Annotated in this window: 53 protein-coding genes, 3 tRNA genes, 3 pseudogenes and 1 other annotated feature (2 of these 60 only partly in view); of the genes and pseudogenes, 17 read left to right on the forward strand and 42 right to left on the reverse strand. The window is 55.8% G+C overall.

Features of this window, described 5'->3' with window-relative positions; genetic code table 11:
• On the forward strand, positions 1-39 hold the final stretch of the coding sequence (locus tag ACSPHG_RS20470) for an alanine/glycine:cation symporter family protein (RefSeq protein WP_435955322.1). The gene continues 1407 nt to the left of window position 1, outside the view; the window shows 39 of its 1446 coding nt (coding positions 1408-1446); the start codon falls outside the window, past its left edge; it ends in the stop codon at positions 37-39.
• A 68-nt stretch (positions 40-107) separates the two neighbouring features.
• Positions 108-881 (forward strand): peroxide stress protein YaaA, encoded by a 774-nt coding sequence (gene yaaA / locus ACSPHG_RS20475; RefSeq protein WP_435955323.1) that lies wholly within the window; start codon positions 108-110, stop codon positions 879-881.
• Between the two features lie 35 nt (positions 882-916).
• On the opposite strand, the gene ACSPHG_RS20480 is transcribed toward yaaA, so the two are convergent.
• The 7 genes and pseudogenes from ACSPHG_RS20480 to yjjY all read right to left on the reverse strand — a co-directional run bounded on the left by ACSPHG_RS20480 (position 917) and on the right by yjjY (position 7675).
• Positions 917-1198 (reverse strand): DUF2502 domain-containing protein, encoded by a 282-nt coding sequence (locus tag ACSPHG_RS20480; RefSeq protein WP_435955324.1) that lies wholly within the window; start codon positions 1196-1198, stop codon positions 917-919.
• Between the two features lie 216 nt (positions 1199-1414).
• Positions 1415-2701 (reverse strand): threonine synthase, encoded by a 1287-nt coding sequence (thrC, locus tag ACSPHG_RS20485; RefSeq protein WP_435955325.1) that lies wholly within the window; start codon positions 2699-2701, stop codon positions 1415-1417.
• A 3-nt stretch (positions 2702-2704) separates the two neighbouring features.
• A complete protein-coding gene (gene thrB / locus ACSPHG_RS20490; protein WP_435955326.1) occupies positions 2705-3634 on the reverse strand; it encodes a homoserine kinase in 930 nt (309 codons plus the stop codon).
• Position 3635: 1 nt separating this feature from the next.
• Positions 3636-6098: a bifunctional aspartate kinase/homoserine dehydrogenase I gene (thrA, locus tag ACSPHG_RS20495; RefSeq protein ID WP_435955327.1), complete on the reverse strand. Its 2463-nt coding sequence runs from the start codon at positions 6096-6098 to the stop codon at positions 3636-3638.
• Between the two features lie 26 nt (positions 6099-6124).
• Positions 6125-6241, reverse strand: a sequence feature (Thr leader region).
• Positions 6180-6248 (reverse strand): thr operon leader peptide, encoded by a 69-nt coding sequence (gene thrL / locus ACSPHG_RS20500; protein WP_435956070.1) that lies wholly within the window; start codon positions 6246-6248, stop codon positions 6180-6182. (Overlaps the previous feature by 62 nt.)
• A 157-nt stretch (positions 6249-6405) precedes the next feature.
• Entirely contained in the window at positions 6406-7134 is a 729-nt protein-coding gene (locus ACSPHG_RS20505; protein ID WP_435955328.1) for a tRNA/rRNA methyltransferase, read from the reverse strand.
• 399 nt (positions 7135-7533) lie between these two features.
• Positions 7534-7675, reverse strand: a pseudogene (yjjY, locus tag ACSPHG_RS20510) (YjjY family protein).
• 95 nt (positions 7676-7770) lie between these two features.
• Here yjjY and arcA point away from each other — a divergent pair.
• Positions 7771-8487 carry a two-component system response regulator ArcA gene (gene arcA, locus ACSPHG_RS20515; RefSeq protein ID WP_034459438.1) on the forward strand — a complete coding sequence of 239 codons (717 nt, stop codon included), beginning with the start codon at positions 7771-7773 and terminating at the stop codon, positions 8485-8487.
• A gap of 68 nt (positions 8488-8555) precedes the next feature.
• Here the strand turns inward: arcA and creD are convergent, their stop codons facing one another.
• From creD to creA, 4 genes and pseudogenes are all read right to left on the reverse strand, one after another.
• A complete protein-coding gene (gene creD / locus ACSPHG_RS20520) occupies positions 8556-9869 on the reverse strand; it encodes a cell envelope integrity protein CreD (RefSeq protein ID WP_435955329.1) in 1314 nt (437 codons plus the stop codon).
• An 87-nt stretch (positions 9870-9956) separates the two neighbouring features.
• A complete protein-coding gene (creC, locus tag ACSPHG_RS20525; RefSeq protein ID WP_435955330.1) occupies positions 9957-11384 on the reverse strand; it encodes a two-component system sensor histidine kinase CreC in 1428 nt (475 codons plus the stop codon).
• The gene (creB, locus tag ACSPHG_RS20530) at positions 11384-12079 is read right to left on the reverse strand and encodes a two-component system response regulator CreB (RefSeq protein ID WP_435955331.1); all 696 of its coding nucleotides are present in this window, start codon (positions 12077-12079) and stop codon (positions 11384-11386) included. Before creB ends, creC begins: the two co-directional genes overlap by 1 nt.
• Positions 12080-12092: 13 nt before the next feature.
• A pseudogene (gene creA / locus ACSPHG_RS20535) lies at positions 12093-12564 on the reverse strand (protein CreA).
• Between the two features lie 207 nt (positions 12565-12771).
• Between creA and robA the strand changes: the two are divergent.
• Positions 12772-13641, forward strand: coding sequence for an MDR efflux pump AcrAB transcriptional activator RobA (gene robA / locus ACSPHG_RS20540; RefSeq protein WP_435955332.1), 870 nt, complete (start codon positions 12772-12774; stop codon positions 13639-13641).
• Here robA and gpmB read toward each other — a convergent pair.
• Complete coding sequence (gpmB, locus tag ACSPHG_RS20545) at positions 13638-14285, reverse strand: 2,3-diphosphoglycerate-dependent phosphoglycerate mutase GpmB (RefSeq protein ID WP_435955334.1); 648 nt, start codon at positions 14283-14285, stop codon at positions 13638-13640. The genes robA and gpmB overlap by 4 nt on opposite strands.
• 50 nt (positions 14286-14335) lie before the next feature.
• Between gpmB and yjjX the strand changes: the two genes are divergently transcribed.
• Entirely contained in the window at positions 14336-14851 is a 516-nt protein-coding gene (gene yjjX, locus ACSPHG_RS20550) for an inosine/xanthosine triphosphatase (protein WP_435956071.1), read from the forward strand.
• Here yjjX and trpR read toward each other — a convergent pair.
• Both trpR and sltY read right to left on the reverse strand, forming a co-directional pair.
• Positions 14848-15177, reverse strand: a complete 330-nt coding sequence (gene trpR, locus ACSPHG_RS20555; protein ID WP_435955335.1) for a trp operon repressor — start codon at positions 15175-15177, stop codon at positions 14848-14850. The genes yjjX and trpR overlap by 4 nt on opposite strands.
• A 55-nt stretch (positions 15178-15232) precedes the next feature.
• On the reverse strand, positions 15233-17167 hold the full coding sequence (gene sltY / locus ACSPHG_RS20560; protein WP_435955336.1) for a murein transglycosylase: 1935 nt from the start codon (positions 17165-17167) through the stop codon (positions 15233-15235).
• Positions 17168-17397: 230 nt separating this feature from the next.
• Between sltY and ettA the strand changes: the two genes are divergently transcribed.
• Complete coding sequence (gene ettA, locus ACSPHG_RS20565) at positions 17398-19065, forward strand: energy-dependent translational throttle protein EttA (protein WP_435955337.1); 1668 nt, start codon at positions 17398-17400, stop codon at positions 19063-19065.
• Positions 19066-19162: 97 nt separating this feature from the next.
• Here ettA and nadR read toward each other — a convergent pair whose 3' ends face one another.
• The 3 genes from nadR to serB are packed head-to-tail and all read right to left on the reverse strand — an operon-like array spanning position 19163 to position 22807.
• A complete protein-coding gene (nadR, locus tag ACSPHG_RS20570; RefSeq protein WP_435955338.1) occupies positions 19163-20398 on the reverse strand; it encodes a multifunctional transcriptional regulator/nicotinamide-nucleotide adenylyltransferase/ribosylnicotinamide kinase NadR in 1236 nt (411 codons plus the stop codon).
• Between the two features lie 32 nt (positions 20399-20430).
• Complete coding sequence (gene radA, locus ACSPHG_RS20575) at positions 20431-21813, reverse strand: DNA repair protein RadA (RefSeq protein ID WP_435955340.1); 1383 nt, start codon at positions 21811-21813, stop codon at positions 20431-20433.
• Positions 21814-21829: 16 nt separating this feature from the next.
• Positions 21830-22807 (reverse strand): phosphoserine phosphatase, encoded by a 978-nt coding sequence (gene serB / locus ACSPHG_RS20580; protein ID WP_435955341.1) that lies wholly within the window; start codon positions 22805-22807, stop codon positions 21830-21832.
• A gap of 231 nt (positions 22808-23038) precedes the next feature.
• Here serB and ACSPHG_RS20585 point away from each other — a divergent pair, with 231 nt between their 5' ends.
• A complete protein-coding gene (locus ACSPHG_RS20585; RefSeq protein ID WP_435955342.1) occupies positions 23039-23686 on the forward strand; it encodes a YtjB family periplasmic protein in 648 nt (215 codons plus the stop codon).
• Positions 23687-23703: 17 nt separating this feature from the next.
• Complete coding sequence (gene lplA / locus ACSPHG_RS20590) at positions 23704-24720, forward strand: lipoate--protein ligase (RefSeq protein ID WP_435955343.1); 1017 nt, start codon at positions 23704-23706, stop codon at positions 24718-24720.
• 8 nt (positions 24721-24728) lie between these two features.
• Here the strand turns inward: lplA and yjjJ are convergent, their stop codons facing one another.
• The 15 genes from yjjJ to ACSPHG_RS20665 form a co-directional block, all read right to left on the reverse strand.
• A complete protein-coding gene (yjjJ, locus tag ACSPHG_RS20595) occupies positions 24729-26057 on the reverse strand; it encodes a type II toxin-antitoxin system HipA family toxin YjjJ (RefSeq protein ID WP_435955344.1) in 1329 nt (442 codons plus the stop codon).
• Positions 26058-26237: 180 nt separating this feature from the next.
• Positions 26238-26957, reverse strand: a complete 720-nt coding sequence (gene deoD / locus ACSPHG_RS20600) for a purine-nucleoside phosphorylase (protein WP_435955345.1) — start codon at positions 26955-26957, stop codon at positions 26238-26240.
• Between the two features lie 197 nt (positions 26958-27154).
• Positions 27155-28378 (reverse strand): phosphopentomutase, encoded by a 1224-nt coding sequence (deoB, locus tag ACSPHG_RS20605; protein WP_435955346.1) that lies wholly within the window; start codon positions 28376-28378, stop codon positions 27155-27157.
• A gap of 70 nt (positions 28379-28448) precedes the next feature.
• On the reverse strand, positions 28449-29771 hold the full coding sequence (gene deoA / locus ACSPHG_RS20610) for a thymidine phosphorylase (protein ID WP_435955348.1): 1323 nt from the start codon (positions 29769-29771) through the stop codon (positions 28449-28451).
• A gap of 108 nt (positions 29772-29879) precedes the next feature.
• A complete protein-coding gene (gene deoC / locus ACSPHG_RS20615; protein ID WP_435955349.1) occupies positions 29880-30659 on the reverse strand; it encodes a deoxyribose-phosphate aldolase in 780 nt (259 codons plus the stop codon).
• A gap of 401 nt (positions 30660-31060) precedes the next feature.
• Complete coding sequence (locus tag ACSPHG_RS20620) at positions 31061-32338, reverse strand: NupC/NupG family nucleoside CNT transporter (RefSeq protein WP_435955351.1); 1278 nt, start codon at positions 32336-32338, stop codon at positions 31061-31063.
• Positions 32339-32506: 168 nt separating this feature from the next.
• Entirely contained in the window at positions 32507-33283 is a 777-nt protein-coding gene (locus ACSPHG_RS20625) for a TatD family hydrolase (protein ID WP_435955352.1), read from the reverse strand.
• Positions 33280-34353, reverse strand: coding sequence for a patatin-like phospholipase family protein (locus ACSPHG_RS20630; RefSeq protein WP_435955353.1), 1074 nt, complete (start codon positions 34351-34353; stop codon positions 33280-33282). Before ACSPHG_RS20630 ends, ACSPHG_RS20625 begins: the two co-directional genes overlap by 4 nt.
• 568 nt (positions 34354-34921) lie before the next feature.
• Positions 34922-35083 (reverse strand): DUF1328 domain-containing protein, encoded by a 162-nt coding sequence (locus tag ACSPHG_RS20635; RefSeq protein ID WP_002437547.1) that lies wholly within the window; start codon positions 35081-35083, stop codon positions 34922-34924.
• Between the two features lie 138 nt (positions 35084-35221).
• The gene (gene osmY, locus ACSPHG_RS20640) at positions 35222-35836 is read right to left on the reverse strand and encodes a molecular chaperone OsmY (RefSeq protein ID WP_435955354.1); all 615 of its coding nucleotides are present in this window, start codon (positions 35834-35836) and stop codon (positions 35222-35224) included.
• A 411-nt stretch (positions 35837-36247) separates the two neighbouring features.
• The gene (locus ACSPHG_RS20645; protein ID WP_435955355.1) at positions 36248-38815 is read right to left on the reverse strand and encodes a PKD domain-containing protein; all 2568 of its coding nucleotides are present in this window, start codon (positions 38813-38815) and stop codon (positions 36248-36250) included.
• A gap of 248 nt (positions 38816-39063) precedes the next feature.
• On the reverse strand, positions 39064-40653 hold the full coding sequence (gene prfC, locus ACSPHG_RS20650) for a peptide chain release factor 3 (protein ID WP_435955356.1): 1590 nt from the start codon (positions 40651-40653) through the stop codon (positions 39064-39066).
• Positions 40654-40753: 100 nt separating this feature from the next.
• Positions 40754-41431 carry a pyrimidine 5'-nucleotidase gene (gene yjjG, locus ACSPHG_RS20655; protein WP_435955358.1) on the reverse strand — a complete coding sequence of 226 codons (678 nt, stop codon included), beginning with the start codon at positions 41429-41431 and terminating at the stop codon, positions 40754-40756.
• 81 nt (positions 41432-41512) lie between these two features.
• Positions 41513-41956: a ribosomal protein S18-alanine N-acetyltransferase gene (rimI, locus tag ACSPHG_RS20660; RefSeq protein WP_435955359.1), complete on the reverse strand. Its 444-nt coding sequence runs from the start codon at positions 41954-41956 to the stop codon at positions 41513-41515.
• Positions 41925-42338: a DNA polymerase III subunit psi gene (locus tag ACSPHG_RS20665; protein ID WP_435955360.1), complete on the reverse strand. Its 414-nt coding sequence runs from the start codon at positions 42336-42338 to the stop codon at positions 41925-41927. Before ACSPHG_RS20665 ends, rimI begins: the two co-directional genes overlap by 32 nt.
• Before the next feature lie 108 nt (positions 42339-42446).
• On the opposite strand from ACSPHG_RS20665, the gene rsmC reads away from it, so the two are divergent.
• The 4 genes from rsmC to ACSPHG_RS20685 all read left to right on the forward strand — a co-directional run bounded on the left by rsmC (position 42447) and on the right by ACSPHG_RS20685 (position 43936).
• Entirely contained in the window at positions 42447-43478 is a 1032-nt protein-coding gene (gene rsmC, locus ACSPHG_RS20670) for a 16S rRNA (guanine(1207)-N(2))-methyltransferase RsmC (protein WP_435955361.1), read from the forward strand.
• A gap of 121 nt (positions 43479-43599) precedes the next feature.
• Positions 43600-43686: transfer RNA gene (locus tag ACSPHG_RS20675), tRNA-Leu, on the forward strand.
• Between the two features lie 30 nt (positions 43687-43716).
• Positions 43717-43803, forward strand: a tRNA-Leu gene (locus ACSPHG_RS20680).
• Positions 43804-43849: 46 nt separating this feature from the next.
• Positions 43850-43936, forward strand: a tRNA-Leu gene (locus tag ACSPHG_RS20685).
• A 35-nt stretch (positions 43937-43971) separates the two neighbouring features.
• Here ACSPHG_RS20685 and ACSPHG_RS20690 read toward each other — a convergent pair.
• Complete coding sequence (locus ACSPHG_RS20690) at positions 43972-44211, reverse strand: DUF1435 domain-containing protein (RefSeq protein ID WP_435955362.1); 240 nt, start codon at positions 44209-44211, stop codon at positions 43972-43974.
• A gap of 268 nt (positions 44212-44479) precedes the next feature.
• On the opposite strand from ACSPHG_RS20690, the gene ACSPHG_RS20695 reads away from it, so the two are divergent.
• Together ACSPHG_RS20695 and fhuF are read left to right on the forward strand one after the other, a co-directional pair.
• Positions 44480-45544, forward strand: a complete 1065-nt coding sequence (locus ACSPHG_RS20695) for a GGDEF domain-containing protein (RefSeq protein WP_435955363.1) — start codon at positions 44480-44482, stop codon at positions 45542-45544.
• A gap of 107 nt (positions 45545-45651) precedes the next feature.
• A complete protein-coding gene (gene fhuF, locus ACSPHG_RS20700; RefSeq protein WP_435955364.1) occupies positions 45652-46440 on the forward strand; it encodes a siderophore-iron reductase FhuF in 789 nt (262 codons plus the stop codon).
• 97 nt (positions 46441-46537) lie between these two features.
• On the opposite strand, the gene ACSPHG_RS20705 is transcribed toward fhuF, so the two are convergent.
• Together ACSPHG_RS20705 and ACSPHG_RS20710 are read right to left on the reverse strand one after the other, a co-directional pair.
• The gene (locus ACSPHG_RS20705) at positions 46538-47884 is read right to left on the reverse strand and encodes a PTS sugar transporter subunit IIC (protein ID WP_435955366.1); all 1347 of its coding nucleotides are present in this window, start codon (positions 47882-47884) and stop codon (positions 46538-46540) included.
• A gap of 13 nt (positions 47885-47897) precedes the next feature.
• A complete protein-coding gene (locus ACSPHG_RS20710) occupies positions 47898-48203 on the reverse strand; it encodes a PTS sugar transporter subunit IIB (protein ID WP_271122715.1) in 306 nt (101 codons plus the stop codon).
• Positions 48204-48416: 213 nt separating this feature from the next.
• On the opposite strand from ACSPHG_RS20710, the gene ACSPHG_RS20715 reads away from it, so the two are divergent.
• The gene (locus ACSPHG_RS20715; protein WP_435955367.1) at positions 48417-48875 is read left to right on the forward strand and encodes a YbaK/EbsC family protein; all 459 of its coding nucleotides are present in this window, start codon (positions 48417-48419) and stop codon (positions 48873-48875) included.
• A 198-nt stretch (positions 48876-49073) separates the two neighbouring features.
• Here ACSPHG_RS20715 and ACSPHG_RS20720 read toward each other — a convergent pair whose 3' ends face one another.
• From ACSPHG_RS20720 to pobA, 4 genes and pseudogenes are all read right to left on the reverse strand, one after another.
• Complete coding sequence (locus ACSPHG_RS20720; RefSeq protein ID WP_435955369.1) at positions 49074-49844, reverse strand: helix-turn-helix domain-containing protein; 771 nt, start codon at positions 49842-49844, stop codon at positions 49074-49076.
• A gap of 11 nt (positions 49845-49855) precedes the next feature.
• Entirely contained in the window at positions 49856-50494 is a 639-nt protein-coding gene (locus ACSPHG_RS20725) for a helix-turn-helix transcriptional regulator (protein WP_435955370.1), read from the reverse strand.
• Between the two features lie 307 nt (positions 50495-50801).
• The gene (locus ACSPHG_RS20730) at positions 50802-51692 is read right to left on the reverse strand and encodes a helix-turn-helix domain-containing protein (protein ID WP_435955371.1); all 891 of its coding nucleotides are present in this window, start codon (positions 51690-51692) and stop codon (positions 50802-50804) included.
• Positions 51693-51767: 75 nt separating this feature from the next.
• A pseudogene (gene pobA / locus ACSPHG_RS20735) lies at positions 51768-52953 on the reverse strand (4-hydroxybenzoate 3-monooxygenase).
• Positions 52954-53254: 301 nt separating this feature from the next.
• Here pobA and ACSPHG_RS20740 point away from each other — a divergent pair.
• Both ACSPHG_RS20740 and ACSPHG_RS20745 read left to right on the forward strand, forming a co-directional pair.
• Entirely contained in the window at positions 53255-54031 is a 777-nt protein-coding gene (locus ACSPHG_RS20740) for a threonine/serine exporter family protein (RefSeq protein WP_435955372.1), read from the forward strand.
• On the forward strand, positions 54022-54495 hold the full coding sequence (locus tag ACSPHG_RS20745; RefSeq protein ID WP_435955373.1) for a threonine/serine exporter: 474 nt from the start codon (positions 54022-54024) through the stop codon (positions 54493-54495). The genes ACSPHG_RS20740 and ACSPHG_RS20745 overlap by 10 nt, the downstream gene beginning before the upstream one ends.
• A 4-nt stretch (positions 54496-54499) precedes the next feature.
• On the opposite strand, the gene ACSPHG_RS20750 is transcribed toward ACSPHG_RS20745, so the two are convergent.
• From ACSPHG_RS20750 to ACSPHG_RS20760, 3 genes are all read right to left on the reverse strand, one after another.
• Positions 54500-55876, reverse strand: coding sequence for an MFS transporter (locus ACSPHG_RS20750; RefSeq protein ID WP_435955374.1), 1377 nt, complete (start codon positions 55874-55876; stop codon positions 54500-54502).
• Positions 55877-56121: 245 nt separating this feature from the next.
• Positions 56122-56925 carry a sugar phosphate isomerase/epimerase family protein gene (locus tag ACSPHG_RS20755; RefSeq protein WP_435955375.1) on the reverse strand — a complete coding sequence of 268 codons (804 nt, stop codon included), beginning with the start codon at positions 56923-56925 and terminating at the stop codon, positions 56122-56124.
• 343 nt (positions 56926-57268) lie between these two features.
• Positions 57269-57671: the 3' end of an FAD-dependent oxidoreductase gene (locus ACSPHG_RS20760; protein ID WP_435955376.1), read on the reverse strand. The gene runs 1286 nt beyond the window's last position; 403 of the gene's 1689 nt are visible here — the last part of the coding sequence; its start codon lies beyond the right edge, outside the window; the stop codon is at positions 57269-57271.

The following is a 57671-nucleotide window of genomic DNA, read 5'->3' on the forward strand; positions in this document are numbered from 1 at the left end:
GTGTGGGAAGCGCCGTCGACGACAAAACCCCGGCGTTAATTGCAGCCATTGGCCGATACTTTCAGGAAATTTGCTAAAGTAGCCGGTAAAAACCGCAAGGAGCAAACATGCTAATTGTCATTTCACCTGCTAAAACACTTGATTATCAAAGCGATATTCCTACAAATCGCTATACGCAGCCGGAGCTGCTCGAGCATTCTCAGCAGCTTATCGGCATTGCCCGTAAGCTGAGCGCGCCGCAAATCTCCACGCTAATGAGCATCAGCGACAAGCTGGCCTCGCTTAACGCAACGCGATTCCATGACTGGCACCCGGACTTCATCCCGCAGAATGCCCGCCAGGCGATTCTGGCTTTTAAGGGCGACGTCTATACCGGCCTTAAGGCGGAAGAGTTCAGCGAAGCTGATTTTGATTTTGCCCAACGGCATTTGCGCATGCTTTCCGGCCTTTACGGCGTGCTGCGCCCGCTGGACCTGATGCAGCCGTACCGGCTTGAAATGGGCATTCGACTGGAAAACCCGAAAGGCAAAGATCTCTATCAGTTCTGGGGCGATACCATCACCGACAAGCTGAACCAGACGCTGGCGTCCCAAGGCGATAACATCCTGATTAACCTGGCCTCAGACGAGTATTTCAAATCGGTTAAGCCGAAGAAGCTGCAGGCTGAAATTATCAAGCCCGTGTTCCTGGATGAGAAGAACGGCAAGTTTAAAGTGATCAGCTTCTACGCCAAAAAGGCGCGCGGTTTGATGAGCCGCTATATCATCGAAAACCGGCTCACCAAGCCCGAACAGCTGACCGCGTTTAACACCGATGGCTACTTCTTTGATGAAGCTGCCTCCAGCAAAAACGACCTGGTGTTCAAGCGCCACGAGCAATAAAGCGCTGCGGGCGAGCAATTTCACCCGCCCTGCTCTCAGTGATGGTGCCGATCGCGATCGTGATGACCATTATCATGACGATCGCGATCGCGGTGGTCGTCATGATGGCCATGCGGCTGCCAGCGGTTTTCACGCCATTCGTAATGATTCCCCCACCAGCTACGGTCGCGCCAGTGGCCGCCGTCCCAGTAGTTGCCGTGTCTGTCCTGGTCACCGATCTGCAGTTTTACCGCAGGCAGCAGCGTGATTTCGGAAGCCTGTACGGCAAGAGGAGTCACCACCAGAATCGATAACGCCAAAGCAATTGATTTCAACATAAGTCACTCCTTAAAAATTCATACCCGCTATGGGTCGTTAGAGAGAGCTTATGACGATCGGCGCGGTGTTGTTATCCTCTGCAATCCTAATATCTAAGTGCCCGCATTTTATGGGAATTTCTGCTATTTCCCTCCTCGATTTCTGCTTAATTCCTCCATAATTGAGGCGAAAAAAAACCACCCATTAGGGTGGTTTGCATTGTCGTTATTGCGCCCTTAAGCCTTCGCCATCATCAGCTTGCGCAGCTCGGCGAAATCGGCAGGAAGATTATGCGAGAGCAGCGGCAGATCGGCGCGGGACGCCAGCTCTTGCGGCAGCGCCAGCGGTTCGCCGAGGATCTCTTCCACGCTCTCTTTAAACTTCGCCGGATGCGCGGTTCCGAGGAACAGGCCGTATTCGCCCGGCTGCAGCTGGTCGCGCAGCGCACGGTAGGCAATCGCCGCGTGAGGTTCAGAAACGTAGCCCACGGCTTTCAGCTCGTGCATCGTCGCCTTCGTCGTTTCATCGCTTACCGCCGCATAGCCGAGATCGGTCAAACGCCAGATTTTACGGCGGAACAGCTCCTCAACGCGCGGCCAGTTGTTTGGCTGGCTAACGTCCATCGCGTTGGAAAGCGTGGCAACGGTCGTTTTCGGCGTCCATTTTCCGTCGGCCAGGAAGCGTGGAACGGTGTCGTTGGCGTTGGTCGCGGCGATAAAGCGCTTGATCGGCAGGCCGAGCGACTTCGCCAACAGGCCCGCCGTCAGGTCGCCAAAGTTACCGCTCGGGACGGAAACCACCAGCTGGTTGCGGGCTTCCTGCGGCAGCTGCGCAACCGCTTCGAAGTAGTAGCAAATCTGCGCCAGCAGGCGGCTGATATTAATGGAGTTGGCGGAGTTGAGCCCCAGCGCAACCTTCAGCTCTTCATCGTCGAACGCCTGCTTGACCAGCGCCTGGCAGGCATCAAAATCGCCGTCGATAGCCACGGTTTCAATGTTGCCGCCCAGGGTGCAGAACAGCTTTTCCTGCAGCGGGCTGATTTTGCCACGCGGGTAGAGAATAACGACGCGCACGTTTTTCAGGCCGTAGAAGGCATGAGCCACCGCAGCACCCGTATCGCCGGAGGTTGCGGTAAGAATCGTTACCGGCTTATCGCCGCTGATGTGGGTCAGCATCTGCGCCATAAAGCGCCCGCCGAAATCTTTGAAGGCAAGCGTCGGGCCGTGGAACAGCTCAAGGCAGCCGATGTCCGGCTCAACGCTTTTCACCGGAGCCGGGAAGGCGAAGGCGGCACGCACGCGCGCTTCAAGCTGATCCTGCGGAATTTCATCACCGATAAATGCGGAGAGGATCTTGCTGCTGCGCGTGACGAAATCCATTTTCAGCATTTCGTCGATTTCGGTCAGTTCGAACTCTGGCAGATCGTGGGGGAAAAACAGCCCCTGCTGCCTGCCCAGGCCCTGCGTGATCGCCTGGGCGAAGTTGACCTGCTCGTTATGATCTTTAAGGTTATACAGTTTCATTCGTTATCCCAGAACTCGTGCGCCAGCCGTATCCAGACGGCAGATATGTACAAAACCTTCCTGGTTCTGCAAATAATGTTGGCTGAGCCAGTCAGCCACGCGTTGTGCGGTGTCGGTGTTATCGCACAGCGCAAATAAGGTTGGGCCAGAGCCCGAGATGCCGCTTGCCAGAGCGCCGATATCCGCCGCAGCCTGGCGCGCTTCGTTAAAGCGAGGCAGGAGCTTGGCCCGATAAGGCTCGGCAATGACATCACGCATCAGCTTGGCTGCAAGCTGAGGCTGACGGGTATGGCAGGCATGAATGAAGCCCGCCAGATGGCGGCCGTGGCTAATGCAGTCCTGCCGGCGATACTGCGCCGGAAGAATCGCGCGTGCTTCAGCGGTGGAGACTTTAATCCCCGGGTACGCCAGCACCCACAGCCACTCGTTAAAGCCCGGTACCGGCTGGCTGATAATGCCGTTTTCTTCAATCATCAGCTGCATGCCGCCAAGGAAGCACGGCGCCACGTTGTCGTAGTGCACGCTGCCGGAAATGCGCCCTTCCAACTCGCCCATCAGGCTGAGCAATCGGGTATCGCTGAGCGGCTTGCCGCAGTATTCATTCATCGCCATCAGGCCTGCAACGACGGAGCAGGCGCTGGACCCGAGGCCCGAACCAATCGGCATGCTTTTTTCCAGCGTCATCGCCACGGGAATGTTTTTGCCGATTTCCTGGCAGAAGCGCTCCCAGCACTGGTAAACAATGTTCTCGCGCGGTTCTGCCGGAAGCTTGCTGGCGAAGCGCCCAATATTGTTCAGGCTGAACGACTCCGCCGCTTCAACCGTGACGTAATCGCCCAGCAGCGAGCCATCGATAGGCGAAACCGCCGCCCCCAGCACATCAAACCCGACGCTCATGTTGGCGCTGCTGGCCGGGGCGTATACTTTAACCATCTTAAACTCCTAACTTCCATGACAGGGTGCGCAGTAAATCCGCAAAGACACCGGCAGCCGTCACATCGTTGCCCGCACCGTAACCGCGCAGCACAAGGGGCAGCGGCTGATAATAGTGGCTATAGAAGGCCAGAGCGTTCTCGCCGTTTTTTACTTTATACAGTGGATCGTTACCGTCCACGGCGTCAATTTTAACTTTGCAGCTGCCGTCTTCTTCGATCGCACCCACAAAACGCAGCACCTTGCCTTCATCACGCGCTTTCGCCACGCGGGCGGCAAAATCATCGTCCAGCTGCGACAGGCGAGCCATAAACGACTCGACGTCGCCGGTTGAATCAAAAGATTTCGGCAGGACGGGTTCGATAACAATGTCTGAAAGCTCAAGGTTGCTGCCGGTTTCACGGGCCAGAATCAGCAGCTTGCGCGCTACGTCCATGCCGGAAAGATCGTCGCGCGGATCCGGCTCGGTGTAGCCCATTTCACGCGCCACGCGGGTCGCTTCCGACAGGCTCATGCCTTCATCCAGCTTGCCGAAGATAAAGGACAGAGAGCCGGACAGAATGCCGCTGAAGCGGCGAAGCTCGTCGCCCGCGTTGAGAAGGTTTTGCAGGTTTTCGATAACCGGCAGGCCCGCGCCTACGTTCGTGTCGTAGAGGAATTTACGACGCGATTTTGCCGCGGCGTTACGCATCTGGTGGTAGTAATTCATCGTCGAGGTGTTGGCCTTTTTGTTCGGCGTCACCACGTGGAAGCCTTCACCCAGGAAATCGGCATACTGATCGGCTACCGCCTGGCTGGAGGTACAGTCGACGATGACCGGGTTCAGCAGGTGATACTCTTTGGCAAGGCGAATCAGGCGGCCCAGGTTAAACGGCTCTTTGGCTTCGGCAAGCGCCGTCTGCCAGTTTTCCAGATCCAGCCCGTGAACGTTGGTCAGCAGCGCTTTGGAGTTCGCCACGCCGCACACGCGCAGATCGATGTGCTTCTTCTTAAGCCATTCCTGCTGGCGCTTAACCTGCTCAAGCAGCGCGGCCCCCACGCCGCCGACGCCAATCAGGAACAGTTCGATGACCTGATCGGTGTTAAACAGCATCTGGTGAGTGACGCGCACGCCGGTCACCGCATCGTCGTTGCTGACGACGACGGAAATTGAACGCTCGGAAGAACCCTGCGCGATCGCCACAATGTTGATGTTCGCGCGCGCCAGCGCCGCAAAGAACTTGGCGGAGATACCGCGCAGCGTGCGCATGCCGTCGCCGACGACGGAGATGATCGCCAGATGCTCCATGATAGCCAGCGGCTCGAGCAGGCCCTCTTTCAGCTCAAGATAGAACTCTTCTTCCATCGCGCGGCGGGCGCGCTTGCAGTCGCCCTGCGGCACGCAGAAGCTGATGCTGTATTCCGAAGAAGACTGGGTAATCAGCACCACGGAAATGCCCGCGCCCGACATCGCCGCGAACACACGAGCCGCCATCCCGACCATACCCTTCATGCCTGGGCCTGAGACGTTGAACATCGCCATATTATTCAGATTGGTGATGCCTTTTACCGGCAGGCTTTCGTCGTCGCTTTCCGCGCCAATCAGGGTGCCTGGCGCTTGCGGGTTTCCGGTGTTTTTGATGAGGCAAGGAATCTGAAACTGGGCGATAGGGGCAATGGTGCGGGGGTGAAGAACTTTAGCGCCGAAGTAGGAAAGCTCCATGGCTTCCTGATACGACATCGACTTCAGCAGCCTGGCGTCGGGAACCTGGCGCGGGTCGCAGGTATAAACGCCGTCGACGTCAGTCCAGATCTCGCAGCAGTCCGCGCGTAAACACGCCGCCAGCACGGCCGCCGAATAGTCGGAACCGTTGCGGCCAAGCACCACCAGCTCGCCTTTGTCATTGCCAGCGGTAAAGCCCGCCATCAACACCATATGGTCTGCCGGAATGCGGCTGGCAGCGATGCGGCGGGTGGATTCGGTAATATCTACGGTGGATTCAAGGTAATGCCCAACGGCGAGAAGTTTTTCGACCGGATCGATTACGGTCACGTTATGGCCACGCGCTTCCAGCAGCGCCGCCATGATAGCAATGGAGAGCTTTTCACCACGGCAGATGATGGCCGCGTTGATGCTGTCCGGGCACTGGCCAAGCAGGCTGATACCGTGCAGGACGTGCTTCAGCTGGGCAAATTCCTGCTCGACAAACGCTTTAAGCTTTGCCAGCGGGAGGCCGGGCTGCGCTTCGGCAAGGCCGTTCAACAGCTCGCTAAAAATACGTTCCGCATCGCTAATGTTCGGCAGCGCATCCTGCCCACCGATGGTTTTTTCGATCATCGCCACCAGGTGGTTGGTAATTTTTGCCGGGGCAGACAGCACTGTCGCCACCTGCCCCTGTTTGGCATTACTTTCCAGGATGTCGGCAACGCGCAGGAATCGCTCCGCATTTGCCACTGAAGTACCGCCGAATTTCAACACTCGCATTGGATATTACCCCTTGATTTTTAGTCGAAAAAAAAGCCCGCACTGTTCAGGTGCGGGCTTTTTTTGTTTTTCCTTTATGCGTCAGCCCGCACCGTTACCTGTGGTAATGGTGGTTGTAATAATTGTGGTCATCAGGCTGAAGCGAGTCATGGATGTTGTGTGCTCTTAATAGGAATTACCTATATTGGTTAAAGTATCCGACCTGCTAAGTCAATTTAATTTTGTTTTTAGCAGGCCGGGAAACGTTCAACCATCGCGCTGCGAAACGGCGAAAAATTGGCATAATCGCGCTGTTTCCAACCGCCGATCACCTATCTTTTTCACTGCCATCAGCTAATTTTTCAGAACTATCCGCTGGAAGATTTATTTCAATATCGTGGAGCAAACGGTGCAGCATTGCCGTGTCCCGCTGTGCTAAAAGGCCCAGACGCTGGTGGAGCCAGTCGGCCATTTTCCGATCGTCTGCGACGTCAAGACGGGCGGTGAGCGCGTTGATACGCTGGCGTAAAGCGCTCAATTGTTGCGCATCCGCTTCCTGTTTTGGCACTGGCGGGAGCTGCATAAGCGCCGAAAGCTGATAGCAATACACCATGACCGCCTGACCTAAATTGAGCGAGGGGTAATCCGCCACCATCGGCACGCCCGTCAGCACGTCGGCAAGCTCCAGTTCTTCGTTCGTCAGCCCCGAATCCTCACGGCCAAAGACCAGCGCTGCGGTGCCCACCCACTCGCGCTTTTCTTCCAAAATCGGCACCAGCTCCTGCGGTGTAACGTAGTAATGGAATTTTGCCCGGCTGCGGGCAGTGGTCGCGACGGTGAAATTCACGTCGTGAAGCGCCTCGGCGAGCGTTGCAAAATGCTGGACGTTATCAAGGATATCGCCCGAGCCGTGAGCCACCCAGCGCGCTTCAGGTTTGAGGTGCGCTTCGCTGTCTACGATACGCATTTCTGTGAAGCCCATGGTTTTCATTGCACGGGCGGCTGCACCGACGTTTTCAGGCCTGGCGGGAGACACCAAAATGATGGGTAAACGCATCAAAACTCTCTTAAAAATATCCAATTCCGGACGAATACCGGCAAGCAAATGATAATGCGTGTCACAAATTTACTTTATTGCAACATTCAGCATCGCAATTTAAGTTATAAACACATCAATGATACGCATAAGTTTTCTGAAGTTACACTTGTCCTGAACAAATTAAATTCAGTGATATCTAACTGTTTATTATAGTTAAAACACTATTAATTATCATAAGTAAATCACATTACCGAGGATGAATGATTTATAGGCGTAACTACGTTGATTATTAAAAAATTGTGACGCAAGCTAGCATTACGCTACGATGATTTCATCAAACTGTTAACGTGCTACAATTGGAATTGATATATGTCAACGAAGCGTAGTTTTATCAGATGTCTAAAGCGGTCGTGCCTGTTATGTTGCTGTTAAAATGGTTAGGATAATAGCCGTTTTTGACACCGTCGGGTCCAGAGGGAAAAGCACCCACGACCAAGCTAATGATGTTGTTGACGTTGATGGAAAGTGCATCAAGAACGCAATTACGTACTTTAGTCATGTTAAGCCCGGCATGTTAATTTTTCACATGCAGCAGGCAGGTCAGGGACTTTTGTACTTCCTGTTTCGATTTAGTTGGCAATTTAGGTAGCAAACATGCAGACCCCGCACATTCTTATCGTCGAAGACGAGTTAGTAACACGCAACACGTTAAAAAGCATTTTCGAAGCTGAAGGCTACGATGTCTTTGAAGCGACTGATGGCGCAGAGATGCATCAAATCCTTTCAGATAATGACATTAACCTGGTCATTATGGATATCAACCTGCCGGGCAAAAATGGCCTGCTGCTGGCGCGCGAACTGCGCGAGCAAGCCAACGTGGCACTGATGTTCCTGACTGGCCGTGATAACGAAGTAGACAAGATCCTCGGTCTTGAAATCGGCGCAGATGATTACATCACTAAGCCATTCAACCCGCGTGAACTGACTATCCGTGCCCGCAACCTGCTGTCCCGTACCATGAATCTGGGTGCGATCAGCGAAGAGCGCCGCTCGGTTGAAAGCTACAAGTTCAACGGTTGGGAGCTTGATATCAATAGTCGTTCGCTGGTTAGCCCGAACGGTGAACAGTATAAGCTGCCGCGCAGTGAATTCCGTGCCATGCTGCACTTCTGCGAAAACCCAGGCAAAATTCAGTCTCGTGCTGAACTGCTGAAGAAAATGACCGGCCGTGAGCTTAAGCCACACGACCGTACTGTTGACGTGACCATCCGCCGCATTCGTAAGCATTTCGAATCCACGCCGGATACCCCTGAAATCATCGCCACGATTCACGGCGAAGGTTATCGTTTCTGCGGCGACCTGCAGGAATAACTCAGCTTCACCAGCAGTCATAATTGCGAAAGGGCGGATTATCCGCCCTTTTTCTTTTTCCGAACTCGCTAGCCCGCATCCGAGGCCTTCTTGCCCACGCCGTACCAGTCGATATTGCGCGTCAGCAGCATAATCGCCGAGAGTGCCGCGAACAGGACGCCGGTGCCAATCAGCAGCGCGCTGTCCTCCGATTGCAGCAGCTGCCAGAGCACCGCATCCAGCAACAGTAACCCTACGCTGAACGTCGCACCCGCCTTCCAGCTTTTCATTACCGCCTTAAGATAAAAACCGTTTATCCCCGCGCAGACCAGGCTCGCCAGCAGCCAGGCGGCGTTAAACCCGGTATGTTCTGATACCGCCAGCAGCACGAGATAAAACATCACCAGCGACAGGCCAACCAATAAATACTGCATCGGGTGAACGCGCAGCCCGGTCAGCGTTTCGAGCAGGAAGAAGCTCATAAACGTCAGGCCAATCAGCAGAACGGCGTACTTAATGGCACGATCCGTCAGCTGATACTGATCGACAGGATTCGCTACGCTCACGCTAAACGCAGGCAGGTTTTTCACGTTAATCTGCAGCGCGTCTGCAAAGCTGGCGTTTATATTATTGGCAAACCACGTGCTCTGCCAGCTAGCGGTAAAGCCGGAGTCGGCAATCGCGCGCTGCTGCGGGAGAAAATCACCGATAAAGTTAGGATGCGGCCAGTTGCTGGACAGCGTGAACTGGCTATTGCGGCCAAGCGGCACCACGGCAAGCTGTTTTGTGCCCAGCAGATCGAGCGTAAAGCTAAGCGTCAGCTTTTCATCCTTTAGCCGCTCTCCGGGAAGGGTGGCATGCAGCCCCTGCTCCAGGCCCGGCAAATTGCTGCCCGGCTCAATTGAATAGGCCGTACCGTTGATATCCAGCTCGCCCACCTTGCCAATGCCGCGAGAATCGCCCACCGCGAACACGACGTAGGGCGCGCCAAATAGGGTATCGACGCCCTTATCTTCGGCAAGCTGCTGACGATTAAAGGTCGCGTTGAGCGTAAGCGCCGTGCGCCAGATTTGCCCCTCGTAGATGCCGATATGCCGAGGCTCAACCACCTGCTTTCCCACCACGTTCAGGCTCTCCGGCAAATAATATCGGATAAACCTGCTCTCTCTTTTTATCTCTTTATCGTCTTGCATCACGGTGGTGATTTGCGTCACCGGGATGGCAATTAGCGGGCCGATGATGGTTTGCGGGCCGCTGGTGCTCTGGCGCAGCGACTGCTCAACGTCGTCGCGGTAGCTGCTGCGCTCATCGATTAACGAGCTCAGCATGCTCAGCGGAATTAACAGCAGAACCATACATCCCAACAGGGTCATCACTTTCCAGAACAGCGCAGATCTCAACATAATCCCCTCCATTTTTGATGCGGCGAGGATAGCGGGCGTATGTGGGCGCTAAATGAAGCTATGTGAAGGGACGGTGAAGTGGAGGAATTAATTCATCGACAGGGTCAGCCGGGCCTGCGCGCCGCCTTCGGGGAGATTATCCAGGGTGACGGTGCCGCGGTGCAGGCGCGCCACTTCCTGAACAAACGCCAGCCCAAGCCCGCTGCTTTTCTGCCCGTTGCTGCGCGGCAGGGAATAGAACCGTTCGAAAATGCGGCCCTGCGCGTAATCCGGGATACCGCTCCCGGTATCCGTCACGACGATGGCGATCTCTCCGTCAGCCTGCTCGACGCCAAGCGTAATCCTGCCGCCGGGCGGGGTGAAGTCGAGCGCGTTATCCAGCAAATTGCCGATTGCCTGTTCAAGCAGGTCGGCATCGCCCCGCACGCTGGCAGTTTTCAGCAAGCTTTCGTTAACCTCAAGCGTGACCTGCTTGCCGCGCGCCACGGCTTCCCGGTTATCGCATAGCGTTGCAAACAGCCCGGCAAGCTGAACGCTTTGGGTTTGAATCTCTGCCCGGCTTTCAAGCTTTGCCTGGCGCAGCAGGTTATCCACCAGCTGCTGCATACGCAGATTCTGCTGCAAAATATTGGTGGAGAATTTTTCCACAACCTCCGGCGGCGGGCCTTCCCGCAGGATTTCTGCCGCCCCGCGAATGGCCGCCAGCGGGCTTTTCAGCTCGTGGGTCAGCGCATGAACGTACTGCTCAATGTAGCTTTTACCTTCGAGCTTCAGGCGCATGCTTTCCAGCGCCATCGCCAGCTTGCGCAGTTCGCTGCTGGCCGGTTTCGGCAGCGGCAAAGGGTGTTCTTCCGTGACGGAATCGGCATAGCGCACCAGCTTGCCGATGGCGCGGTTTATCCACACCACGAAGCCAAACCCAATCAGCAAAGCGATACCGAGCAGCGCCACGCCCGCCCAAAGAATGCGCCGTTCGCTGCGGCGAATAACCGGCTCCATCGCGCTATTGGGCTTGCCGACGCTGAGCACGCCGACGATCGCCCCGCTCTCTCGCACCGGCGCGGCAACATACATCACCGTGCTGTCAGGATTGCCGGGGTTAAGCGCCGTGCTGCGTGCGCCATACTTGCCCTGTAGCGTCAGCCACACGTCGTTCCAGCGCGAATAGTCCTGCCCCACGGCCTTGCCGCTCGAGTCGAACAGCACGATGCCTTTTGCATCGGTCAGGTACACGCGGTACTCGTTTCGGGATTTAGTGATGCCGCTGATGTTGGCGCGAAAACCGTGCTGATTGAGATGGGAAAACGCCTGCGCAAGCTGTCCGTTGGCGGGATTGCCAGCCTGCATATCCGCCCGCGCAAACTCGGCGAGCAGCGTGGCCGTATCGATGAGCGTCCCTTCGGTCGCGCGCCGCACGCCGGGTTTCACCTCCTGCAAAAAAATCGACAGCACAAACCAGGCGGCGATCGCCACGATCAGAAAATAGCCCAGCAGCAGGCGCATGCCGATACGCATCAGCTCACGACCAGGCTGTAGCCTAAGCCACGGTGAGTATTGATCGGCGAGCGATCCGGGTCGATCGCGCGTAGCTTGGCGCGCAGGGTTTTGATGTGCGTATCCACCGTTCGGTCAAAGCTCTCTTCCGCGCTGCTCCATACCAAATCCATCAGCTGCTGGCGCGAGAAAACGCGGTTCGGCCATTGCAGGAAGGTCTTTAGCATCAGGTATTCATAGCGGGTAAGCAAAAGCGGCTGCTGGCACCAGCTAATCTGCGCCGCCATCTCGTTCAGCTCAAACAGGCCAATTTGCCGCGTGTCCTGCACCTGCACCTGCCGTTGTTTTTGCAGACGGCGTAACACCGTTCGCACCCTGGCGCACACTTCGCGGGGTGAAAACGGCTTGGCGATATAATCATCGGCACCAATTTCCAGGCCAATCAGCCTGTCGACCTCTTCGCTGCGTGCCGTCAAAAACAGCAGCGGCAGATGCGGGTAATCCGCCAGCAGTCGGCGGCACAGCTCAAAGCCGTTAATGTCCGGCAGCCCAACGTCCAATATAGCCAAATCGGGCAGGCCAGCGCGCGCGGCATCCAGGACAGGCAAACCGCGCTCGAAGCCGCGCACGGTAAAGCCTTCCTGTTGGAGCATGTAAATGAGGGTATCGGCGATACTGGCCTCATCCTCCACTAGCCAGACGACGGTTTCGCTCATGATTCGCTATCCGTTAGTGCCACGGCATGATCGGCACGGCGCTCAGGGCGTTTTTTCGGCGAACCGTCGACCACTTTGTCGGAGTAAGCGAGGTAGGCCAGCGTATTGCGCTTCGCGTCGTAAAAACGCACCACCTGAAGCTTTTTGAACACCAGCGAGGTGCGTTTCTGGAACACCACTTCGCCCTGCGATTTACCGGCTTTGATCTTGTCGCTTAGCTCGACCGGCCCAACCTGCTGGCAGGAGATCGCCGCGTCGGAGGTGTCTTCAGCCAGGCCCAGGCCACCTTTGATACCGCCGGTTTTCGCGCGGCTGATGTAACAGGTGACGTTTTTAACATCCGGATCGTCGAACGCTTCAACGACGATTTTATGATCCGGCCCAAAAACTTTGAACACCGTATCCACGGAACCTATTTGTTCGGCAAATGTACCCTGAGAGAACATCAACAAAGCGCCTACAGCTGCTAAAACTTTATATTTCATATTGTTACCATTAATGAAGATTGCCCCGATTGATTATTCAGCCGTGGGGGAAAAACTCGTTTAATATCACATTATTAAATAATTCCTACGGCTGACAGGCTGATTTTGGCACAACTAGTCAAAAAAAACTCTGAATGCCATAAGAACAAAAAGTGCTATTATCCGACCATAATTACAGCATTCGCGCTGTCAGGATGAGGATATTTTATGGATCAGGCTGCGATCATTCGCGATCTGCTTACCTGGCTGGAAAGCCATCTGGATCAACCGCTTGCTCTTGATAATGTGGCGGCTAAAGCAGGTTATTCCAAGTGGCATCTACAAAGGATGTTTAAAGACGTCACGGGCCACGCCATTGGTGCCTATATCCGTGCTCGTCGCTTGTCAAAATCCGCCGTCGCGCTGCGTCTTACCGCACGCCCTATACTCGATATCGCTTTACAGTACCGCTTCGATTCTCAGCAGACGTTTACGCGCGCCTTTAAGAAACAGTTTTCTCAAACGCCAGCGCTGTATCGCCGCTCGCCGGACTGGAGCGCGTTTGGTATGCGTCCGCCGCTTCGCTTAGGCGAATTTACGCCACCGCAGGCGCATTTTGTCACGCTGCCGGAAACGCATCTGGTCGGCGTTACGCAGAGCTACAGCTGTACGCTTGAGCAGATTTCAGATTTCCGTAATGAAATGCGGATTCAGTTCTGGACGCAGTTCCTCGGCAACGCGCCGACGCTGCCGCGCGTGCTGTACGGCCTGCACGAACCGCGCCCAAGCATTGAGAAAGATGACGAGCAGGAGGTGTTCTATACCACCGCTCTGACGCCTGAACTGGCGAACGGCTATCTGCCGGATTCGCATCCGCTGACGCTTGAAGGCGGTGACTACGTGCAGTTTAACTATGAAGGGCCGGGCACGGGCCTGCAGGACTTCATTCTGACCGTCTATGGCACCTGCATGCCGTCGTTGAACCTGACGCGCCGCCGGGGCCATGACATCGAACGCTTCTTCCCGCAGGATGAAGTCAGGGATCAGGACAGGCCGATGCAAATCCGCTGTGAATACCTGATCCCCGTTCGCCGCTAGCGCTGCAGCTCGTCTAACGCAGGGGCATCTAAATGCGAGATGTCCCCTGCCGTTTCAACCACCCAACCGGGCGCAAGCCACGGGCTTTCCTGATGGTCCACGCGCGAAATAGAGCAGTTGCGTAGCCGCAGGCGGCGCTCCGCCCACGCCGGTAATCCCAGAATCGTACTGACCAGGCAGCCCAGCGCCATTCCGTGACTCACCAACAGCGGGCGGCTCCCGGCGGGCAGTTCGCGACAGGCGTTCAGCGCGGCGTGCATGCGGTTGCTCATTTCCAGCATCGATTCGCCTTGCGGAATGCGTCCGTCCGGCGTGCCGTTAACCAGCCGACGACGCCAGCCTTCCTCTTCTTCGCTAAGCGTATCCAGATGGCGTTTTTCAAGCACGCCCATATCCAGTTCGCGCAGGCGCGGATCGAGCTGCACTTCGCAGCCGCAGGCCTGGGCGATAATCTCGGCGGTCTGCCGCGTGCGCCCCAGGTCACTGGCAATAATGTGCGTGATGCCAAGTGACTTCACTCGTTCGGCCACCTGCCAGGCCTGACGCTCCCCTTTTTCCGTCAGCGCGCTGTCTGACTGGCCCTGAATGCGGCGCTCCGCATTCCACTGCGTTTCACCATGGCGAACAAGGTATACCTGTAACATGCGTTTTATCCGTTATACTGCTGCACAAAATTTTTGGAGTTTCAGTGATTATGTACCATGTCGTCTGCGCCACAACCAATCCTTCCAAAATTCAGGCTATTCTGCAGGCATTTGACGAAATCTATGGCGAAGGATCCTGCCATATTGAGTCCGTGGCCGTCGATAGCGGCGTGCCCGAACAGCCCTTCGGAAGCATTGAAACGCGAAGTGGCGCACGCTGCCGCATCATGAACGCCCGTCAGGTTCGACCGGAAGCAGATTTTTGGGTGGCGATTGAGGCGGGCATCGACGAAGGCAGCACCTTTAGCTGGGTGGTCATTGAAAATAACGCCACGCGCGGCGAAGCGCGTTCGGCCACGCTGCCGCTGCCGGAAGTGATTCTGGAAAAGGTAAAAGCGGGCGAGGCGCTTGGCCCGGTGATGTCGGCGTACACCGGCATTGATGAGATTGGCCGCAAAGAAGGTGCGATTGGGGTATTTACCGCCGGTAAGCTCACGCGCAGCAGCGTTTATCACCAGGCGGTAATTCTTGCTTTAAGCCCTTTCCACAACGCTATATACCGCTAGTCCGCGCTGCGTAACAGCTCCTGCTCCAGCCACTGGCACAGCTCAGGCGGAGCAGACTTCAGGCTGTTCGAACCGCGGGTAATCGTCGCAATGCCCGCGCCAAGCTCGTTTTTCAGCTCGCGCTGGCTCATCTCGCCTTTCAGCAACTCTTCGATAATTCGAACGCGAGTGCCTAAAGCGGTCCGTTCATCCGGCGTGAGCAGCAGCGCTAAAAGCGGTAAATGCAGCTGTTTATCAAAGGATTTTTGCAGCAGATCCACAAAGCGGAGCCACTCCTGGTTGCTTTGCTCGGCCTGCTCCGCCGAGTACTGAGAGAGCTGAGTCATGTCACGCCACCATACTATTTAACTAGTACAGCAGCATAACATAAACTCACGCAAATCAATAACGGCGCTGCCACTCGGCGTTGGTCAACAGCGGCGCTGATTTCCCCATGAAATACTGGTAGTACGCGTCGTATGCCAGCACGTTCTTCACATATCCGCGCGTCTCGGAGAAAGGAATGCTTTCAACAAAGGCGACCGCGTCAATGCGCCCAGCGCTGTTGCCAAGCCAGGTTCTGACTCGCCCCGGCCCCGCGTTGTACGCCGCAGACGAGAAGATACGGTTGTTATCAAACTGCTGGTACACCGACTCCAGATAGGTCGTACCAATGTTGATATTCATATCCGGGTCAAGCAGCTGGCCTGGGCTTGAGTAGCCTGCAATACCAAACTTCTGCGCGGTATGCGACGCGGTTGCTGGCATCACCTGCATCAGGCCGCTGGCCCCCACCGGCGATCGCACCTTCGGGTTCCACGCGCTTTCCTGACGGGCAATCGCCATCGCATAGCTTTGCGAGATATCTTTGTCGCTCACGTAGCGCGCGAAGGTCTCTTTGTAGGCCAGCGGGAAACGCTCTTCGAGATGATCCCACAGCTTGCCTGCGATCGTCGCCTGCACGCTAAGATCCCACCAGTTTTGCTCGAACGCATAGCGCGCAAGCCCTTCCTGCTCGGGCTTAGTACGGCTGGTAATCAGGTTTGCCCATTCGCTGCGGGCGGTGTTGTCCATGTTCCAGTACATCAGCTCGCGCACGCGCGCCATTTCCGGCCCCTGCACCAGCGCCTGGTTCACCGCGACGGCTTTATCCACGCGCAGCGGATACGCTTCGCCGAGCCGCTGTGCGGCGATCATCGGATAGAAGCCGCGCTGCTGCATCAGCGAATGAAGGATCTCTTTCGCTTCGTCTTCACGCCCGCGCTCCAGCAGCAAATCCGCCTGCCAGTAACGCCATTCGTCTTTTTCTTTGGCCTCCATCGGCAGACGCGCAAGCCAGGTGTTCAGCCCTGCCCGGTCGCCCGCGCCAAGCGCCATGCGCACGCGGCGTTCAACCAGCGACGTAGACTGGGAGCGCATAATCACATCGTCGCGCCAGCTGGCCTGCTCGGGAGTAACATCGTTGCCCATAAACCGCCAGGCGACAGTCTCTTTAAGCTCCAGGGCCTGGTCGTCGGTAAGCTGCTGCGCCTGCACCAGAGAAGGGATCATCAGGCGGGCGTTTTCGACATCCTGACGGGCAATGCGCGTAAAGGCTATCGCAGCCGCCTGGCGCGTAAAGTCCGTCGCCCCCACGGTGCGGGCAAACGTCAGCACGGTATTCGGATCGTTTTGCAGGCTGATAAGCGCGTTGGCAATCGTCTGGTAATCGGCGGGCATCTGGTTGGCGAGGCTGTTGACAAGCGAGGTGTTGCCCTCTTTCATCGCGAGGCGGATACGCTCCAGGTAAGCCCGCGGATCCTGCGTGCCGGACGATCGCCACGCAGAGAACAGACGATCGCAGCTCGACGGCAGATTTTTGCCGTTTAGCCACAGCTCTTTCGCCCCACTCCACGCGGCATCGGCCTGGCCGGTGTTCCACTTGGCGTAGTAATAATTACATTTCGATTCGGTGGTGCCGGGCGGCTCTGGGCTAAACGCCAGCAAACCGCGCCAATCCTCACGTCTTGCCAGCTCGTTGACGAAGCGGGTCTTCAGCGTGCGCGCCGGGGGTAAAGTAGGATTGGCCTGGATAAACTGGCTGACGGCGACCGTCGGCTCGTTCATCAGGTCATCGGTCAGCAGGCGGTACTGTAAATAAGGATAGAGCGGGTAGTCTTGCAAACCGGGCAGCATCTGCTGCACCACGTCCATTTGCTTGTTGTCCCACGCCTGTTTAATTTGTGCATAACGGTTACGCTGCTCGTCGAGCGAATCAGCCCGGGCGACGCCGGCGAGCGTTGCCAGGCAAACGCCCGCAGCCAACATTCGCCATACGACTTGTTTGGCATTCCCCACAAGTTCTCCTCACATGTTTCCAGGCGGCATCATGCCACCACGCTACATTCATGCTAACCAGGGGGGAGCCGTTGCGCCACGCCCGATTGGTATATTTTGTTAAATACGGCACAAAGGACGCCAGGGCTAACACAACTGGCTCCCTTCGCTGGGATTACCGGGTGAAAACGGCTACACTTCGCCACTGAAACGCATCATCTTAAATCACGAAAAAGAGGCGAAGTCGCACTGTGGCTCAATTCGTTTATACCATGCATCGTGTCGGCAAAGTTGTCCCGCCGAAACGCCATATTTTGAAAAATATCTCGCTCAGTTTCTTCCCTGGCGCCAAGATCGGCGTACTGGGTCTGAACGGTGCCGGTAAATCTACTCTGCTGCGCATCATGGCCGGCATTGACACTGAGATCGAAGGCGAAGCCCGTCCGCAGCCCGGTCTGAAAATTGGCTATCTGCCTCAGGAACCGAAGCTCAACGTTGAGCACACGGTTCGTGAGTCCGTTGAAGAAGCGGTTTCCGAAGTCGTTAACGCGCTGAAAGGTCTGGATGAAGTGTACGCGCTGTACGCCGAGCCGGACGCAGACTTCGATAAGCTTGCCGCACAGCAGGGCAAGTACGAAGAAATTATCCAGGCGCACGACGGCCATAACCTGAACGTGCAGCTGGAACGCGCCGCCGACGCGCTGCGTCTGCCAGACTGGGATGCGAAAATCGCTAACCTGTCCGGTGGTGAACGCCGCCGCGTGGCGCTGTGTCGTCTGCTGCTTGAAAAGCCAGACATGCTGCTGCTTGACGAACCAACCAACCACCTGGATGCCGAATCCGTGGCCTGGCTGGAACGCTTCCTGCACGACTTCGAAGGCACCGTTGTGGCGATTACCCACGACCGTTACTTCCTCGACAACGTGGCAGGCTGGATTCTGGAACTTGACCGCGGCGAAGGTATTCCGTGGGAAGGCAACTACTCCTCCTGGCTTGAGCAGAAAGACCAACGTCTGGCTCAGGAAGCCTCTCAGGAAGCGGCTCGCCGTAAATCCATTGAGAAAGAGCTTGAGTGGGTACGTCAGGGCGCGAAAGGCCGCCAGTCAAAAGGTAAGGCACGTCTGGCCCGCTTTGAAGAGCTTAACAACACCGAATACCAGAAACGTAACGAAACCAACGAACTGTTTATTCCACCTGGCCCGCGCCTGGGCGATAAAGTCGTTGAGGTTACCAACCTGCGTAAATCCTACGGCGACCGCCTGCTGATCGACGATCTGTCCTTCTCCGTGCCAAAAGGCGCGATTGTCGGCATCATCGGTCCGAACGGCGCGGGTAAATCTACCCTGTTCCGCATGATGTCCGGTCAGGAACAGCCTGACAGCGGCACCATCGAACTGGGTGAAACCGTGAAGCTGGCCTCCGTCGATCAGTTCCGTGACGCGATGGACAACAGCAAAACCGTGTGGGAAGAAGTTTCTGGCGGCCAGGACATCATGCGTATCGGCAACACCGAAATGCCAAGCCGTGCCTACGTTGGCCGCTTTAACTTTAAGGGCGTGGACCAGGGCAAACGCGTTGGCGAGCTGTCCGGCGGTGAGCGCGGTCGTCTGCATCTGGCTAAGCTGCTGCAGGTTGGCGGCAACATGCTGCTGCTCGATGAACCAACCAACGACCTGGATATCGAAACCCTGCGCGCGCTGGAAAACGCCCTGCTGGAGTTCCCGGGCTGCGCGATGGTTATCTCGCACGACCGCTGGTTCCTTGACCGTATCGCTACCCACATTCTGGATTACCAGGATGAAGGCAAGGTTGAATTCTTCGAAGGCAACTTTACCGAATACGAAGAGTACAAAAAACGCACCCTCGGTGCGGATGCGCTGGAACCAAAGCGTATCAAGTACAAACGTATTACCAAGTAATTGTTGTAACGCCCTCACCCTAACCCTCTCCCGCAGGAGAGGGAACCGATCGGTTTTCTCCCTCTCCCTGAGGGAGAGGGCCGGGGTGAGGGTGGTTTTACGCTCCCTGCCCGCCAATCATTTCCTTCACCAGCTCCACGCAGCGCAGGAAACGGGAATCGTAGTCCGACTCCTCCACGTGCACGTAGCTGATATTGTTCTCTTCCAGCATCTCGACCAGCAGGTTCTGGAACGACTTCCTGTCCACGTCGCTGCCGAGGCTGCGCAGTCCGTCGGCCACCCACGGCGTGTTGTTCTCGAGCAGGATCACCAGATCGAAGCGGTATTCATCAATCAGCGCCTGCACAAACGGGTGCTCGCGCCCTTCGTACTTCTTGCAGAACGCCTGGGTGGTTACAAAATCGGTATCGATAAACGCCACCTTGTTGGCGTACTTCACAGCAAAGTCGACGTACTGGGCGTGGCCGATCGCAATCTTGTCGTAGTCGGAATACTGTAACGCCATTTCGTCGCCGCCGAGATGGGAAAAGACGTAATCCCGGCCATACTCCCAGGCGCTGGTGGTATTAAAAATATTGGCGAGCTTGTTGACCATCCACGACTTGCCGCTCGACTCGCCGCCGAGGATCGCCACCGTGCGCACGAAGAAGGGTTTAACCTCGGTCGGAATGTATTCCCAGTAGCGGAACGGGTTTTCGCGGATCTGCCCGCCGCTGATGTTCATAAAGGTGCGCTTCGGGTCGATAAGCACCGTTTCAATGCCGAGCTGCTCGGTGAAGCGCGGCGCATCGCTCTCTTCCGAGGTGTAAATGCGGTCGGCGTTGATGCCTTTGCTTTCCATAAAGGCTTTAATGCCGCGGCTCCACACGTCCCAGCCGTGCGGATACGGCTCCATGCCTTCTTCGTTAAAGGAATGGATACGGATATTCTTTTGGTATTTGAAGGTTTGAAGCAGCCAGCGCAGGCGGTCGCCGGTGGTTGGCTGCTGCGACATCGCGCTGTCTTCAAACAGCAGGCGGTCACGGGTTTCGTCGTAGCCCATGATGATATGCAGCTCGTCAACCTGGCTTGCGGCGCGCTGAATCAGATAGATATGCCCGGTATGCAGCGGGTAAAACTTGCCGAACACCACGCCGACGGTTTTCTCGCGCCTTGGGAACTCAAGGCCCAAAAAACGGTGTAACGCTTCCAGCTTCTGGGCGCTCGGGCTTTTAATTTTGGCGTTCAAAAGCTGGCTTAAATAGCCCTTTGTCATGCCGCAGGCTTCCGCGACCTGCTGCAGCGTAACGCTCTGCTGACGAATCGCGGTCTTCAGATAATCGAAAGACGACATGCTGCCTCCTGCAAAAATGGGCGAATAATCAATTATAAGTCGTCAAAGACCGACAGCGCATCCGAGAGTTTCTTCACGCCAAACACCTGCATCCCTTCCGGCAGCTTTTTCGGCACGTTTGCCTGGGGGACGATTGCGCGCTTAAAGCCGTGTTTTGCGGCTTCCGAAATTCGCTCCTGCCCGCTCGGCACCGGGCGAATTTCCCCGGCAAGCCCAACCTCACCAAACACCACTAAATCCTGCGGCAGCGCCCGGTTGCGAAGGCTTGAAACCATCGCCAGCAGCAGGGCCAGATCGGCGCTGGTTTCCGTGACCTTCACGCCGCCTACGACGTTTACGAACACGTCCTGATCGGCCATTTGCAGGCCGCCATGGCGGTGCAGAACGGCAAGCAGAATCGCGAGGCGGTTTTGTTCAAGGCCTACGGCCACGCGGCGCGGGTTGGACATCATCGACTGATCCACCAGCGCCTGGATTTCTACCAACAGCGGGCGCGTGCCTTCCCAGACCACCATCACCGAGCTGCCCGGCGTGATTTCATCGCCCCGGCTGAGGAAGATAGCGGAAGGGTTGCTGACCTCGCGCAGGCCCTGTTCCGTCATCGCAAAAACGCCCAGCTCGTTCACCGCGCCAAAGCGGTTCTTGTGGCTGCGCAGCGTGCGGAAGCGGGAATCGGCATCGCCGTCCAGCATGACCGAACAGTCGATACAGTGTTCAAGCACTTTTGGCCCGGCGAGCGAGCCGTCCTTGGTGACGTGACCAACCATGATGATCGCCACGCCCCGCGTCTTGGCAAAGCGCGTCAGGTAAGCGGCGGATTCACGCACCTGCGCCACGCTGCCCGGCGAGGACTGGACGTCCGCCATGTGCATGACCTGGATGGAGTCGATAACCATCAGCTTCGGCGCTTCCTCTTCGGCAATCATGCAGATTTGCTCGATGCCGGTTTCCGAAAGCATGTTCAGGTTAGCCGTCGGCAGCCCCAGACGGTGAGCGCGCATCGCAACCTGCTGCAACGACTCTTCGCCTGTGACGTACAGCGTTTTCATCTGTTCACTGAGCTTGCAAAGGGTTTGCAGCAGCAGAGTGGATTTACCCGCACCAGGGTTGCCGCCAATCAGAATAGCGCTGCCCGGCACCACGCCGCCGCCCAGCACGCGGTCGAACTCTTTAAAGCCGGTTGAGAAACGCGGCAGCTCCTCGAGGCTGATCTCGGAGAGCTTCTGGACTTTGCTGACGCCCGCGCTGCCCGCATAGCCGGACAGGCGCTCGTTGCGCGCAACGGTTGGCGAGGCGGCGATGCGCACTTCCGTGATGGTATTCCATGCATGGCAGGCGCTGCACTGCCCCTGCCAGCGCGGATAATCCGCACCACATTCGTTACAGACAAATGCGCGTTTTGGAGCTTTCGCCACCTTGATACCTCTTCGCTTAGCGTTCTTCCTGAATCAGGCTGCCGGACAGAATACAGAACACGCCCATCAGGTCGGCGTGACGGATGGTGATTTCTGTTTTCTCATTGACCTTCGGCTTGGCATGATAAGCAACGCCCAGCCCGGCGGCCTGAATCATCGGTAAATCATTCGCCCCATCGCCGATAGCCACGGTTTGCTCGGCGGGGATGTCGTATTTGGTCGCGAGGCGCTTAAGCGTCTCGGCTTTAAACTGCGCGTCAACAATCTGACCAATCACTTCGCCGGTCAGCTTGCCATCGCAGATTTCGAGCTCGTTCGCCACCACGGTGGTGAGATGCAGCTTTTCGCGCAGGTATTCCGCGAAGAAGGTGAAGCCGCCGGACGCGATCGCAACCTTCCAGCCGAGGGCTTCCAGCTTTAGCACCAGCGACGTCAAGCCAGGCATCAACGGCAGCTCATCGCGCACCTGGCGCAGAATAGAAGCATCGGCGCCTTTTAACGTGCCGACGCGCTGTTTTAGGCTTGCGGTAAAGTCCAGCTCGCCGCGCATCGCGCGTTCGGTGACTTCAGCGACCATTTCGCCCGTCCCGGCGAGCTTCGCGATTTCATCGATACACTCGATTTGAATCGCCGTGGAATCCATGTCCATGACCAGCAGACCCGGCGTGCGCAGGTGCGGGATTTTGCCCAGCGGAGCCACGTCCAGCCCGTGCTCATGAGCCAGTTTAGTCGCTCTTGGCGTTAATGAGCCCGCCAGGCGGATAACCTGGTAATCTTCCACGCACCAGGCCGTCACGATAACCATCGCGGCACCCAGCTTACGCTGATAGCGGTTGAGGCACGACTTATCGAGATTGCGACCATACAGGAGCCAGCCGCTGCGCCCAGCGCGGTAGTCCAGCGGCATGACCTCATCACCGCTTAACGAAAGCGGCAACCCAGGCCAGAGGGCAACATCGTTGGGCAGGTCGCACCAGGTCATACTATTTGGCATTACAGCTCCTGAATAAATTGTAGATACCCTTTAGCATTCGAATTTCAGGCAGGCGGCAAGGGAGCTTATCCCCAGTCACCTACTTCAGTAAGTGACTGGGGTAACTGAGTGCAGCTAACACACCTGTAAGTTTGAAGGATGAAGGGTATCCCGGACAAAACAACGCATGAGGCTACCTTGTCCGCGCCGCTTCTGGCAACATTAATGTAAGCAATTTTCCTAAGGTGCATTATGGCTCGGGCAAAAATGAAATTCAGGCTTCATCGTGCAGTGATTGTGCTTATCTGCCTCGCACTTTTGGTGGCGCTCATGCAGGGCGCATCCTGGTTTAGTCAGGGCCATCAGCAGGCCCGTAACGTCCAGCTTGAAGAGCTGGCCCGCACGCTCGCACGCCAGGTAAGCTTCAACCTGATTCCGCTGATGAAATCTGAAAATCCGGATGAAAAACGCATCAATACCGTCCTCACGCTGCTCACCCGCGACAGCCGTATTCTTGATGCCGCAGTCTACGATGATGAAGGCGATCAGGTGGCGCGCGCGGGGGAAGGCATCAACGTGCGCGACCGCCTGGCGCTGGACGGTAAAAAAGCCGGCAGCTACTTCAACCAGCAAATCGTCGAGCCGATTATCGATAAAGACAGCCCGATCGGCTATCTGCGCATCACGCTTGATACCCACACCCTGCCCACCGAAGCCAAACAGGTGGATAACACCACCAATATTTTGCGCCTGATGATGCTGCTGGCGCTGGCCATTGGCATCGTGCTGACCCGCACGCTTCTGCAGGGCAAACGCACCCGCTGGCAGCAGTCGCCTTTCCTTCTTACCGCCAATACCGAGGTCAAAGAAGATGAAGACGACAAACCCGCTAACCCTTAATAAGAAAGGACTTCTGTATGTCGACGCTACGCCTGCTTATTTCTGATTCGCACGATCCCTGGTTCAACCTGGCCGTTGAAGAGTGTATTTTCCGCCAGATGCCCGCCACCCAGCGCGTACTGTTTTTATGGCGCAACGCCGATACGGTAGTCATTGGCCGGGCGCAAAACCCGTGGAAAGAGTGCAACACGCGGCGTATGGAAGAAGACAACGTGCGGCTGGCAAGGCGCAGCAGCGGCGGCGGCGCGGTGTTTCACGATCTCGGCAACACCTGCTTCACGTTTATGGCCGGTAAGCCGGAGTACGATAAAAGCGTCTCAACGGCGATTGTGGTCAACGCACTGAATTCACTTGGGATAAGCGCCACCGCTTCCGGGCGTAACGATCTGGAAGTCCTGACGCCAGAAGGCGCGCGCAAGGTTTCAGGTTCGGCCTATAAAGAAACCATGGATCGCGGCTTCCACCACGGCACGCTGCTGCTTAACGCCGACCTCAGCCGCCTGGCAAACTACCTCAATCCGGACCCGAAAAAACTCCAGGCGAAAGGCATTACCTCCGTGCGCGGGCGCGTCACCAACCTTATCGATCTGCTGCCTGGCCTGACCTACGAAGATATCTTTGCCGCAGTACGCGAAGCCTTCTTTGACTACTACGGCGAACGCGTCGAGGCGGAACACATCTCGCCAGATGCCCTGCCCGACCTGCCGGGCTTCGCCGAAACCTTCGCCCGCCAAAGCAGCTGGGAATGGAATTTCGGCCAGGCGCCCGCCTTCAGCCACCTGCTGGACCAGCGCTTCAAATGGGGTGGCGTCGAGCTGCATTTTGACGTCGAAAAAGGCCACATTACCCGCACGCAAATCTTCACCGATAGCCTGAACCCGGCACCGTTGGAAGCCCTCGCCGCACGCCTGCAGGGCTGCCTGTATCGCAGCGATATGCTGCAACAGCAGTGCGAAACGCTGATTGCCGACTTCCCGGAACAGGAGGCCGAACTACGGGAGCTGAGCGCGTGGATTGACGAGGCGGTACGCTGAAGGTGAATTCAGGCCAGACGCTGAATACACGCCGCCACATCACTCAGTTCCTGCTCCATTTTCACCGCCAGCATGCGGAAGTTTTCGCTTATCTGCTCATGCTCGCTAACCTGCCGCCAAAACGTTTTGGCGGTCGGGAGCATCTCTGCCCACACGGCCTGCGGAATGACGGGATCTATCTGCGGGGTAATCGCCTCTTCGCGCATATTGCCCGACCTGCCCGGTGCAAACGCCATGGGCAGCATGTCGTAAACTGGCGCGACCTCCAGCGGAAAATCGGCGACAAAAAAGGAAAGATTTCCGGCATGCATATCGCTGTTAGCAATCAATCTTCCGAAGGCCCATATACGCTGAATGCGCTGTAATCCGGCCTCATCGATAACGTTCTGTGCTTTCATTCTTAAGGCTGCCGCTGGCCAGTTCTGTGGCCCGGCAATAAATTCACCCTGCACGGCTTCCAGCGAAACAATTCCTCTTCGCCCCAGCGCCCCCACGCAGTCGAACCGTTTCACTTCCAGAAAAGTCTGGCCGCTTTCATCAACCAGCGTTCGAGCACGAGCGGCGGGAATAGCAACCTGATTAAGTAACGCCAGAGCGATGGATTCCGCCTGCAGTAAATCGGCCCAGCGCCGCTGATTCGCATTTTGCGTCGGTGGAGTAAACTTCACGATCGTGGGCACGGCCTCCGTGCCGGTGAGCGCGTAGCAGGTAAATTTCGGCTGCTCGCCGCCCGCAGACGAGCCAGCGGTAACGCCTGCAAGCGCCGTTGCCGCTAACGCCCTATAAGCCGCTTGCCTGTTTTCTTCGCCGATCGCCAAGGGGGCTTGAGCCGCGAACCAGCGTCGATAGCTTTCCTCACCGACAAGCCAGCCGCCGAGGTTTTCAGGCGCGTGCATTGAAAGCGCTAACAGCACGTCCTCCTCCTGCCAGAGCCTTATATCCTCCTGAAGATCGGCCTGCTGGGCCATGCGCCTTCCCCACGCTCTTCCCAAAAAGCCCTGGGGACGGAGGTCGGTTAAATACCACGGTAAACCATCAAACCACTGCCAGCTGCCGTTGTTCAGCTCTACGAGGCAGCTGCCCTGCGGCCAGACGGGATACAACACGCCGAATGACCAGGCTTTTCCCTTGTCATCGATCTGCCATAGTGGAAATTCGCGGATCTGCCGCACCGGGCGGCTTAATGCATAGCGCGTGGCCCGCGCGCTTCCGAATTTTATAATGCCGGGTTCAGCTTCTACCCTGCGAGAAAAGGTCGCCTGGCTTATCGACAGGCGTTGGCGTAAAACCGGGGCGGACTCGGGTCCGTGCAGCAGTAAGTCAGTCAGCGCGCTCATATGAATAGATTTATGAATAGATACTTGAATAGATATATACCGCTAATTAGCTGAAGGGTAAAGGGCTGACAGAAAGGTTAATGGGGATTGTGAATAGATAAAAGGGCGCAAAACGCGCCCTTGAGGAGTGTGAATCTGTTAGGTCGGATAAACGCAAGCGCCATCCGACACAACGGACGATTACTCTTTATCGCCTAACAATACGGACTCAAGCGCAATCTTGATCATATCGTTGAAGGTGGTCTGGCGTTCTGCCGCGGTGGTCTGCTCGTGGGTACGGATATGGTCAGACACGGTGCAGATGGTCAGGGCTTTCGCGCCGTATTCTGCCGCCACGCCGTAGATACCTGCCGCTTCCATTTCCACGCCCAGGATGCCGTATTTTTCCATCACGTCAAACATGGACGGGTCCGGCGTGTAGAACAGATCTGCGGAGAAGATGTTGCCCACGCGAGCGTCTACGCCCAGCGCTTTAGCCGCATCAACCGCGTTACGCACCATGTCAAAGTCGGCGATTGCCGCGAAGTCATGGTCTTTGAAGCGCAGACGGTTCACTTTTGAATCGGTACATGCACCCATGCCGATAACCACGTCACGCAGTTTTACATCGGCACGCACCGCACCGCAGGAGCCGACGCGAATGATTTTCTTCACGCCGAAGTCAGTGATCAGCTCTTTGGTGTAGATGGAGCAGGATGGGATACCCATGCCGTGACCCATAACGGAAACCTTACGGCCTTTGTAAGTCCCGGTGTAACCCAGCATGCCGCGCACGTTGTTAACTTCACGCACGTCTTCGAAGAAGGTTTCAGCGATGTGCTTTGCGCGCAGCGGGTCGCCCGGCATCAGCACGACGTCTGCGAAATCACCCATCTCTGCATTAATATGTGGCGTTGCCATCTTTGTTATTCCTTGATGTTAAGAGGTTACGTCTGGGTGGAATCTAACTCATCCACCCAAAGGTATAATTTACATACCCAAAATAATTCGAGTTGCAGGTAGGCGGCAAAAAAATGAATCCCCAGGAGCTTACTAAAGTAAGTGACTGGGGTGAGTTTTTGCAGCCAACACCCCTGCGGCTCGAAGTATGACGGGTATCACAGCATGTTTTTGCCGTAGTCCATATCGCTGAGACCGAAATATTTCGCGACTGTCTGGCCGATGTCGGCGAAGGTTTCGCGGTGGCCCAGCGAGCCTGGCTTCACTTTCGGGCCGTAAACCAGCACCGGGATATGCTCACGGGTGTGGTCGGTGCCTTTCCAGGTCGGGTCGCAGCCGTGGTCTGCGGTAAGGATCAGAATGTCATCCTCTTTCAGCAGCTCCATCAGCTCCGGCAGACGGCGGTCAAACAGCTCCAGACCGGCTGCATAACCGGCTACGTCGCGGCGGTGGCCCCATGAAGAGTCGAAATCTACGAAGTTGGTGAACACGATGGTGTCATCGCCCGCTTCTTTCATCTCTTTGATGGTGGCATCAAACAGCGCGTCAAGGCCGGTCGCCTTCACTTTTTTCGTGATGCCGACGTTTGCGTAGATGTCCGCGATTTTACCCACGGAAACCACCTGGCCGTTTTTCTCTTCGACCAGTTTCTTCAGCACGGTAGGAGCCGGTGGCTCAACCGCCAGGTCGTGACGGTTACCGGTACGCTGGAAGTTACCCGGCTTGTCGCCGATAAACGGACGCGCGATAACGCGGCCGATGTTGTAGCCGCCTTCGGTCAGCTCTTCGCGTGCGATTTCGCACAGTTCGTAAAGCTTATCCAGGCCGTAGGTTTCTTCGTGGCAGGCAATCTGGAACACGGAGTCGGCGGAGGTGTAGAAAATCGGCTTGCCGGTTTTCATGTGCTCTTCGCCCAGCTCGTCCAGAATAACGGTGCCGGAAGAGTGGCAGTTGCCGAGGTAGCCCGGCAGGTTTGCGCGCTCTACCAGCTTGTCGAGCAACTCCTGCGGGAAGCTGTTTTGCGTGTCTGAGAAGTAGCCCCAGTCGAACAGCACGGGCACGCCCGCGATTTCCCAGTGGCCAGACGGGGTGTCTTTACCGGAAGAAAGCTCGTGGGCCCAGCCGTAAGCGCCGATGACTTCAGCGTTGCCGTCCATGCCCGCCGGGATCTTACCGGTGGAACCTTCTGCCGCCTTCACTAAACCAAGGCTTGTCAGGTTTGGCAGAGTCAGCGGCCCTTTACGGCCTTTGTCCGCCTCGCCATTCGCACATGCTTGTGCAATGTGCCCAAATGTATCAGAACCGACGTCGCCAAAGCGGTCAGCATCTTCAGTCGCGCCGATGCCAAAAGAGTCCAGCACCATGATAAATGCACGTTTCATAATTTCTCCTGCGTCATTGCGCCTGAAACGTCCGAAGACGTTTCAAAAAGTGATCAGATCAGTATGCCATTTATTGACTAATTCTGCGATAAACGACCGGCGTTTCTGTCGGTGCGGTCTCGTTAACTTTGATTGCCGCCTTCACGGCGCGGGCCGCGTCCTGCCATTGCGCTTCGCTTGCCGCATGAATCACCGCCAGCGGACGTGACGTATCCACGCTGTCGCCGAGGCGGGCCATGTCGGTAAAGCCGACGCTGTAATCAATGGTATCGGAAGCCTGGCGACGGCCGCCGCCCATGGAAACCACCGCCATGCCCAGCGCACGGGTGTCCATTTCGCTGACAAAACCGGTACGGTCTGCGTAAACCGCTTTGCTCAACACCGCGGTTGGCAGGTATTTCGCGTAGTTTTCCACGAAATCAGCCGGGCCTTTTTGCGCGGCGACCATGCGGCCAAAGACTTCCGCCGCTTTGCCGTTGTCGAGCACCGCCTGTAGCTTGCCGCGAGCTTCCGCGTCATCTTTGGCGAGGTTGCCGGAAAGCAGCATTTCCACACAAAGCGCCATGGTCACTTCATGCAGGCGTGGATTCACGTATTCGCCGGTCAGGAACTGCACGGCTTCGCGCACTTCAACCGCGTTGCCCGCGCTGGAAGCCAGAACCTGGTTCATGTCGGTCAGCAGCGCCGTGGTTTTCACGCCCGCGCCGTTGGCGACGCCCACAATCGCTTCCGCCAGTTCGGCAGAAAGTTCGTAGGTCGGCATAAACGCGCCGCTGCCTACCTTAACGTCCATCACCAGCGCGTCTAAACCTTCGGCCAGCTTCTTGGCAAGGATGGAGCCGGTGATCAGCGGGATGGAGTCTACGGTCGCGGTAATGTCACGCGTGGCGTAGAAACGCTTGTCCGCCGGAGCCAGCGAGTTGGTCTGGCCGATAATCGCTACGCCGACGTTTTTGATGATGTCGCGGAAACGGTTATCGTCCGGGAAAATGTCAAAGCCGGGGATAGCTTCGAGCTTATCGAGCGTGCCGCCGGTGTGGCCCAGACCACGGCCAGAGATCATTGGGATGTAGCCGCCGCATGCCGCCACCATCGGGCCGAGCATCAGAGAAGTCACATCGCCCACGCCGCCGGTGGAGTGTTTATCCACAATCGGGCCATTAAGATCGAGGCTTTTCCAGTCCAGAACGGTACCTGAATCTCGCATCGCCATGGTCAGCGACACGCGTTCCGGCATGGTCATATCGTGGAAGAAGATGGTCATAGCAAGCGCGGCAATCTGTCCTTCGGAAACGGTGTTATCGCGAATGCCGTTAATGAAGAAGCGAATTTCTTCGTCGCTTAGCTGCAGACCGTCACGTTTTTTACGAATAATTTCTTGAGCGAGAAACAAGGTAACCCCCATGAGAACCAGGGTGAAAGGTTGGCGGGTGGCGCGAGGCTTACCCGCCCTACGATCCGATAGGCCGGATGAGCAGAGCGTCATCCGGCAATTTAGGGCTTAGTAGCTGCTGGCGCTTTTGCCGTCGCCGTGGCCCAGCGCTTTGAGCAGGCTGGCTAACAGGCTGGATGCACCGAAGCGGTAATGGCGTGAATCCGCCCAGTCAGCGCCGAACAGTTCGTCAGCGATGGACAGGAACAGAGCCGCATCTTCTGCGCTACGCACGCCGCCCGCGGGCTTGAAGCCAACGGTTTTCTCAACGCCCATATCACGGATAACTTCCATCATGATGCGCGCGCTTTCCGGCGTGGCGTTTACCGGCACTTTACCGGTAGACGTCTTGATGAAGTCAGCGCCCGCTTTGATAGAGATTTCAGACGCTTTACGGATAAGCCGCTCTTCTTTCAGCTCGCCGGTTTCAATGATGACTTTCAGCAGAACGTTTGCCGCTGCACAGGCTTCTTTACAGGCTTTCACCAGGTCAAAACCAACCTGCTCGTTGCCCGCAATCAGCGCGCGGTACGGGAACACAACGTCCACTTCGTCCGCGCCGTAAGCGATAGCGGCACGGGTTTCGGCCAGGGCGATTTCGATGTCGTCATTGCCGTGCGGGAAGTTAGTCACGGTTGCGATGCGGATATCCGGCGTGCCCTGCTCTTTCAGAGTCTTACGCGCAATCGGGATAAAGCGTGGGTAGATGCAAATCGCTGCGGTGTTGCCTACCGCGGTTTTGGCCTGATGGCAGAGCGCGATGACTTTTTCATTGGTGTCATCGTCGTTCAGGGTAGTCAGGTCCATCAGTTTCAGGGCGCGCAGGCTGCTTGCAGTTAAATCGGTCATAACACTCTCCAACAAAAGATATTACCCCTAAATAATTCGAGTGCGGCCAACACACATGCAGCTCGAAGTATGACGGGGAGAAGTCTCAGGCTTTCGAAACTCAACACGTTGGAGCGGACTTGGTTCCATGAAGAGGAGAGGCAACCCGGGTCGCCATCACGTTGAGATCCTTCTCACCGCACATTGCCAGTAGCAATGTTATAATTCTAACACTCACTCGCTGAGCAATTTTGTGTATTGCTTCACAAAAGCCAAAGGCAGGATTACATGCTTTCCACAGTATATGTGATTTAACGAACAAAATAACGCGTTAAAGTGGCGGTTTGAGGTGAAATCCGGCGGGACACGCGCCCGCCGTAGGTTTGCGGCCAATGTTAGAATTTTAACATTGGCCATTTTTATTACAGCGCGAGGAAGACGCCCGCGATGGTCGCACTCATCAGGTTCGACAGCGTGCCCGCCGCCACCGCCTTCAGGCCTAGCTGGGCTATCTCATGACGACGGTTTGGCGCCATGCTGCCGAGGCCGCCGATCAGAATCGCTATAGAAGAAAGGTTAGCAAACCCACACAGCGCGAAGGAAATAATTGCCTTACTGTGGTCAGAAAGCACCTGTAAACCTGCCGCCGCCACGGTCGCGTCGTCCTTCAGGTATTCACCAAAGTTCAGGTAGGCCACGAATTCGTTGATGATGAGCTTCTGGCCGATGAACGAGCCGGCCACGTTGGCTTCCGCCCAGGGTACGCCAATCAGCCACGCCAGCGGCGCGAACACCCAGCCCAGAATCAGCTCCATGGAAAGCTGCGGATAGTTAAACCAGCCGCCGATCCCGGAAAGCATGCCGTTTAGCAGAGCGATCAAAGCGACAAACGCCAGCAGCATCGCGCCGACGTTCAGCGCCAGCTGCATGCCGGAAGCGGCACCCGAAGCGGCGGCATCCAGCACGTTGGCCGGGCGGTCCGGATCGTTTTTCATCGATTCCAGCTGCGGCGCATCGTTCGGCGTTTCGGTTTCCGGCAGCATGATTTTGGCGAACAGCAGGCCGCCGGGAGCCGCCATAAACGACGCGGCAATCAGGTATTCCAGCGGCACGCCCATCTGCGCGTAGCCCGCCAGTACGGAACCGGCAACCGACGCCAGGCCGCCGCACATCACGGCGAACAGCTCGGAGCGAGTCATGGTGGCGATATAAGGGCGAACAACCAGCGGCGCCTCGGTCTGCCCAACGAAGATATTCGCGGTGGCGGACAGGGATTCGGTACGGGAAGTTTTCAACACCTTACGCAGGCCGCCGCCGAGAATACGGATAACCAGCTGCATGATACCGAGGTAGTAAAGCACCGCAATCAGCGAGGAGAAGAAGACGATAATAGGCAGCACGCGCAGCGCGAAGATAAAGCCGCCGCCGCCAAATAATTCGAACATTTTGTCGGAAGCAAGCCCGCCGAACAGGAATGAGATCCCCGCATTGCCGTAGGCAATAACGTTTGCGACCCCTTCTGACATGGCTAACAGCACTTTGCGCCCGACCGGCACATAAAGAATTAACGCACCGATACCGACCTGAATCAGCCAGGCCCCGAGCACGGTTCGCAGATTAATAGCCTTACGGTTGCTGGAGAGTAAAACTGCGATCAGCAGCAGCACGATCATGCCGATCAGTCCCATGAGGATTTGCATACAGAGTCCCTGTGTATTTGTGAAATAGAAAAGCGCAGCGGCTTTTGCTCAACGCGCGGATTATAGCCGCAGGCGTCGAGCGAACTGCCATCGCTATCACGTATTTCTACAAATTGAGAGAAACGTTTGTCCAGTAAAGTGACGCGGATCACAACAAAAGGCGGGTAATTACCACTGAAATAATTTGTCTGCGTTGTAAATCAATGCATTAGCGATCTCTTCCGGGGCTTCCTTGCGCAGTTCGCACAGCGTTTTGAAGACGTCAGCGACGCGTTCCGGGCGGTTTGGCTGCCCCTGCCAGCCGTTAAGCGGCATATCCGGAGCGTCGGTTTCCAGCAGCAGCGCCGAAAGGGGAAGCTGGGACATCACGTTGCGCGTTTTGCTGGCCCGCGGGTAGGTAATGGTGCCACCGACGCCGATAAAATAGCCCATATCGACAAAACGCTCGGCCTGCTGGAGGCTGCCCGCAAAGCCGTGAACGACGCCGGTGCGCGGCAACGCGTGGCGCTTGAGGTGCATTGCCAGCCTGTCGTGGGTACGGCGCGAATGAAGGATTACCGGCAGGTCGTAGCGCTTCGCAAGCTTAAACTGCGCGTCCAGCATCGCCTCCTGCTTCTCAAACATCGGGTCGTCCATAAACAGGTCGAGGCCGATTTCGCCAATCGCCACCAGCTTCTCGGCACGCTGCTGAAGATGGTGTTCGAGCAGCGCCAGCGAAGCATCCTGATGCTTATGAATCACGATGGGATGCAGGCCAAGCGCGGCGTGCAACGCAGAATGCTGCCCGGCGAGGGACAGCACGGTAGCAAAGCGTTCGGCTTCAATCGCCGGAACAATAATTTTCTCCACCCCTGCCGCGAGCGCGCGCTCGAGGCTTTCCGGCTCATCGCCGGTGAACGGCGGGAAATCGAAATGGCAGTGGGTATCGTAGAACCTGAACGTCACGCGGAATCCTCGTTAGTGAACGAGGCGTCGTTCGCCTCGACGGCTTCCACCACGGTTTTGATCAGCGGTTCGTTTGCCACGGCGGCAGGCGGCACAACCAGCGGCCCAGGCGTGACGATGCGCGGGCGATGACGTTTAAGCGGCGGCGTCGCCACAAGCTGCCGGGCGACCGTGGCGAGGAAGTAGCGCCCGCACAGGCGGCCCGTTTTGTAATCCGCATTCAGGGCAGGCAGACGGCTGCCCAGGGCGCTGCTGAGCAGCGGCTTCGGCGGATAAATTTCGAAAATGCGCAGGTTGCCCGGCGGCTTCTCGATAAAGCTTTGGATCTCGCGATAGCTTGCTTCATGGTGCTGCACCAGGTTCAGCAGCGGCTGCAGGCTGCTGGTGCCCAACAGGCGTTCCATGCGCTTGAACCACTCCGGCGTGTAGTACATCTGCGACGGCACCGTGCGGATCACCACCAGCGTATCGGCCCCAAGGCGCGCGGCTTCGCGCACCGGAATCGCGTCGCTGATGCCGCCGTCTTGATAGCTGATGCCGCCGATATCCACGCCGCTGCGATAGAAGCCCGGAATCGCGCTTGAGGCCTTGATAATATTGAGCCAGGTATCGCTGGTTGGCGAGAAATAGCCCGGCGAATAGTCGTCGCTGCGGCAGGCGCACATGTAAAACTGCTTGCCGCTTTCAAACAGCTTTTCCGCAGAGGACATGGATAACGGGATTTTCGCCGCGGTGGATTCCACCAGCCAGTCGAGGTCGATAAGGTTGCCCCCGCGCACAAAGCGCAGCGGGTTGAAGAAGTCGCGGGTGGTGGTGAAGCGGGTGATCACGCGGCGAGCGTAGCCGGGCTGGTTGCAAACGTAGGCTGAAAGGTTTTGTGCACCGGCGGAGGTGCCGAGGAACAGGTCAAAGGGGTTGAATTCGGCGCGCATAAACTCATCCAGCACCCCGGCAGTGAAGATCCCGCGCTGCCCGCCACCTTCGCAAATAATGGCGAGTTTTCCGGGACGAAACGGCTTAGACGCAAGCGGCGCGATATTGCCGAGCGTTACGGGTATACGTTGTCCCACCCTGCTTTCCTAATTAATTATTTTTAATAACGGCTTGTCATTGTTTTTGGTGAAATGCTTTGCGCCGTCCGCCGTGAAAAACGGTGGATGGCACTTTATTTATCCACCCTGCGACCTCAGAACATTGTAGGTAGATTGTAGGTCGGATAACCGTTAGCGCCGCTCGACATAGTCGGCTGTTGATAATTCGTTTACTTATCCTACGGTTTCGGTCGGCATAAGTCGGATAAGCGTCAGTGCCATCCGACAAAAAACGGTGGATGGCACTTCGTTTATCCACCCTACGACCTCACTGTAGGTCGGATAAGCGTCAGCGCCATCCGACAAAAAACGGTGGATGGCACTTCGTTTACCCACCCTACGAACTCAGTGTAGGTCGGATAAGCGTCAGCGCCATCCGACAAAAAACGGTGGATGGCACTTCGTTTATCCACCCTACGACCTCACTGTAGGTCGGATAAGCGTCAGCGCCATCCGACAAAAAACCTTAACGTCCAAAAACGCGAGAGCCAGTCATAAATGACTGGCTCTCTGGTCGGTCTCTAACTGTTATAGCACGTATCGTACGCTATGGACGTCTACGGCCCATAAACAGGCTGACCAGGAACAGAATAATACCTACCACGAAGACAATTTTTGCCGCGCCTGCTGCTGTACCTGCCAGGCCGCCAAAGCCCAACGCTGCTGCAATCAACGCGATAACCAGAAAAATAATGCCCCAACGAAACATAAGCCTCTCCTTAAACCATAGTGAACTCGAACCGCTTCTTAATGAGTGCCATCAGGCGTGCCCACTGGCGATATATGAGTAACGGTAGTGCTGACTGACTCCCCCGGTCATCCCAGAGGAGAGAGTTTCGGTATGCTGCTACTTCTCGATCTTCAGATCGTTTTTAACGCTTTTCACGCCATCAACCGCTTTGGCGATGCTTTCCGCACGCTCGGACTGCGCGTTGGATTTCACATGCCCTGACAGCTGTACAACGCCATCTGTGGTTTCTACTTTCACATTACGAGACGGAACGATGTCGTCTGCTAACAGTTTAGCTTTGATTTCGCTAGTCGTAGCGGTATCGCCAGCGTAGCCGCTTACCGATTTGTCTTTACCGTCGCGAACGTGGAGCTTGTCGCTTACGGAGGTCACGCCTTCAACGCGTTTAGCAACGGCGACGGCCTGTTCAGCCTGTGCCTGGCTCTCAACGAAGCCGCTCAGCGTTACTACTTTCTTATCGGTTTTCACCGAAATATCGGTGCTTTTAATGTTCTCATCGTCTACCAGCGCTGCTTTAACTTTAGCAGTGATGGAGCTGTCGTCCATGAAATTACCGACTTTATTCATAGAGTTATCGATTTTTTGCCCGGCAGAATCAGCTGTTGATTCAGTTTTGTTGAGCATTTTGTCTTCTGCCAGTGCGCTGCCGCTTGCCAGAATTGAACCCAATACAACCGCCAGCAGAGTTTTCGAAATCTTAGTCGTAGTCATCGATTTATTCCTGTAGTTTTGCTCATAATTTGAGCTCTAAGCCACAACGTGGCAGCTATGCTGAAAAGGCCGCTAGGCCTGAGCTTTGCTCTCAGTCTGTGACTTCAGTGATAACCTAAACTTATCGCTCTCACGCCCTTCATGAGTTAAAGCAGTTATTAATATCGTGATAATCAACCTTCTCTGAAAAACATCCCGCGAAAATCGATTCGTCAGGGATATTTATCCATGTCACTTGTCATCACTTTGTTAAATATAGATCACAATCGCAAAATTGCATGATGCGGTCGGTTGAAAAATGGGCGAATGAGGGGGAAATGGCGGAAATTAAGAACAATCCGTAAGGGGTTAATAAGACAGGAAAAGTAGCAGGACGCGACGGCTGCCGCGCCCTGCGAGGGGATTTAAACGTTATTGTTTAACCCAAGCATCCTGCCAGTTACTTCCCGTGGCGGGTGCGTAGGCCCACGCGGCCCCGGCGCACCATCCGGAATAAGGGAAAGGCTTGCATTGATAGACGTGACCATCGGTGGCCATCACTTTTGTCCCGGCGGCGTATTTGCTGATTTGCGCAGGATAAACATAGTCATAGCCTGCATCCGGCGCAGGCGTTGGCTCCGGTTTATCCTTAGCGTTAATCTGCAGCACGGTATTACCAGTGGCGGACAGGCGGGTCTGATCGGTGACGCTCACCGCAAGCGACAGAGATTTCGTCGTGGAGGCTTCGGGTACCGATACGACCAGCGTATTGCTATTCACCCCGCCGACTACCGTCAGCTCGGCAGGCACCGTCCATTGCCAGGAAAGCTGCTGCGCGGAACTGTCGGCGTCGGTAGCGTTAGCTACGATAGTGACCTGGCTACCCGCCGTCACCTGCTGGGTTTGCGGTACGGAAAGCGTCGGCGCTACGGGCTGGCTTAGGTTTACAACAGATACCGTGGTATCAGACGTGGACGTCAGCTTGCCGTCGCCTACCGTCAGGCGGAATGCGTAAGTGGCCTGCTGCAGCGGAGAAGGTAAGCTAAAGGTTGCGCGGGACGTTTGCGCATCAGCAAGCCTAACCGCCGGGCCGCTAATCTGCATCCACTGACAGGTTAACGCATCGTTATCCGGATCGCTTGAAGCAGTACCATCAAGCAGGACGGTACCCAGTTTGTTAATGCTTTGGTTCACGCCCGCATTGGCAACCGGCGGACGGTTGCCGGACGGTACCGCGCTATTGTTGGTGAACGGCGAGAAAACGTCGCTGTAGCCATAGGCAGGTACCTGCTGGGCGGTCATACCGCTGTGTTCAGGAGAAACCTGTTTTTCAACGCCGGGACGATCGCGCATCATCGACCAAATCCCGATCATGCCCAGACCGCGATCTCTGGCGTGCTGATATACACGCTGCGCATCGGAAAGATAGAACACCTCGCCCTGAACGTCGTTGTAGCCAATCATCGGCGTGGTGCCCAGCATCGCGTAAACTTCGCTACTGCTCTTCTCAGGCCAGATGGCTTTCACCTGGCTATAAAGGTTATCAACGGCCGAAGTGGCACATTTGCTGTGGATGTCCTGTCCTTCTTTATCTGCGGACTGGCAAATCGCGTTGCCGTAGTCCATTGTCATGACATTCACCCCGGCAAGCGCTACGCCCTTCGCTTTCGCATCCTGCAGAACGTAAACCCCTTCAGGCGTCAGGCCGGTAGGCAGAATCGGCAGGGTGTACCAAACGGCCACGTTACGCCCTTCCTTCTTCCACTGCTCCTGAACCGCTTTCACCGCCTGGTTGCGGCGCTGGATGGATTCATGATCGGCAACCCAGGTTCCTTCAATATCAAAGTCCAACACCTTCAGGTTGAGGTTATCGACGATATCGTAATAATGCTGTTGCAGGTCGGCGACGTTCTTACAGCTTGCCGCGAGCGGGCTGTTGTTTGCCCCGCCGATGGACACCATTACGTCGCCACCCGCGTCGCGCAGCGCTTTAATTTTGCTGTATTGCGTGTAGTCGCCCATGTTGTAGGCCGTGCCCCAGGTAGGGATACAGGTGTTTGCGTCTTTTGACACCACAAATGCCAGCGTGTAATGCGTAATGTTTTTGCTCTGCGCAAGCGCGGCCATATCCGGAATGCTGTTCAGGGTGAAGTCAACGTACGGCGCGTAGAACTGCTTCGGCCAGTCGGATTTAGGGGTTCCAACGCGTGACTTCGCATTGCCCCAGTCAACGTAGGCGCGCCACGGGGAAACCGCATCCGGCGTAACGTTCTTCACCTGCCACTGAGCGACGTAAGGCGTGCCGTTGAAGGTCGCCAGGCTATCGGGCTGATAAAGCGTCGCGAGATTCATCGCCGGAGCCGCTTTTGCCTGTTCTGCGGTAACGGTGGACGTTTTACCTAAAGGATACCAGGGCTGGCCGTTATTTTTGGTTGGGTTTTGATTAGCAATTAAAGACGGGTCAGCATTATTGGTATAAAACAGCGCCTGATAAGACTGGCCGTTGCGGGTAACAATATCACCGCCGTTATAAACGGTGCCCATGGTCCATTCAGGCGTTGGCTGCCAGAGTTTCCATGGATTACTTTTGCCTGGAATAAAAGAATAAGGTTCTACCGCAGCGCTTGTTTTATAGGCCGTGCCGTCAACGGTAACTTTATCGCCGGCAATATAAGTCTGTACTGGATTAAATTCCGGAAGCGTCGTATCCGTACTGCCGCCTGCAATATCGCAGCTTACGGTGTTACCGTACAACGACAGTTCCTGTGCGGTTGCCGGGCGAACGAGGCGCCACGGGTTGTTACCCTGATCTTGTTTTGCGGTGCCCGGACACTGGGCCGCGCCTACCCACCAGCTGTTGGTATAGACGTTACCGTTATAAATCACTTCAAAATTTGCGCTGCCCTCCTGACCATTCCAGGCCTCCAGCGCCCATGTCGATGATGCAATACACAAAGCCCCCATACCAACTAAGGTACGAGTTAATTTATTAATCCGCATAATTTAATCCTTTAGATATTTAACGATCGGCCGCGATGCGGTAAGCATCAGGAGGAAGTTACCATAACCCGTAATGGCTATTACACCGTCAAATATAGAATTAATTAATTACCAACAAAGTCGAGAAGTTTATTATTAAGCCGAAATAAAATAACAGCCAATCATAATTAAGATGGATGAAATGTGAGATGTAAAATACAAAATATGAATATAAAAAGGCCCCCTGAATAAGGAGGCCAGAAGAGATATTAGTGCTCGCGAGTTTTACGGAATACCACATCCGGATAACGGTCTTGCGTCAGGTTAAGGTTAACCATGGTCGGCGCGATATAGGCGAGATTGTCACCACCGTCGAGCGCAAGCTGCACTTCGTTTTTGCGTTTGAACTCTTCAAATTTCTTCACGTCGCTGCATTCAACCCAGCGCGCGGTGGACACGTTGACGGATTCGTAAATCGCCTCAACGTTGTATTCACTTTTCAGACGAGCGACCACCACGTCAAACTGCAGCACGCCGACCGCACCAACAATCAGATCGTTATTGGTGATAGGACGGAATACCTGCACCGCGCCCTCTTCGGAAAGCTGAACCAGCCCTTTGAGAAGCTGCTTCTGTTTAAGCGGGTCACGCAGGCGAATACGGCGGAACAGCTCCGGCGCGAAGTTCGGGATACCGGTGAACTTCATCATTTCGCCCTGGGTGAAGGTATCACCAATCTGAATGGTGCCGTGGTTGTGCAGGCCGATGATGTCGCCCGGATACGCTTCTTCGACGTGCGAACGGTCGCCCGCCATAAAGGTCAGCGCGTCGGAAATCACCACGTCTTTACCGGTACGCACCTGGCGCAGCTTCATGCCCTTTTCGTATTTACCGGAAACCACGCGCATAAAGGCCACGCGGTCGCGGTGTTTCGGGTCCATATTGGCCTGAATCTTAAACACGAAGCCGGTGAACTTCTCTTCGGCGGCCTCAACTTCGCGGGTGTCGGTTTTACGCGGCATAGGCGCAGGCGCCCATTCCACCAGGCCGTCCAGCATGTGGTCAACGCCGAAGTTACCCAGCGCGGTACCGAAGAAGACCGGCGTCAGCTCGCCTTCCAGGAACAGTTCGCGATCAAACTCGTGGGACGCGCCCTGCACCAGCTCAAGCTCATCGCGCAGCTGGCCCGCTAGCTCTTCGCCAACGGCGGCATCGAGATCCGGGTTGTTCAGCCCTTTCACGATGCGCACTTCCTGAATGGTGTGACCTTTACCGGTCTGGTAAAGATAGGTTTCGTCTTTATAAAGGTGGTAAACGCCTTTGAACAGCTTGCCGCAGCCGATTGGCCAGGTGATAGGCGAGCAGGCAATTTTCAGTTCGCGCTCAACTTCATCCATCACTTCCATCGGGTCGCGGATGTCGCGGTCCAGTTTGTTCATAAAGGTGAGGATTGGCGTATCGCGCAGGCGGGTAACTTCCATCAGCTTGCGGGTACGGTCTTCTACACCTTTTGCGGCGTCGATAACCATCAGACAGCAGTCAACCGCCGTCAGGGTACGGTAGGTATCTTCCGAGAAGTCTTCGTGCCCTGGGGTATCAAGCAGGTTGACCAGGCTGTCGCGGTACGGGAACTGCATAACGGACGTGGTGATGGAAATACCACGCTGCTTTTCCATTTCCATCCAGTCAGATTTCGCATGCTGGCTGGAGCCACGGCCTTTTACGGTACCGGCGGTCTGAATCGCCTGTCCGAACAGCAGCACTTTTTCGGTAATGGTGGTTTTACCGGCATCGGGGTGAGAAATGATCGCAAAGGTGCGACGTTTCCCCACTTCCTGTAAATAAGGAGACAAAGTCATAATCGTATCTTCTGTGAATGCGCGCGGCCTTGAGCCACGCGGCAAGTAAACGTATTTTGGCGGCTATTTTACCCATCAAGTTGGGTTTAACAATCAACAATCATGGCTTACACAACAGTTGCTCCAGTTCACTCAGCGAGGTGACCTGCCAGGTCGGATGAATGCCTTCCGGCAGGCTACGGCCATGGGCATTCAGCCAGCAGGTCGCCAGACCCGCGTTCATCCCGCCCAGAATGTCAGATTCCGCCGTATCGCCGACCATCATTACGCGTTCGCGCGGCGGGTTGCCCATTTGCTCTAAAGCATAATCAAAAATTCGACGATCTGGCTTAGCGATGCCGACCTGCTCGGAAATAACCAGCAGGTCGAAAAAGTCCCGTAGGCCGGTGCGTTCAAGGCGGATTTGCTGGAGCGCGGTAAAACCATTGGTAATAATGCCGAGCTTAACCTTGCCTTTCAGGGCATTAAGCAGCGAGATAGCCCCCGGCAGCGGCGCGCAGATTTCGGCCATCGCATTTAAAAACGCGGCGTTGAGATCGCCCGCCGGGACGTTCAGCCGTGCGGCCCAGCCTTCAAAACGCTGGTGCTGGAGCTGAAGCGCGGTGATGGCGCCGTTCTGGTAATCGACCCACAGCGGCTTGTTAACGGCCTGGTAGTCATGGAAATCTTCAGCGGTGAACGTCACGCTATAGTCGAGAAACATCCGCTGTAGGCCGCCGAAAGCGTCAAAGGTAAACAGCGTTTCGTCGGCATCAAATAAAATCCAGTCCCAGTTCATTAATACACCTTGTTTAAATCAATACCCTAAACAATTCGAGTTGCAGCCAATACCGCTGCGGCTCGAACAATGACGGGTATTTCAGCCTATTGGTAGCGCCATGATAATGGCGTCTTCCCTGCCCTCTTTGGTCGGGTAATAGTTGCGGCGTATGGTCGCCTCGTTGAAGCCCAGGCTCTCGTAGAGCGCAATAGCCGCGTGGTTCGAGGCGCGCACTTCAAGCCACAGGGTAAAGACGTCCTGCGCTTCCAGCTCGCGGATGAGATGCTCCAGAAGCTGTCGGCCAAGCCCTCTGCGCTGATACGCGGGATCGACCGCAATATTGAACAGCGTTGCCTCATCAAGCACAACCTGAGTGACGGCAAACGCCGCCATCTCGCCGTCGACGTCCAGGCGGAGATTGAAATAGCGATCGCCCTGGTTGCTGGCGAAGGTTTTTTCACTCCATGGGAAAGCATGGCTGCGCAGTTCGATGGCGTAGGCCGCCGCTAAGTCACTCTGCTTCAGGGAAGAAATCGTGTTCATATTTGCAAATTTGCTGCCACAGCGCCTGACGCGCCGTGCCGTTGTGATAAAGCTCGTTTAAGGCGGGAGTCGCCAGCTGCGCACCGGGAAGCGAAAGCGGCTCGTCAACGCCCAGTCGCCAGCTGTTGCAGCGGGTATCGGCTGGCAGCATCGCCGCACGTTCCGGCGTCAGCTGCAAAACCTGCTGGGGCATAAGCGCCAGGCTGCGTAACACATCGCTAATCAGGGGATCGCTTAACGCCGGGAGGTCGTTTGCGACCATCACCAGACGGGTGTTTGCCTGCAGTGAAACGGCAATTTCACCCTGCAACACCAACGGTCGCCGCAGCTCCCACTGGGTAATGCCCAGTTGCTGTAACAGCCAGTCGCGTCGCGAAGTCATAGCGAAACCTTTTGAGAGTGCCAATTGGGGCGCAAATATAGCAAATACATCGAATACGCGCCATTAAAGCTCTATAATCGCGGATCTGATTTATCCTGGAGTAATTTGATGACTGCGTTAACCCCGGCAAGCGAAGTGCTGCTGCGCCACAGCGATGATTTTACCGAAAGCCGCGTACTGTTTGCCGGTGACCTGCAAGACGATCTGCCCGCCCGTTTCGATACCGCGCAAAGCCGCGCCCATACCCAGCAATTCCACCATTGGCAGGTGCTAAGCGCCCAGATGGGCGAAAACGCGCAGTATGGCCTGGTGGCGGACGCCGAGATCGTCGGCGACAGCGACACGCTGATTTACTACTGGCCGAAGAACAAGCCGGAAGCGCAATTCCAGCTGATGAACATTCTCTCGCGCATGCCGGTAGGCTGCGACGTGTTCGTCGTCGGTGAAAACCGCAGCGGCGTGCGCAGCGCAGAACAAATTCTCGAAGATTTTTGCCCGCTGACCAAAATCGACAGCGCGCGCCGCTGCGGCCTGTATCACGGTCGCCTTGAAACGCAGCCGCAGTTCGACGAGCAGGCGTGGTGGGACGAATACGATCACGAAGGCATGACGGTGAAAACCCTGCCGGGCGTGTTTAGCCGCGATGGCCTTGATACCGGCAGCAAGCTGCTGCTCTCCACCCTGACCGCGCATACCAAAGGCAAAGTGCTGGACGTAGGCTGCGGCGCGGGCGTGCTGGCCATCACGCTGAAAAGCCATTCGCCGAAGGTTCGCCTGACGCTGTGTGACGTGAGCGCCCCGGCGGTTGAAGCCAGCCGCGCAACGCTTGCCGCTAACGGCATCGAGGGTGAAGTCATCGCCAGCAACGTCTATTCCGAGATCAATGGCCGTTTCGACATGATTATCTCCAACCCGCCGTTCCACGACGGCATGCAAACCAGCCTGGATGCAGCCCACCAGCTTATCCGCGGCGCGGCCCGTCATCTGAACATGGGTGGCGAGTTACGCATCGTGGCAAACGCCTTCCTGGCGTACCCGAACGTGCTGGACGAAATCTTTGGCAGTCATGAAGTTATCGCGCAAACCGGTCGCTTTAAGGTTTATCGTGCCGTGCTGGCGCGCGCGGCGAAGAAACGCTAATCACGCCCCAACGCCGTTTTTTGCAGCAAATGCTGAAGCGGCGCTAAATTAACTGTTGACGAAGCGCAGAAAACATCTAGAATGCGCCTCCGTGGTTGTGATACTTCGGTATTACAGGTATGCGAAGGTGGCGGAATTGGTAGACGCGCTAGCTTCAGGTGTTAGTGTTCTTACGGACGTGAGGGTTCAAGTCCCTCTCTTCGCACCACCAACAACCACGAGATATCGTTCGCACTGCGCGAAGGTGGCGGAATTGGTAGACGCGCTAGCTTCAGGTGTTAGTGTTCTTACGGACGTGAGGGTTCAAGTCCCTCTCTTCGCACCAATGCGATGACGATATCAAAACTCTTAAGCGCAAGCTTAAAACCTGTGCGAAGGTGGCGGAATTGGTAGACGCGCTAGCTTCAGGTGTTAGTGTCCTTACGGACGTGAGGGTTCAAGTCCCTCTCTTCGCACCACTTCTTAGCTGTTCCCCGTAATTCAAGCTTCCTGCTTATCTCATCACACCAAGATTCATCATCACCAACGCAAGCCCGCTGGCAAAGGCAATGCCTGACGGCAGCAACACAAAATGCCGCAGCCGCTTGTGATAAAGCATCGCCGTTGACGCAACCAGCCCTAGCACCACCAGCACGCGCCATTGGCTAAAAGAAAGATCCGCATACGCCAGAACGGCGACCAGCAATCCCGGTACCACAATCCCCCAGGCGCTTCCAAGCTGTCGTTGCAACATAGTGGCTATCTCATCAATCGGTAATGATAACCAATATCATATGATAAAATTTCTCATCTGTCAGCTCGATATCGGCGATACTGCGCCGTCCTGTATGAGCTTTACTCAACAGCGGATGACATAATTTCACGAAGATGGTAGATTGGCCCCAACGTTAATAAAACTCATCAATAAATTATCCATAACGTTAACGTCTCTTCGCAAACCGATATTAATGCCACTGCAAACACGCAAATCCGACATCTGACCGAAAAGAATTATTTTAGATATGACTGCAAAGAACTGGCGGGCCTTACTTAAAGGGAAGCATCAGCTCTCTTCACGTTTATTTTTATTGCTCAATGCGATCTCTGCCGGCTTCAGCATGGCAAGCCCTATCTACCACACGCAGAGCCTGACGGTGCCTGTCATTCTGGTGCTGGTGCTGAGCATTTCTTTGCTGGTCTGGCAATTCGCTGATAAACAAAGACTAATTAATATTAACTTAGTGTCATTATTACTGGGCGTATTATGGGCGTGGCACATCGTTATTAAAAATAGCGCGATACCCAATACCGACGCATCCTTTTTGATAATTGCGCTTATGACCATATTATTTATTGGATCTATCTCTTTTATCAATAATATACAGGCGTTCATCGTCCACTGTATCCCGGTTACGCTCACGGTGCTGTGGCTCGACGGCGGCCAGCACTGGCTGCGCGTGCTTTACTCAATCGCCCTGCCCGGCGTTGGCATCACCATTCAGCACATGATCCAACGGCGCAACGACAAGTTCACCCAGCGGCTAATGAATAAGCTGCTGGAAGAGAAAGAAACCCTTAACGATCTGAGCATGCTCGACCCGCTCACCGGCCTCTACAACCGTCGCGGTTTTCAGAACCGGCTGGAGAACGTTATGTCTGTCGGCAGCGGCCATCACTTCGTGCTGCTGCTGGATATCGACCACTTCAAGGCCTACAACGATAACTATGGCCACAGCATGGGCGACCAGGCGCTGATCCGCGTATCGGCAGCCATTCGCGATGCGGTGCGATCCAGAGACATCGTCACGCGCTACGGCGGCGAGGAGTTTATGGTGCTGCTCACCAATCTCGACGCCGAAACGGCGATGCAAACCGCCGAGCGCATCCGCCAGCGGGTTTACGACCTGCGCATCCTGCACCTGTTTAACGAGCAGGTTGCCACTAACGTCACCATCAGCATTGGCCTTGCCCCGCTTGGCGAAGAGGGCGTTGATGAAGCGCTAAGGCTCGCCGACAAAGCACTCTACCGAGCTAAAAACCAGGGCCGCAACAGCATCCTCACCAGCGATTCGCTACAGGCGGCGTAAATCACGCCGCGCTTCCCCACAGAGCGCACATTTTCACCTTGCTAACGGCTTTCCCTATAGTTAGGATTGGCAATCATTATCATTTAGATTACCGGTCGTATCAGGCGATGGCATTCCAGTCCTCACAGTTTATTGACGATCACGCGTGGCAGGCCCCATTCGGGCGCGCCGAAGCCACGCTTGCGGACGAGCTACGCGAACGCTTTACGGCGCATCGCGCGTACTTTAACGACATCATCAAGCTCAATGAACTGGTGCCTGATAGCGCCCTGACCTTTTACCAGTGGGCGCAGCCAGCGACGTTAACCACGCTGATGGCGACCTATGCAGACCACATCTACCGCAACCAGCCGCAGCAGCCGCGCGAAGGCAAACCGCTGAAGTCCCTGTGGGCGCAGTGGTATCTTGGGCTGCTGGTACCGCCGCTGTTTATGGCGCTGGTCACCCACCCGCGCGCGCTGGATATCGACCCGGCGCTGGTTCGCGTGGAGTTTCATGAAACGGGGCGGGCGGCAACCTTCTGGCTGGACGTGCATGAAGATGTTCAGGCGACCGTCATGCCGCTACGGCAGCGCGTAGAAAAGCTTATCGTTACGGGCATTACGCCAATTGTTGATGCACTGGAAGACAGCGGCGACATCAACGGCAAGCTCATCTGGGCGAACACCGGCTATCTCATCAACTGGCTGCTGGGCGAAATTAAAGGCCTGCTCGGCGACGAGGCCGTTGCCGAACTGCGCCAGGCGTGCTTCTTCGACAAACAGCTTTCTACCGGCCAGGGCAATCCGCTTTACCGCACCGTCGTACCGCGCGAAGGGCTACTGGTGCGCCGCACCTGCTGCCAGCGTTACAAGCTGCCGGACGTACAGGGCTGCGGCGACTGCACGCTGAAATAGTTTGAGATCGGCGGGTGGCGCTTCGCTTATCCACCCTACAACGCTCTCCCACAACGTAAAACGGCGGGTTTCCCCGCCGTCTTCCACTCTAAAACGCTTATGCGACCTGCTGGCTCTCGCCGTCGGTGAGCTTCTGCGCTTCTTCGGCTTCCTGCTCCAGCAGCTGCTTCTCGTACACTTTAAAGAACGGGAAGTAGATGATGGCGGAAACCACGGCCAGCAGCACGACCAGAATCGCCGCACGGAAATCCCAGCCCAGCGCCCAGGCCGCACCAATTGGCGCAGGCGCGGTCCACGGCACCACGGAAATCACGCGGCCAATCAGGTCCATTTTCATTGCGCCCCACGCCAGCACGGCGTTCACCATCGGTGCCAGCAGGAATGGAATGAAGAACACCGGGTTCATCACGATTGGCGTACCGAAAATTACCGGCTCGTTAATGTTAAAGCAGGTTGGGACGATGCTCAGTCGCCCGATAGAACGCAGGTGCGCGGACTTACTGCGTAGATAGCAGATCACCAGCCCCATGGTGGCACCCGAGCCGCCAACCACGATAAAGAACGTCCAGAACGCTTCCATAAAGATGTGCGGCAGCGGAGCACCCTGCGCCAGCGCGCTCTGGTTCATACCGAGGTTCGTCAGCCAGAACATTTGCAGCATCCCGGAGACAATCGCCGCGCCGTGGATCCCCGCAAACCACAGCAGGTGCCCAATCAGCACCGCCAGCAAAATCGCCGGCAGGGAGTCCGCTGCGGAAACCAGCGGTTTAAACAGGGACATAATGGCCTGTGGGATCAGCATATCGAACTGGGACTGAATCAACAGGCTCAGCGGATACAGCGTCAGCACGACAACCAGCACCGGAATCAGCAGATCGAAGGAGTTCTTGATCATCGGCGGAACCTGGTCCGGCAGCTTGATGCCAATGTTGTGCGCCTTCAGGAAACGCATCATCTCAACGCAGTAAATCGCTACCAGAATGGCGGTGAAAATCCCCGTGCCGCCCAGGCTATCTACCGGCAGCGTCCCTTTGGTTTTGGGTGCCGCAACCAGCAGGAAGGCCATCAGCGAAAGCATGGCGCACATGAACGGATCCAGGCCGTGAGACTTCACGTAATGCTTGCCGAGGTTGTAGGAAATCGCCATACAGATGTAGATAGACATTATGCCCATCGTCATATCAAACGGCGTAAGGATCTGCCCTTCAAAAACTTTCGCCGCGTCCAGCCACGCGCGGGCGAATCCCCAGGTGGTGGTTGGCGAAAAAGGCGGATAGGCAAAGACCAGCAGGAAAGAGCCGACAATCATAAACGGCATGGCGGAAATAAAGCCGTCACGAATAGCCATTACGTGGCGCTGGGATGAAATACGCCCCGCGACCGGACTGACATAGTTTTCAACAAAACGGAAAATCAAATTAAAGGCGGCATGGTTAGAAGACATAGTCGTTCTCCAGTCAGGCTATCAACGCGAGTGCATCAGCGAGAATCTTGTCGCCGCGCATCATTCCGTAATCCATAGAGTTGATCACCGTGACCGGGATCTGTTTAGGTGCTGCCTGCGCTTTGAAATCCTCCAGACGATATTTGATTTGTGGCCCGAGCAAACAGCAATCATAACCGGGCATAACATCGGTGAACTCTTCAATGCCTACCGCTTTGATTTCGACGTCAATCTGTTGCACTAAAGCGGCTTGCTTCATCCTGTTCACGACCATGCTGGTAGACATACCAGCGGCACAGCATAAAAGGATACGTTTCATAGACTGCTCTTATTATTAGGTACAGGGGGGTTACGATTCTTAGTATTCATCGCTCTTCGATGCTCTGCAACCGGTTACTGTAACCGGTTGCAGTGAATGTGAAGGAGATCGAGGATTCAGGGAAATAAATAAAGAGGACACGTTGATTATAAGCGGTTTACATAAAGCACAAGCTTATGCGAAATTATTTGCGGCCTTCATCAGGAGAAACTCATGAGTCTGCAGTCCGTGCGGCAATTCTTTGCCGACAACGCCCCCGATATCGACATCATCGAACTGAATCAAAGCACGGCAACCGTTGCCCTCGCCGCTCGCGCGCACAACGTCGAGCCGGGGCAAATTGCCAAGACATTATCGTTAAAGATTAAAAATGATGTCGTGCTGGTGGTAGCAAAAGGCGATGCGCGCCTGGATAACAAAAAGCTAAAAGCCGCTTTTGGCGCGAAAGCCCGCATGCTAAGCACCGATGAAGTCGTCAGCTGGACCGGCCATCCCGTCGGCGGCGTCTGCCCGTTCGGGCTGGAAAACCCCCTCGCCGTCTACTGTGATATTTCGCTCAAGCAGTACGACGAAGTGCTGCCCGCAGCGGGTGCCATTCACAGCGCGGTACGCATCGCGCCGGAACGGCTCGCCGAACTTACCGCTGCCAAATGGGTCGATGTCTGCCTTTAAAGGCAGAGCAAGGATAAGGGCTGCTACCAGCCCTTAAGGGTGCTGACAAAGAAGGAAAAAGCGTGGTTTTTCCTTCTTTGTGGTTATCAGCCGAAAATCAATGAATTGATTTTCCATAATATTTTTCGGTGGCTTATGCTCGTACTATAAACGTATGAGGTTTGTCATCAGTCTCAAGGGCTGCTACCAGCCCTTTTTTTACGCCTGCTGTAAATCGCACTCGCGTTGCGGCAGCTGCATTTCAAGCCCGTCGGCGCACTCCGTCGTGAGTGCCGAAGACGAAAGTTCACGGCCCCCTCTTTCGCTCACCATCCACGCATACATTTCAGCATCGTTTTTTAAAGCAAGCCTGCGCATCGCGCTATTTTTTTGGGCGCTAACGGTTTTGTTATTTCTGTTCAAGAGCGCGGCAATTTGATTGATTCGCCAGCCTTTGCTTAGCAGACGCATCACACGGCGCTCGGCAAACGTCAGCTGGAACTCGTATTCCCCAACCGGCGCTTCGGCCGCTAGTTTTTCGCTTAACAGTTCGCTGCTGATGCTGCCCGGCCCCAGGCCGCCGTTGAACATGCAGTTGAGAAAATTATCGATGGGCTCACTGACCGACAGCAGCGAGGTGTGCGCTCGGAATAACCTTTCTATCGCAGCATCAATAAGATAAGTCGGCACGATAAATATCCAGCGAATGTAATTGAACTGCGACTGTAAGGGATTGACTATCCGGCATATTTCATTGAACTCGACCAGCCCGCCGCTTAGCTCAGTCAACACAACATCCATTTTTTCCAGCCGTTCCGGTGTTAATAATGCCAGCGATGAGAGATTGCTTAACGTTGCCTGGCTGGATTCATTTTTCATCAACACTCTTACCCCTTCGCACAGCAACGGTTTCTTACTGACGACCACCGCACGGCAGAGAGGATATCGTAAAAATTTACTCACTTTTCTTCCTTGCATATTACGCTCCATGACTCCGGCTATTAGGCGACTAGCTCATGCCCAAGACTATGAATATCCCTTTCACACAGCAGGCCCAGTTTCTCCATCGCGCGTCGTTTATGAGAACTGATAGTGCGCACATCGCGGCCTAATGATTTAGCCACCTCGCTGACGCTTTCACCGATGAACAATTTGCCCATCACCTCAGCTTCTTTTGGTGTGAGAAAGGTAGGGAATTCCCCATTCATAATATTGTCAACCACCGGACTCAGAATTATTCTTTCACTGTTCAGGGAGTTTAGTATCAGAGTCCGAAAGACGCTCAATGGCTCGAACTGAGAAATTATGGCGGTCAGGCCCAGCGCATAAAGGTAGTTGAGTACGTTACGCTTATGATTAGCGGTAAATGCCACTACAGAAAGATCCGACGGGTTGGAACAATACCAGTGAATAAAATTCACCATCTCCAACAGCCGGGGTGAAACATCATCCAATTCAATAATTAACGTTGCCTGAGGATAACGAAACACCGCTTTTAACGCCTCGTTATAGCTCTGTACGCAATGAATAATATCATTCCCATACAAAAGGTTACGTAAACTATCTCGTATACCGACTTTGGTAAGCTCGCAGGTCGCATAAATGATAAAACATTTATCGCCTTTATTAATTTCACTCATCACTCAAATTCACCACACTAGATCACCACGATAAATAATACAAAATAAATATATGGGATAGCATATATTTACCAAATGAATGTTCAAAATTATTAAAACCCGGCAATAGAATAAGGGATTTCTGCACTAATGAAAAAGGGAAAGTTTATTTCACACACGATTAATCAAAGAAGAAGAGTTACTTTATTTTATTAGAAGCACATTCATTATTAACGTGCGTAATAGCACGATGCAAGAATGATAAATTTTTTGCATTGCGCGTCAGCTTAAAACAATAAATGTTAATGTCCAGACGTTAAATGAAAGACTAATAAGGATAGGTCATATCCCTTAAAGACGTACTGCGGAACGTCTTAGGCGTGCTGCCCGCATAGCGGCGAAAGAAGCGCGAAAAATAGGTGGCATCGCTAAAGCCCAGATAATCAGAAATCTGGCTGATGGTCATGCTGGTATAAAGGAGGTTGCGCCGCGCCTCCAGCAAAATTCGCTGATGTAAAACGCCAAGGGCGCTACAGCCGTGGAACTCGTGGCACAGCGTATTGAGATGCACGTTCGATAGCCCAATGAGCTTCGCATAATGGGCAATGGGCAGATGCTCGCGATAATGATTTTCTACCAGCTGATTAAACCGATGCACGACGCTGCGCCTGCGTTCCAGCCTATCGCTACTGGCCTGAGCCGGGCAACCCTGCCGGTTCACCCAGACCAGCAGCGCGCTAATTAACGAATGGATCATCATGTCTCGGGCTTCACCGTCGCCTTCATATTCATCCTGGAGGGTTTGAAAAAGGGTATTAATTTGCCGACGCGAACCTTTTACCGGGATACAGCTCGGCTGGGTCAAAATCTGCAGCGGTCGCCCAAACTGCTGCTCAAACTGCGCCATCAGCGGTGCGGAAAACGACAGCGAAAATCCCTGCGTCCCCGGCGAAAAGCGGAATCCATGAATGCACAGCGCGGGCACGATTTGCAGGCAGGATCCCTCCACGCGCCGCTTCGTCCCTTCAATCTCAATTTCCACCAGCCCCTTATGCACGTACAGCAGCTGCACCAGATCGGCATGCTGATGCGCGCGGATATGCCATTCGTACAGGCTGCTGCGGCTGTGAATGGACTCACAGTGCAGCAAATCGGACGTCGGCCAGCTGCGGCTTTCACCATAAAGTTTAAAGACGGGAATGGTTTCGTTCAGGCTCATGGCTCGCTCATTCGGTCAACGGAGCGACGCTTTGCCGCCCCGCTTAAGTGTAGCGTATGCAGCGGTGACCGCCGCTCAGCGCACCTCTTCAAAAGGCAGGCCGACATAGTTCTCGGCGATGGTCGTCATGCCCGCCCGTGAACCGAGATAGTATTCGCGGTCGGCCTGCTGCATTTTGCGGTCAAATGCGTTAATGCCTTCAAAATCATGCAAAAGATTGGTCATAAACCAGCTAAAGCGCTCGCCTTTCCAGACGCGGCGCAGCGCCATGGGCGAATAGGTTTCCAGCAGGTCGACGCGGCCTTCGCGATAAACCTTTTTCAGGATGCGGTAGAGATAGTTAACGTCGGATGCAGCGAGGTTCAGCCCCTTCGCGCCGGTAGGCGGAACGATATGCGCGGCGTCGCCGACCAGAAAAAGATTGCCGTACTGCATCGGCTCGACGACAAAGCTCCGCAGCGGCGCGATGCTCTTCTCAAGTGAGTGACCAGTCACTAACTTTTCGCCCAACGCCGTAGGAAGCCGCCGCTTAAGCTCGCCCCAAAAGCGTTCGTCCGACCAGTCTTCAACCTTGTCGCTCAGCGGTACCTGCAAATAGTAACGGCTTCGTGTTAGTGAGCGCTGACTACACAACACAAACCCGCGCGCATGATGGGCGTAAATCAGCTCGTGGTTCACCGGCGGCGTATCAGAAAGCAGCCCCAGCCAACCGAACGGGTAAACGCGTTCGTACTCGCGCAGAATCTCCTTTGGGATGACCTGACGGGACACGCCGTGGAAGCCGTCGCACCCGGCAATATAGTCGCACTCGATGCGGCAGGTTTCGCCCTGCTTTTCAAAAGTGACCGAAGGCGTATCGCTCCGCACGTCAAAAAGCTGCACGTTGCTCACGCCATAAATCGAAATCGCCCCGGCCTCGCCGCGTGCCTCCATCAAATCGCGAGTGACTTCCGTCTGGCCGTAAACCATCACCGTTTTTCCGCCGGTCAGCGCCTTGAGCGGCACCGGGATCCGCCTGCCGTCGAACAAAAACTCCACGCCGTCGTGCACCAGCCCCTTCGGCATCCATGCGCCGGCTAACGCCCGCTTCGCGCAGCAAATCCACCGTGCCGTTTTCGAGGATGCCCGCGCGAATGCGCCCGAGCACATAGTCAGGAGACTGCCGTTCAAGAATCACATTGCCGATGCCCGCGTTATGCAGCAGCTGGCCAAGCAGCAGCCCGGACGGCCCGGCGCCGATAATCACAACCTGAGTTTTCATAGGGTACGCTCGCTAAAATATTCTGTTATTTAATTGTTGTAATTGTGTTTATAAATTGAGTGACATGGCATTTTTGTCATCCTGACGGGGAAAAAGAAGGTCAAATCCTCGCTAAAACGTGCACTTTTCGAAACTCGCGCAGAACTGTGGGCCGCTTCAAAGTTTGATGAAAAAGCGTTCAGACGTCTTTTTCTGGATAAAGATTGATCTGAAGCGTCTGAGTACCGCTGGGGGCTTATGCTAATAATGGAAGGTATTTTTTGAGCGGCTAACGTCGCCCCTTCATCTTCCAGGGTCAGGCATGCAGACAGACGACAACGTGCAGCGGGAAGTCACCCGCCTGTGCATTCAGTGCGCGCTTTTTTTGCTGCAACACGGAGCAGAAAGCGCGCTGGTAGAGGAGCTTTCCACCCGCCTTGGCATCGCGCTGGGCATGGACAGCGTTGAAAGCTCAATTTCAGCGAACGCAATCGTGTTAAGCACCATCAAAAACAACCAGTGCCTGACGACCACGCGCAAAAATATCGACCGCGGCATCAATATGCACGTCGTTACCGAAGTGCAGCATATCGTGATCATGGCGGAACATAAGCTGCTGGATCCGAAAGACGTTTTGAAACGCTTCGCGCACATCAAGCCGCTGCGTTACCCGCGCTGGCTGGTGGTGCTGATGGTCGGATTATCCTGCGGCTGCTTCTGTAAGCTGAACAACGGCGGCTGGGACGGGGCGTTCGTCGCCTTTGTGGCAAGCTCGATGGCAATGTACGTCCGCCAGGTGCTGACCCAGCGCCACATGCACCCGCAAATCAACTTTTGCATCACCGCCTTTATCGCGACCACGGTATCCGGCCTGCTGATCGCCAAAGGGCCGTTTGCCACCACGTCCAACATCGCGATGGCGGCGAGCGTGCTGCTGCTGGTGCCGGGGTTCCCGCTGATTAACGCCGTCGCCGACATGTTCAAAGGCCACGTCAATACCGGCCTTGCGCGCTGGGCAATGGCGAGCCTGCTAACGCTTGCCACCTGTATCGGCGTGGTCATGGCGATGGCGATGTGGGGGCTGCGCGGATGGGCATAATCGATTTCATACTTGCGCTTATGCAGGACATGGCGCTGGCGGCCATTCCCGCGCTGGGCTTCGCGCTGGTGTTCAACGTGCCGCAGCGGGCGCTGCCCTACTGCGCGCTGCTGGGGGCGATAGGCCACGGCTCGCGCATGGCGATGATGACGGCGGGCGTGAACATCGAATGGAGTTCGTTTATGGCGGCTATTCTGGTCGGCATGATTGGCATCCAGTGGTCGCGCTGGTATCTCGCGCACCCGAAGGTCTTTACCGTGGCGGCGGTGATCCCGATGTTCCCTGGAATTTCCGCCTACACCGCGATGATCTCCGCCGTGAAAATGAGCCACTTCGGCTACAGCGAAGATCTGCTCATCCAGCTGGTAACCAACTTCCTGAAGGCGTCGTTTATCGTGGGCGCGCTGTCGATTGGCCTGTCGCTGCCAGGCCTGTGGCTCTACCGCAAACGCCCACGGGTCTAACTTTTTACGCCCCCTCGCGCTCGGTCAGGGCGAGGGGCGGGGCGAGCGGAGCCTCACGCGACTGCCTGCTTTCCGCCATTCCCTTCGCTAAAAGGCCCAGCGCCGTGATCGCCGCCGGAATGGCCAGCAGCAGGAACACCGTCTTAAACGCCAGCCCCATCGACATCATTTCCGCCCCGGCAAACGCGCTCAAAATCGCCCCGATGCGGCCAATGCCGTGCATCCAGCTTGAGCCGGTGGCGCGCGCCTCGGTCGGGTAAAAGCTTGCCGACAGCGCATTCATGCCGGTGTTCGCGCCGTTCAGGCACGAGCCGCAGAAGAACGCCAGCAGGCCGAGCAGCCCGAAGCTGTGCCCGGCAAACCCGATAACCAGCGTCATCGCGCCGCCGGTCGCGTAGATCAGGCACAGCGCCCAGTGCGGGTTAATCCTGTCCATCAGCCAACCCGCAAACAGCGACCCGACCGTGCCGCCCGCCTGATACAGCGCGGCAATCACCGCCGCCTGCGCCACCGTCAGGCCGATTTCCTTCACCATCGACGGCAGCCAGCTGCCCAGCACGTAGACCAGAAACAGCCCCATAAAATAGGCCAGCCACAGCATCAGGGTGCCGAAACGGTACTGCGGGGAAAGCACAATCGCCATCGCGCCGCGCTTCACGGCAGGCTGCGGCGGGATCATAAATTCGGTACTGGCATCCACCGCCGTCGGATAGAGTTTGCGGACGATCTCGCGAATACGGCGCTGATCGGCGCGCTTGGCCACCAAAAAGCGCACCGATTCGGGCAGCTTCCATAGCAGCAGCGGCACAAAAATCAGCGGCAAAATCCCACCCAGCGCCATCAGCGAATGCCAGCCCCAGTTGGGGATCATCCACGACGCCGCAAACCCGCCGCTCGCCGCGCCGAAGGTAAAGCCGCAGAAAATCACCGTAATGATAAAGGAGCGTTTTCGCTCCGGCGCATACTCCGACACCAGCGTGCCCATATTGGGCATCGCCGCGCCCAGGCCCAGCCCGGTCATAAAGCGGAAGAAAATCATCTGCTCAACGTTGTGGGAAAAGGCGGTGGCGATGGTCCAGAAGCCGAAGAAAAACACGCTGTTAATAATAATTTTCTTGCGCCCCAGCCAGTCGGCCAGGGGCCCGGAAAGCATCGCGCCGAGCGCAAGGCCTATCAGCGCCGCGCTTATCACAAAGCCCAGCTCGTGGTTGGTCACGCCCCAGCTTTCCTTCAGCACCGGGGCGATGAAACCCATAATGGCGATATCAAATCCGTCGAGGGCAATGACGCAGAACCCCAGCAGCACGATCAGCTTCTGATACCTGCCGAGCGGGCTGTGATTAATTAACTCTCTTACATCCATGACTTTTGCATCTGACATAGTGGATCTCCTGCGGCGGACAGTCGCCGCATCGGTGATGTTATTCGATGAACGCCGCGCAGCCAAACGCGCCCGCGCGAATTCATTCAGGGAATGAGCACTATTAAGGGGTATCTTCCCTGAGCGTCAGCAACGACGCGGGGGAACAGCAGATGTTAAGGGCGAGCAGCGTCGCAGGTCGGATAAGCGCCAGCGCACGAGCTGCTTTGTAGGTCGGATAAGCGCCAGCGCCATCCGACAAAACGCTACACCAGCGCGCGGGCAGCGTCGTAAAGCAGCTTTGCTCGCTCGTGGGCCGGGCGTTTACCGTCAGCGCCCGCAAGCGGTACCTCGACGGAAACGGGCAGATCCGACGGCAGCGCGGCAAGCAGTCCGTGTAGATCCAGGCCGCCGCTGCCGGGGATCATCCGGGCGGCACGCGCCTGATAAATCAGGGTTTCTTCGTCCTGCGGCCTCTCGGCGGGGGCATCGCAAAGCTGCACGTACTTGAGCATGGAACGCGGGATCGCCCCGAGCGAGGCAAGCGACTCGTCGGCGCGATCGAAATGAATCGCATCGATCAGGATCGCCAGATCCTCACGGCCCGCCGCAAGGATCAGCCGCCGCGCGTCGGCAATATTGCGCACCGCCGTCCACGGCATAGGCTCGACGTTCATGGTCAGCCCAAAGCCCGCGCCAAGCTCCGCAAGCTGGGCAAGATTGTCCGCCGCGCGGGAAAAGTCAGCGTCGTTGCCCGCCACCAGCACCTGACCTGCGCCAAACCGCGCGGCGGTTTCAAACACCACTTCAAAGTCGCTGGCCCGCATTTCAGGCGTTAACCGCAGGATTTCAACATCGGAAACTTTTACGCCGGTCTGCTGCAGGGCGCTAAGCGTGTCGCGCACCATCGGCGTGTGGCCAATCATGTCGTAATGAGGCTCGCTGGCGGTAGCGGGCACCAGGCGCAGGCCAACGTGGCTAAAGCCCGCCTCGGCCGCGCAGTGCACCTGCTGCGCTGGCGGAACGTCCAGCACGGTCAGGGCCGCCAGTGAAAGGGTACGTGGGTTCATTGCTCTCTCCAGTCCTGTTTGCAGGTGTTAATAATGGTTTTATTGCCGTTCCGTGGCGCTAACAAAAGCTAGTGCAAAAGATAAGCAACCGCCTTGCAGGAGATCACACTTTAAAAACATTTTATTCACAAATCGAATCTAATGGTTCAATAACCAAAGGCTATGATTTCTATCACTTTTCATACAAAGTAATCGCCAGGTTATCAGTTTGTATCATTCCCAGGTCGGGTAAGCGCCGCCTGTAGGTCGAGTTAGCGCAGTCTGTAGGTCGGGTAAGGCGTAAGCCGCCACCCGACAACCCACGCCCAACCCACGCCCGACCCAACTCAACACAAAAATCCCCCTACTCCCCGCCCAGCGCTTTCCCCACCAGATACCCAAAGGTCATCGCCGGGCCAAGCGTAATACCGCCGCTGGGGTAATGCCCGTTCATCACGCTCGCCATATCGTTACCCACCGCGTACAGGCCGGGAATAGGCTGTTGCCGCTCGTCCAGCACCCGCGCCCGCTCGTCCGTCAGCAACCCGGCAAACGATCCTAAGCTGCCCGGCAAAATCTTCACCGCGTAAAACGGCGCTTTTATAAGCTCGCCAAGCGAGGGATTTGGCCGGTGGGCAGCATCCCCCTGGGCGCGGTTATACGCGGAATCCCCCCGCTTAAACGCCGGATCGCAGCCGTTGCGCGCAAACTCGTTAAACTGCTCAACCGTCTGGCGCAAATTTGCGGCATTGATCCCGCATTTCTGC

Source organism: Dryocola baronae (assembly GCF_051297175.1).
GTDB lineage: Bacteria > Pseudomonadota > Gammaproteobacteria > Enterobacterales > Enterobacteriaceae > Dryocola.

Bases quoted from the DNA above. Each gene is read 5' to 3' on its own strand.
- ACSPHG_RS20740 (WP_435955372.1), top strand. From the start codon at position 53,255: ATGCAGACAGACGACAACGTGCAGCGGGAAGTCACCCGCCTGTGCATT.
- creD (WP_435955329.1), bottom strand. From the start codon at position 9,869: ATGTTGAGATCTGCGCTGTTCTGGAAAGTGATGACCCTGTTGGGATGT.
- creB (WP_435955331.1), bottom strand. From the start codon at position 12,079: ATGAGCGAAACCGTCGTCTGGCTAGTGGAGGATGAGGCCAGTATCGCC.
- robA (WP_435955332.1), top strand. From the start codon at position 12,772: ATGGATCAGGCTGCGATCATTCGCGATCTGCTTACCTGGCTGGAAAGC.
- ACSPHG_RS20635 (WP_002437547.1), bottom strand. From the start codon at position 35,083: ATGTTTCGTTGGGGCATTATTTTTCTGGTTATCGCGTTGATTGCAGCA.
- thrA (WP_435955327.1), bottom strand. From the start codon at position 6,098: ATGCGAGTGTTGAAATTCGGCGGTACTTCAGTGGCAAATGCGGAGCGA.
- ACSPHG_RS20715 (WP_435955367.1), top strand. From the start codon at position 48,417: ATGAGTCTGCAGTCCGTGCGGCAATTCTTTGCCGACAACGCCCCCGAT.
- ACSPHG_RS20690 (WP_435955362.1), bottom strand. From the start codon at position 44,211: ATGTTGCAACGACAGCTTGGAAGCGCCTGGGGGATTGTGGTACCGGGA.
- ACSPHG_RS20665 (WP_435955360.1), bottom strand. From the start codon at position 42,338: ATGACTTCGCGACGCGACTGGCTGTTACAGCAACTGGGCATTACCCAG.
- ACSPHG_RS20705 (WP_435955366.1), bottom strand. From the start codon at position 47,884: ATGTCTTCTAACCATGCCGCCTTTAATTTGATTTTCCGTTTTGTTGAA.
- ACSPHG_RS20645 (WP_435955355.1), bottom strand. From the start codon at position 38,815: ATGCGGATTAATAAATTAACTCGTACCTTAGTTGGTATGGGGGCTTTG.
- ACSPHG_RS20755 (WP_435955375.1), bottom strand. From the start codon at position 56,925: ATGAACCCACGTACCCTTTCACTGGCGGCCCTGACCGTGCTGGACGTT.
- lplA (WP_435955343.1), top strand. From the start codon at position 23,704: ATGTCGACGCTACGCCTGCTTATTTCTGATTCGCACGATCCCTGGTTC.
- ACSPHG_RS20745 (WP_435955373.1), top strand. From the start codon at position 54,022: ATGGGCATAATCGATTTCATACTTGCGCTTATGCAGGACATGGCGCTG.
- ACSPHG_RS20710 (WP_271122715.1), bottom strand. From the start codon at position 48,203: ATGAAACGTATCCTTTTATGCTGTGCCGCTGGTATGTCTACCAGCATG.
- ACSPHG_RS20695 (WP_435955363.1), top strand. From the start codon at position 44,480: ATGACTGCAAAGAACTGGCGGGCCTTACTTAAAGGGAAGCATCAGCTC.
- ACSPHG_RS20720 (WP_435955369.1), bottom strand. From the start codon at position 49,844: ATGGAGCGTAATATGCAAGGAAGAAAAGTGAGTAAATTTTTACGATAT.
- trpR (WP_435955335.1), bottom strand. From the start codon at position 15,177: ATGACTCAGCTCTCTCAGTACTCGGCGGAGCAGGCCGAGCAAAGCAAC.
- yjjJ (WP_435955344.1), bottom strand. From the start codon at position 26,057: ATGAGCGCGCTGACTGACTTACTGCTGCACGGACCCGAGTCCGCCCCG.
- prfC (WP_435955356.1), bottom strand. From the start codon at position 40,653: ATGACTTTGTCTCCTTATTTACAGGAAGTGGGGAAACGTCGCACCTTT.
- yjjG (WP_435955358.1), bottom strand. From the start codon at position 41,431: ATGAACTGGGACTGGATTTTATTTGATGCCGACGAAACGCTGTTTACC.
- nadR (WP_435955338.1), bottom strand. From the start codon at position 20,398: ATGTCGTCTTTCGATTATCTGAAGACCGCGATTCGTCAGCAGAGCGTT.
- deoD (WP_435955345.1), bottom strand. From the start codon at position 26,957: ATGGCAACGCCACATATTAATGCAGAGATGGGTGATTTCGCAGACGTC.
- ACSPHG_RS20505 (WP_435955328.1), bottom strand. From the start codon at position 7,134: ATGCGTTTACCCATCATTTTGGTGTCTCCCGCCAGGCCTGAAAACGTC.
- gpmB (WP_435955334.1), bottom strand. From the start codon at position 14,285: ATGTTACAGGTATACCTTGTTCGCCATGGTGAAACGCAGTGGAATGCG.
- ACSPHG_RS20750 (WP_435955374.1), bottom strand. From the start codon at position 55,876: ATGTCAGATGCAAAAGTCATGGATGTAAGAGAGTTAATTAATCACAGC.
- ACSPHG_RS20585 (WP_435955342.1), top strand. From the start codon at position 23,039: ATGGCTCGGGCAAAAATGAAATTCAGGCTTCATCGTGCAGTGATTGTG.
- fhuF (WP_435955364.1), top strand. From the start codon at position 45,652: ATGGCATTCCAGTCCTCACAGTTTATTGACGATCACGCGTGGCAGGCC.
- creC (WP_435955330.1), bottom strand. From the start codon at position 11,384: ATGCGTATCGGCATGCGCCTGCTGCTGGGCTATTTTCTGATCGTGGCG.
- ACSPHG_RS20725 (WP_435955370.1), bottom strand. From the start codon at position 50,494: ATGAGTGAAATTAATAAAGGCGATAAATGTTTTATCATTTATGCGACC.
- thrB (WP_435955326.1), bottom strand. From the start codon at position 3,634: ATGGTTAAAGTATACGCCCCGGCCAGCAGCGCCAACATGAGCGTCGGG.
- arcA (WP_034459438.1), top strand. From the start codon at position 7,771: ATGCAGACCCCGCACATTCTTATCGTCGAAGACGAGTTAGTAACACGC.
- thrC (WP_435955325.1), bottom strand. From the start codon at position 2,701: ATGAAACTGTATAACCTTAAAGATCATAACGAGCAGGTCAACTTCGCC.
- deoB (WP_435955346.1), bottom strand. From the start codon at position 28,378: ATGAAACGTGCATTTATCATGGTGCTGGACTCTTTTGGCATCGGCGCG.
- yaaA (WP_435955323.1), top strand. From the start codon at position 108: ATGCTAATTGTCATTTCACCTGCTAAAACACTTGATTATCAAAGCGAT.
- ACSPHG_RS20730 (WP_435955371.1), bottom strand. From the start codon at position 51,692: ATGAGCCTGAACGAAACCATTCCCGTCTTTAAACTTTATGGTGAAAGC.
- serB (WP_435955341.1), bottom strand. From the start codon at position 22,807: ATGCCAAATAGTATGACCTGGTGCGACCTGCCCAACGATGTTGCCCTC.
- ACSPHG_RS20480 (WP_435955324.1), bottom strand. From the start codon at position 1,198: ATGTTGAAATCAATTGCTTTGGCGTTATCGATTCTGGTGGTGACTCCT.
- osmY (WP_435955354.1), bottom strand. From the start codon at position 35,836: ATGACTACGACTAAGATTTCGAAAACTCTGCTGGCGGTTGTATTGGGT.
- rimI (WP_435955359.1), bottom strand. From the start codon at position 41,956: ATGAACACGATTTCTTCCCTGAAGCAGAGTGACTTAGCGGCGGCCTAC.
- yjjX (WP_435956071.1), top strand. From the start codon at position 14,336: ATGTACCATGTCGTCTGCGCCACAACCAATCCTTCCAAAATTCAGGCT.
- ACSPHG_RS20620 (WP_435955351.1), bottom strand. From the start codon at position 32,338: ATGCAAATCCTCATGGGACTGATCGGCATGATCGTGCTGCTGCTGATC.
- deoC (WP_435955349.1), bottom strand. From the start codon at position 30,659: ATGACCGATTTAACTGCAAGCAGCCTGCGCGCCCTGAAACTGATGGAC.
- rsmC (WP_435955361.1), top strand. From the start codon at position 42,447: ATGACTGCGTTAACCCCGGCAAGCGAAGTGCTGCTGCGCCACAGCGAT.